Below are 57,671 nucleotides of genomic sequence, written 5' to 3'. Positions count from 1 at the left end.
GCCTTTGGCTTTATAAACCAGTAGGTCTTCAGTTTTGAGCCCTGCTAGAAGCTTTTTGTTGGCTTCAGCTTGCAGATTGTCGCTGACGTTGTGGAGGGTTTTATCGCCCAAGCGAATCACATCACCTTGGATAATATATTTACCATCTGCCGTGGTATAAACCGAGCTCATCCCTTCAAGATTGACCCAAAATAAATTTGGCACTTCAGTGGTTTTGATATCGATGATTTTGGCATTGATATTGGCTGTTTTGAAATGCTTTTGAAGGGTGTCAATTAAACGTTGCTTTGCGTTGCGTTCCGTCAAAGTCGACGCTTCACCTGTGGCTGGCGCGCTTGCCGTTAAAGAGTCTTGTTTTTTTTCTTCAGTGTTATTTGAACATGCTGTAAATAGAACACTTGAAGCAATGGCACAGGCAATGAACAATGGTTTACGGGTAAATAACATAGATAACCCTTTTTCTTTTGACTTTATAAAAACAGAGCGCCAAGCATAGCAAAAAAAGTACAGGACTCGGTAATACTTCGTAGTCTTCGTGCTAAAAACAGCCTTAAGTTATGGATGATCAAGACCTTAAGCCCTTGGGTGATGGCTGGCATGTAGTTGTTGCATACGCACTTGTGCGACATGGGTATAAATTTGTGTCGTGGACAGATCACTATGTCCCAATAACATTTGTACCACACGCAAGTCCGCACCGTGATTGAGTAAATGCGTTGCAAAAGCATGTCGTAAGGTGTGTGGAGACAGTTCAGCCTGAATCCCTGCTTGTAAGGCATAGCGTTTAATGGCATACCAAAAGTTTTGCCGACTCATAATGCCGCCATGTTGGGTGAGAAACAGATAGTCAGTTGCAGATTTATATAATTGCGGACGTGATTCAATTAAGTATTTTTCGACCCACTCCACTGCAATTTGACCCAAAGGCACCAGCCGCTCTTTATTGCCCTTACCCGTAATTCTTAAATAGCCTTGTTTTAGATTGATTAAGTCTAGGCGTAGATTCAGTAGCTCAGATACGCGTAGTCCACAGGCATATAACACTTCAAACATGGCGCGATCACGGAGTCCAAGAGCGGTTTCAATATCAGGGGCTTGAATTAAGGCATCCACGTCTTGCTCAGACAAATCTTTAGGCAGTGCGCGGCCAATTTTGGGTGTTTTATGTAGTGCGACAGGGTTGTCTGAACGCAGTTTTTGTTCCCGTAGAAACTTAAAAAAAGAACGCAGAGCAGACAGACAGCGCGCAATGGAGCGCGGGCTTTTACCTTGCTTGGTGAGAGTCAGCAGAACATCGGCGACATCATCACTGCTCCATTCAGGCATGCTCACGTGACTACACTCGCTGCACTGCAATAAGTCAGAGAGATAAGCATTTCGGGTGTGTGGGCTGACGGTTTGTGCAATGAGATAATCTTTAAAGCCGTGTAAAAAACTGAGCTGAGTTGGAATTTGAACAGGCGCAGGCACACGCGGTTTTTTATTTAACATAAAGCTCTCAAGCACATCATCACGGAAAGACAAAAACAAGGAATAGGGGTTTTATTCAATGTAGTGTAATCATTCTCGCTTGTCGATGTGTTATAACAGATGCGAATCATTATCGAATCTGATTTGGTAATTATTCTCATTTGTTTGTATACTGTTCAAAATATTAAAGGGTTGGATGCGGTGCGTTTATCTGATTTAAAAGTCAAACAAACTGCCATCATTAACAAAGTGAATCATACTTTGGATGGCGAAGCTCAGACTGATTTGGTGGCTAGTCGTCTTGAAACATTAGGCTTTGTCGCAGGTACAAAAGTACAGGTGATTACCAAAGGTGTTTTTGGTGGCGATCCAATTTTAATCCAAGTGGGTTTTACACGTTTCGCCTTAAGAAAAGTTGAAGCTGAAAAAATTGAAATTCAAGTCGAAGGAGCACCTAGATGAGTGATGCCTTGCGTGTTGCCCTTGTAGGTAATCCAAACTGCGGTAAAACTTCGTTATTTAACCATCTCACTGGAACACGCCAAAAAGTAGGTAACTATGCGGGTGTAACGGTTGAGCGTAAAGTTGGTCAATTTACTCTTCCTTCAGGTCAAGCAGTTCGCGTGCTGGATTTGCCAGGGACGTATAGCTTAGATGCGACCAGCCCTGATGAAATGATTACCCGTGACGTGGTGATGGGGAAAATTGCAGACGAAGGTCAGCAAGATGCTTTCTTATGTATCGTTGATGCAACTAACCTCAAACTTCACCTCGGTTTAGTGATTGAACTGATTGCATTGGGCCGTCCAATGTTAATCGTTTTAAACATGATGGATGAAGCACGTCGCCGTGGCATGCAAATCAATACCCAAAAGCTTTCTGAGCGCTTGGGTGTGCCGATCGTTGAAACGGTTGCGGTGCGTAACTCGGGTATTGAAAGCCTGCTTAGCGCTTTAGAGCAGGGCAAATATGCCGTGCCTTATACCGAGCTGACGGGTTTAAAAGGCGACACTGCACATGAGAAAGTAGAAAATTTATTACATGACGCTGTGCAGTACGTCGATGAAGAAGACAAGCGAACTGATTTTCTAGATAAGATTTTCCTACATCCAGTTTTGGGTTTAGTTAGCCTTGCCGTCATGATGTTTATTGTCTTCCAAGCCGTTTTTGCTTGGGCTGCGCCGTTTATGGATGGGATTGAAACTTTCTTCGGTTGGCTCGGTGAAACTGCTGGTGGCGTGATTAGCCAACCTTTGCTTAATAGCTTGGTGGTGGACGGAGTTATTGCGGGTGCGGGTGGTGTGGTGGTGTTCTTACCGCAGATTTTAATTTTGTTCTTCTTTATCTTGGTGTTGGAAGAGTCGGGTTATTTACCGCGTGCCGCGTTTTTGCTGGATAAACTGATGTTTAAAGCAGGTCTTTCTGGGCGTGCCTTTATTCCATTGTTATCAAGCTTTGCCTGCGCAATTCCGGGCATCATGGCATCGCGTACCATTGGTGATCCGCGTGACCGTTTGACCACGATTTTTGTTGCACCGCTGATGACGTGTTCTGCACGTTTACCTGTATATGCCTTGTTAATTGCCGCTTTTATTCCTGAACAAACCGTTTGGGGCCTATTCAATCTGCAAGGTTTGGTGTTGTTTGCATTATATATGGCCGGGATTGTGAGTGCACTGTGTGTATCTTTCGTTCTGAAGTTCTTCCAGAAAGATAAGTCACAACATATGTTGATGATGGAGTTGCCAAGCTATCGTTTCCCTGACTTAAAGAATATTTGGATTGGTTTACTTGACCGCGCCAAGATCTTCTTGCGTCGTGTGGGTGGCATCATTTTCGCGTTGTCTATTTTGCTGTGGTTCTTGTGTACTTTCCCGCAAGCCCCTGAAGGTGCGACTTTACCAGAAATTGATTATTCATTTGCCGGTATGCTCGGTCATTTACTACAACCGATTTTTGCACCGCTGGGCTTCAACTGGCAGATTTGTATTGCCTTGATTCCAGCCATGGCCGCTCGTGAAGTCGTAGTGGCAGCTTTAGGTACGGTATATGCCTTATCCGCTGTCGATGAAGATGCAATGTCACAAGGTTTGGCTTCACTGATCAGTAGTGGCGGTGAGCTCGGCTGGTCGGTGGCGACTGGTCTGTCTTTATTGGTGTGGTTTATTTATGCGCCGCACTGTTTGGCGACTTTGGCGACGGTCAAACGTGAAACAGGTTCATGGAAAACCGTGAGTTTTATGACCATTTACTTGTTTGGTTTGGCTTATTTAATGTCATTCCTGACCTATCAAATTGCAACGCACTATTTGGGCTAATTGGCGTAAATAGGCGAGGAGATTGAGATGATTGAAATTCTAATTGTTGCTGCTCTGGTGATCTGGAGTGCCGTGGTGGTATTTAAGAAAGTATTTCCTAAGACATCGGGTTCAGTTTTCATGTCCTTGTCTGCGCTGTGTGAGGCTCGAGGTTGGACGCGTTTAGCAACGTGGTTAAAACCGTCAATGGCTGGTGGTTGTGGCGGAAACTGTGCTTGTCCAGCAACGGAAGACAGCAATGCGAAAAAGCCTGAAGTCCAAGCGGTGAAGTGGAAATAAAAACGATTTTTGCTCACAAATAAAAAAGCCGTCCAAGAGGGGCGGCTTTTTTACGCACTGACACAAAAAAAGTGCAGGAAAGTCAAAACAGAAAAAGCATTCAAAACAGCAAAGTGCTAACATTTCCGCAGATAAATCTCAGACCAAGCATGGGGCGAAAATGTTAATACAACGTGGTGGACTTAAGGTCGTTGCAGGGCTCGGCATTTCTGGTGTTGCAGCGGTCAATTTTTTACATAACCAAGGCTACCGCGTTGCAGTAACGGACTCTCGGTCGACCCCGCCCGGTCATGACCAAATTCCAGCAGAGGTACAAACCAGTTTTGGTCAGTTTGACGCAGAACTGTTGTTGTCTGCTGAAGAAATCGTTATTAGCCCTGGGCTTGATCCTAAACTACCTGAAATTCAAGCTGCGATTGCCAAAGGCATTCCCGTGGTGAGTGAAATTCAAATCCTACGCCGTGCAACCGACAAGCCGATCATGGCCATTACTGGGTCGAATGCAAAAAGTACCGTGACGACCTTGATTGGTCTGATGGCTGAACATGCAGGCGTGAAAGTTGCGGTAGGCGGTAACCTTGGTCGCCCAGCGTTGGATTTGACCAAAGATGAGCCAGATTTATACATTTTAGAACTATCCAGCTTTCAGTTAGAAACCACTTCAAATTTACAAGCTGAAGTTGCGGTGGTACTGAATATGAGTGAAGACCATCTTGACCGTCATGGCGATATGATGGGCTATCACACCGCGAAGCATCGCATTTTCCAAGGCGTGAAAAAAGTCGTTCATAACCGTGATGACTCACTTACGCGTCCTTTGGTACCTGATGCTACGCCAATGCAAAGCTTTGGTTTAAATGCACCTGATATGAATCAGTACGGTGTATTAAGAGATGACGACGGTACGATCTGGTTGGCCCGTGGCCGCACACGTTTATTGAACAGTGCAGAGATGTATATTCAAGGCACACACAATGTGGCCAATGCTTTGGCCTGTTTGGCTTTAGGTGAGGCAATCAATCTTCCACTTGAGTCGATGTTGGAAACACTGAAAAGCTTTAAAGGCTTAGAGCATCGCTGTGAGTTTGTGAAAGACGTTGAGGGTGTTCGTTACTATAATGACTCTAAGGGCACCAACGTCGGCGCAACACTGGCTGCGATTGATGGTTTAGGTGCTGCGATTGAAGCCAAAGGTGGCAAGGTCGCGATCATTTTAGGTGGTCAAGGCAAAGGGCAAGACTTTAGCGCTTTACGTGAGGCTTTGAGCAAATACGTGAAAGTGGCTGTGTTGATTGGTGAAGATGCGGCGTTGATTGAACAAGCTGTGGCAGGAACAACCACCTTACTGCATGCTGAGACTTTAGAGCAGGCGGTTGCACTTTGCCAAGCCCATACCCAAGCCCATGATGTCGTGTTATTGTCACCTGCATGTGCAAGTTTTGATATGTTCAGTGGTTACCCACAGCGCGGACATCAGTTTGTCGCTTGTGTGCAAGAACTCCACTAAAAATAATAAGGAAATTGAGATGGCTGAGTTTGCTCAGACAACGATCAATAAAATGAATCAGTTTTATAGCCGTTGGGCGCCGCGTGTACCCAGCGAAGTGACACCACGTAATGTGTTGATCTTCTGCGTCGTTGCGTTGTTGTGTTTGGGTTCGATCATGGTCGCATCTGCGTCGATGCCTTATGCTGAACGCCTTCATGAGAATTCATTTCACTATGTCCTTCGTCACGGGATTTCAATTGCGGTGGCTGGCGTTTTGGCCTATGCGGTATACCGAGTTCCGCTCAATGTTTGGTTCAATAACACCTTTCCGTTGTGGATTTTGACCATTTTACTGCTGGCCGCTGTGTTGGTCGTCGGTACGGAGGTCAATGGTTCAACCCGCTGGATTCGTGTTGCGGGCTTTACATTGCAGGCTTCAGAGGTCGCCAAAGTGATGATGGCGATTTTCACCGCGGACTATGTGGTACGCCGTGCCGAAGAAGTAAGAAATAACATCAAAGGTTTGATCCGTCTCGGTATTATTATGCTGTTAACGGTGGGTTTGATTATCGCGGAGCCCGACTTGGGTGCAACCGTGGTGATTAGTTTGATGATGCTTGGTATCTTCTTCCTTGCTGGCGCGCCGTTGATTCAGTTTGGTATGGCTTTTGGTGCAATTTTTGCGGCATTTGTCTTTCTGATTGTATTTGAGCCTTACCGTTTTGAACGTCTAATGTCTTTCTCAAACCCTTGGGAAGATCCGCTAGGTACTGGTTACCAGCTTTCCAATGCCTTGATGGCTTTTGGCCGTGGTGAATGGTTTGGTGTAGGACTTGGCCACAGTGTACAGAAAATGGCCTACTTGCCTGAAGCGCATACCGACTTCATGTTGGCCATTTTAGGCGAAGAGTTTGGCTTTTTCGGGATCACTACGGTCTTGATTCTGTCCTTTACCATGTTGCTGTGCTGTATCAAAGTGGGTCATCGTGCGCTGAAAAATCAGTACCTGCGTGCGGGTTATTTGGCTTATGGGGTATCGATTATTTTCTTACTGCAAATTTTGGTAAACGCAGGTATGAACATGGGTATGCTGCCAACCAAAGGTTTGACGCTACCTTTTATTAGTTATGGCGGTTCATCACTGATTATGTGTGCAGTGATGATCAGTTTGATTTTAAAAATAGATGCAACAACACAAAGTGCCAATCCAACCAAAGAAGAATCCAGCTTCTAAGCGGGTTCTTCTTTCATCACGCTTTCCGCAGACGAAACTCATTTTTCGTTTTATGCGGATAGCGTTTGACTCCTTTCTAAATTGTGTTTCTCATCAGCATATCTATCCATCATTCTTTCATGATGAATGTGACTGTAATAATCTAATTTTTTGAATTTTCTTCAATTGAAACGTTGCGCGCTATGCGTAGTGTTGAGTTTCTGTCGCAATCGTTTTGCTATAAATAGATACCGTGCAGGGTAGTACGGTGCGGAATCAGTGAAACATCCCATTGTGCAATGGCTTGTTGCAACATTCGTTTAGGATGGTCTAGTTCGACAACTGGCTGATTTAGAGCGCGTATTGCTTGAGCGAGTAGAGCTGGTGCTTGGTTAAGATCCAGCGCTTGTGCCATATTTTGTTTAGACAATTTTTGCCCTTGATCATTCATGGCTAAAGGCAGGTGCATATAGCTAAGACGTGGGTAATCTAGCAGCTGACCTAAATAAATTTGTCGCTCGGTATTATCCAATAGATCTGCACCACGGACCACATGGGTGATGCCTTGTAGATAGTCATCTACCACTACAGCTAATTGATAGTTGATAATGCCATCGCGGCGTTTCAGTACAAAGTCACCGAGCTCATGTGCCAGTTGTGAGCAGTGTCTGCCTTGCAGAGCATCATCAAAACAAATCTCGACATCTTCCACTTTGACGCGAATGGCTTGTTGATCAAAAGGCAGAGCAAGGTCACGGCAGGTGCCTGCATAAATGTGGTTAGAACCAAGCATTTTTCGGGTGCACTGACAGGCATAGACCAGTTTGAGTTGATGCAGTTGTTGAATCACGTCTTCATATAGGTCGAGACGATCTTTTTGGAAAATAATCTCCGCATCGGGCTGAAAGCCGAAAGCCTCGATACAACGCAAGATATGGCTTTCACTGCCGGGGTAAATACGCGGGATGTCGGTATCTTCGATACGAACCAACCATGAGCCTTGATGTGCTTTTGCTTCGCAATAACTGGCAACGGCGGTGATAAGTGACCCAAAATGCAAAGGGCCGGTTGGCGATGGCGCAAACCGACCCACATAAGCCATCCTGTTGTCCCCCTCCTTTTGTAAAGGAGGGGTTGGGGGAGGATTATTGAATAACATGATTAACCGTTATTTTGCTTCTCTTTGATTTCTGCCAGTGTTTTGCAGTCAATACATAAAGTCGCAGTTGGACGAGCCTCTAAACGGCGCAGACCAATTTCGATGCCACAGGTTTCACAGAAACCATAGTCATCGTTTTTAATCGCTTCAATTGATTGCTCGATTTTGCGGATGAGTTTACGTTCACGGTCACGTGTACGTAGTTCAATTGCAAACTCTTCTTCTTGTGTCGCACGGTCATTCACATCAGGCAAAGCGGTGTTTTCGTCTTGCATGGTGTTGAGTGTGCGGTCAACTTCTGACATCAACTCTGCTTTCCATGCCAACAAAATTTGGCGGAAGTGCTCAAGCTGACCTTCAGACATGTATTCTTCATTTTTTTTCGGCTGATAAGGTTCAATACCAAATAAGCTTGCAGTAGAACCACCGTCAGTCGCTTTAGGCTTAGTTTTGCGCACACGTTTTGTAGATTTTTCATCTACAACATCAGTTTGTTCGTCTAAGACAGTATTTTGGTTGTCATTCGCCATTTAGGGCAATCCTCATCATATACGTATCTTTAATACGCAAAAAATATGGTGATATGCAAGTGTTTTTATCCACCCTCGAGGAGATTAACCCTCGGGGGTCGTCATCATATAGACTTTTTAAGTATTTTGATAGTCTTTGATGTTTGGATTAAATTGATCACTTTTTCGTAAGAGCAACTAAGGTAATTGAAAACGATAAAAATGAAAAGTTAATAACCTGAAATTTCAACATTTATTTTTTGCTGTGCGTGTAAGACACGTTCTACGTGGGTTTCATGGCTGCCATCTGCGTTTAATTGTAAAATACGATAACCCGGTGCTTGCTCATCTAAGGCGAAATGATCGCTTAAAGGCTTAAATTGGACACTGGTAGACGGCGTCGAGTAAAACTGAATACTATGCCATTCACGCCATGATTCTTGATGGACATGTCCCGACAGCACAATTTTGACATTGTGGTATTTCGCAAGAACCGCAGTGAGGTCTTGGGTGTTCTTGAGTTTATGTTGATCAATCCATTTTGACTGCATTTCAAAAGGATGATGATGACAGGCAATCACAATGTGTTGCTGGGCAAATTCTTGTAGGATTTGTTCCAGTTGGTTCAATTGTGCTTCATCGACCCAGCCATCGATTTTACCTTTGACGGCACTATTGAGTAAAACCATGCTCCAAGGACCAAAGTGAATCACATGAACTTTGTTTTGCTGCTGATGAAAAGGGAAGTGCTCGGCATTGTCATGATTGCCCGGAACCTGATAAAACGGCGTCTTTAAACTCTGCATAAAGTCTAAATAGCGTTGATAGGTTCGAGGCACAGGTACTTGTGCCAAGTCGCCCGTATGGACGAAGGCATCAATTTGTGGATGACGTTCCACAATGTGTTGTATTACATGATGAAAGCTTTGCTCTGGATTCATACGTACAAACTCCAGATGATCTTGATCCATCAAGTGCGTATCTGAAATTTGGATAATGGTCCAATTTTTCTCATTATTTAAAGTCATGCCTGACCCCTTAGACATTCCTTGTCGTTTTAATCTGTTGTTGTAGCCATTGCAAGGCCATTATGACAGGCGCATTTCTGAGCCGACCATTGGAAAGTAATGTATCGATCTGCGCATAATCAATCAGGTGTAATAAAATATTTTCACCTTCATCGGGCATACCAAATACACCACCTTGTTTGGGTAAATCGGCCGCAGCACTATACAGATGAAACAGTTCCGCACAGGCACCTGCAGAAGGATAAAAGCTAAACAGATGTTGTAAGTGTTCAATCTGACAGCCTGATTCTTCTAATGCTTCACGGCGAATACAGCTTTCAGGTGATTCATCACCATCGAGTACTCCCGCAATAATCTCTAGCTGCCAAGCTGAATCTTGATCATCCATAGCACCAATACGAAATTGTTCAATCAAGGCAAATTTTTGTTGTGCATCATCATAAATCAAGACACCCGCAGCTTCAGGACGCTGAATGAGCTCACGTGAAATCACAGCGGTGTACTCCGTTTGATTAAACAGGCGATGACGTAAATTTACTTTTTCTACTTGAACAAAACCCTGAAAAACAAAGGCCCTGTCTACAATTTGGACATCTTCACTGTGATATGTAGCTTGCTTAATTATGTTCATAAAGCGCAATCAGGATGAAATTTATCATTTCATCCTAACTGAGAATCGCATGATTACAAAAGGTTTTTTATCAACTTACACTTTTTGGTACAAGTTTTGTCCGGTTGCATGGAATTGTTTTTTCATGCTATCGAGACCGTTTTCAACCTCTTCTTGCTGAATTTTATTCAGCGTAGCATTTTGCTGATTTTGTGCATAATCACGCACGTTTTGTGTGATTTTCATCGAGCAAAACTTAGGACCGCACATCGAACAGAAGTGCGCAGATTTGTGCGCCTCCTTTGGCATGGTTTCATCATGCATGCTACGCGCCGTGTCTGGGTCAAGACTGAGATTAAACTGATCTTCCCAGCGGAATTCAAAACGTGCTTTAGACAGGGCATTGTCACGAACTTGCGCACCCGGATGACCTTTGGCCAAATCTGCCGCATGTGCTGCAATTTTATAGGTGATGATGCCATCTTTGACGTCTTTCTTGTTCGGCAGGCCCAAGTGTTCTTTTGGCGTGACATAACAGAGCATGGCAGTCCCATACCAACCAATCATCGCCGCACCAATCGCAGAAGTAATATGGTCATAACCTGGGGCAATATCGGTGGTCAATGGCCCTAAAGTGTAGAAGGGCGCTTCTTGGCAGACTTCAAGCTGCAGATCCATATTTTCTTTGATCATATGCATAGGCACATGCCCTGGACCTTCAATCATCACTTGCACATCATGTTTCCATGCACGATGAGTCAACTCACCTAAAGTGCGTAATTCAGAGAACTGTGCTTCGTCATTGGCATCTTGGATACACCCCGGACGTAGGCCATCGCCGAGGCTAAATGACACATCATAGGCTTTCATGATTTCGCAGATTTCATCAAAATGTGTATAGAGGAAGTTCTCTTGGTGATGGGCCAAACACCACTGCGCCATGATCGAACCACCACGAGACACGATACCAGTGAGGCGATTCGCCGTCATCGGTACATAACGCAATAAGACGCCTGCATGGATGGTGAAATAGTCTACGCCTTGCTCAGCTTGTTCGATCAGCGTGTCTTTGAAGATTTCCCATGTCAAGTCTTCCGCCACCCCATCAACTTTTTCTAAAGCTTGATAGATCGGTACAGTACCAATCGGAACAGGTGAGTTACGGATAATCCACTCACGGGTTTCATGGATGTTCTTCCCTGTGGAGAGATCCATGATGGTGTCTGCACCCCAACGGGTTGCCCATGTCATTTTTGCGACTTCTTCATCGATTGAAGAGCCGAGAGCCGAGTTACCAATATTGGCATTGATTTTCACCAAGAAGTTTCGGCCAATGATCATTGGTTCAATTTCAGGATGGTTAATATTGGCAGGGATAATCGCACGCCCTTCAGCCACTTCTTTACGTACAAACTCAGGCGTGATTTCCATCAAGTTATGCGCACCAAAGTTTTGCCCCGCGTGTTGACGTGCATCGACCCCTTCACGTTGACGCTGATTTTCACGAATAGCGATGTATTCCATCTCAGGGGTAATAATGCCTTGTTTGGCATAATGCATCTGCGTGACATTGAGGCCTGCTTTGGCACGACGTGGTTTTTGAATATGGGCAAAACGAATATCAGCGGTACGAATATCCCGTAAACGCTCTTGACCAAAGCTTGAACTGAGGCTGTCTAACATTTCTGTATCGTTGCGCTCTTCAATCCAATTTTCGCGGACATTCGGTAGACCTTTGTTCAGATCAATACTGACATTGGTGTCGGTATACACACCAGAGGTGTCATACACCATCACTGGTGGATTGTACTCACCGCCTAAGCCTGTTGGGGTTTCGGTCAGTTCAATCTCACGCATGGGGACTTGAATGTCTGGGCGTGAACCTTGGATATAGACTTTTTTAGAGGCAGGCAAGATACGGGTCAGATCTTTGGCATCTTGTTCATGTTGTGCTGAAATTTCAGCGGAAAGATTCGTTAACTGGTTCATTGCAATGATCCTTATGAATGACATCAACGAATCAAGCACGACCAAAAACGATGGCAATTGAAGCTATTTCTGTGTGTTGTTGATTTGCGGGTACAAATGCAACGGATGTATTTCTACTGGAAATAGTTCAAGGAAAGGCGTTCAGTTTTTAGATGGCTTGATTCCTACGCAGGTCTTAACCTGATCAGGTTCAACGGTACTCAGCTTCAAAACTTTATTATTGAAAAGTCTTAGCTGATCTCAGCGAGCAATTACTCGCGCTCCGTCAAGCGATGCATCATCTTAACATGCACTGTTGTTAAAAACAGCTACCTTTTTATTCAAAGTGTGAAAGGGAAATGTGTTCAACGTTCTAAGCAAATGGCATCGCTTAAGCAGTCTTTGCCTTGATCGGGTTGGATCATACGCAGTTGGATAAAGTGCGCCAATTGTCTTTGTAAGAGTTGATCTGCACCGAGGCGCTGTGCGTGAGCGGAAGCAGGCAAGATGATTTGAGCCGCTCTTTGTTCAGGGCTGAGCGCCACAAACTTTAAAAATAAGCGCGCTTGATCCGTCACTATTGAATTTTTTAATGCGGCTAGGCGCTCAATTTCTTCCAAATAGTTGCTTTGCACGGTATAGCCGTCGTAAACGCGTTGAGTATCCAGTCCGATAAACAAGAGGGTGCTGTATAGATTCAATAGATGACGTGCATCTTGGTGATAGCTACTTTTTGGATATTGCTGTAAGTAGCTTTCCCAATACAGTGCACGATCTGCAATTTCTTTGGCATCAATTTTGACCTGACTTCCAATCACGGCAGGGTATTGATTTTGTGTTGCCAGATGTTCAATAAACTCTTGCTCTGCGACAGGGAGATAAGGCGCAAAAATTTTGGCTAAATATTCAGGGCTACGGCGGTAATGCACTTGTCCTTCGCCTGCATCAAACAACTCGACATAAGACTGTCCTTGGTGTTTGATGAGGTATTGGTCGCGAATGGTCAGTTGCTCAAAAAGACTTTGTTGAATGGTCGGATGTTGCGCCATTTCTAGGGCATAACTTTCAAAAGCGCGCTGCTGTTGCGGCGTACGTTCAACCGACAAAAAGTCATGATACATTTTATTGGATAAACCCAATAAATGCTTTTGTTGTTGAAAGCCGAGTAAAGGTAAACATAGCTTAAGATCTTGATTGATTTGCTCTAGAGCAAAAGTCGTACGTTGTGCATCTATTTCCGACATGTTTTTGTCAATTTTTTGGCACAAGTCGGTTAAGTCCAAGGTTTGAGTCGAAGACGCTTCTATTTGTGCAGGCTCTTGAAAGCTGACTGGTTCAGGTTTCTGACAGGCAGCCAACAGCGCACACATAAAAATCAGTGCGTAAGGTTTAAGCGAAAATAAAGAAGAATGATTCACAGCGACTCGATCAAAAAACTCAGTTCAGCGACAACACAGTAGAGAAACTCCTTTTCTCCATGGCTCATTTTATAGGGGGAATGGAATTTTTAATGTGTAGTATTGTGAATGAGTTTGTTGAACGGGCTGTGACACTGTTTAATATTTACTTCATAATGAACAAATTAGTGGGCGCTATTGTAACCAGTGCAATAAAAAATATACGAAAAAAATGACAACCCGTTTTAGTATAGCGTTGCTCAGAACGAGGCCAGTGAGGCGGAAAGGTTGACTGAAAACAATGAAGATTAAATGTATCCTAGCCAGCTGTGTGTTGTTTTTCGCGCCGTGGAGTCATGCCTTGGATTTGGTCGACGCTTTACAACGCGCCAAAGTCAATGATCCCAACTGGCAAGCCAATTTACTCCAATATGAAGCAGATCAACTCAATTTAGGCATTGCACAAGGCAATTTACTACCTACCATTGGTCTGTCTGGGAATGTGACTCGAAAAAATCAACCCATTGGGCAGGTGAGTTCGGTTCTTTCCATGCCCGATACGACCACCACCAAACAAGTGGCGATTACGGCGCGCCAACCCCTTTTTCGTTGGGATGCGTGGGAAGGGTTGAAACAAGTCAAGACCTCCCTCAGTTTAAGTGAAGTCAATTTACAGCTACAGCGACAGCAACACATTTTAGCGGTGACGGAAGCCTATTTTAATGTACTGCGCCAACAAAGTTTAACCGCAGCCAATTTACAAGAAGAACGGACTCTACTTGAGCAACTGAATATGATGAATGCCAAACTCAGAGAGGGTTTGGTGGCAAAAAGTGATGTGAGTGAAGCCAATGCACAATACCAAAGCGCACAGGCCAACCGCATTGCGACGCATGTACAACTGGTCTTGGCGCATGAACAACTGGCGCAAATTATCGGGCCTTATCAAGAAAACTTGGCAGTGTTGCGTGAAGACTTTCAGTTTCAAAAACCTTATCCCGCAGAGCTTTCGGCATGGACCAATTTAGCTCTCGCACAGAACTTAGGCATTCAGCAGGCACGTTTACAACAGCGCTATGCTGAAGATCAAAAACGGGTTGAACAAGCTGCGTTGTATCCGCAAATTGAAGCTGTGGGAAGCTATGGTTATAGTGAGCAGACGCCTGAGAATATTATGTCGGCCAAAGGCAACTTTGATCAGATTGGTATTGAGATGAATTGGAATGTCTATACGGGGGGGCGAACCAAGAAGTCGATTCAAAAAGCCGCTGTTAACGTCAAAAAATCTGAAGCTGAATTGGATGCAGCTATCCGTAAAGCCAATACCGAGGTGAAAAAGTCTTATTTACAAGTGGAAACAGACCAAGCCAAGTTGCAAGCACGTAAAGCTGCCATGGAATCATCCAGCCTCGTCTCTCGTGCCTCCCAAGCGCAGTATCAAGAGGGCTTAAAAACCATGGTCGATGTTTTACTGGCACAGCGCAATGCCTTTTCAGCCAAGCAAGACTATGTCAATGCTAGGTATGACTATCTGATCAATGTCTTGCATTTAAAGGCATCTGTGGGTAAGTTGACTGAACAAGATATTCAAGAAATGAATGCATGGTTGGTGGACAAAGCACGCTTATAAAAGGGTCTTGTCATCAAATCTTCACAATTGCTATGCTTTAATATCGCTCAATCTTTAGTCCCTCATGATGTTGCTGTGGAGTACGTCCTTTGCCAAATAGTCCTGTTTTAAACCATCACATTTCTTCGCAATTCAACGAAGATTTGCAGGATGTGAACACCAAATTTATGACCATGGGTGGTTTGGTAGAGCAACAAGTGGCAAATGCAATTCATGCGCTACTCGACACTGATGCCAACTTAGCGGTCGATGTCCAGTTTAAAGACAATGCGGTGAATCAGCTCGAACGTGAAATTGATGAGGCCTTGACCTTGATTTTGGCGCGTCGTCATCCTGCTGCGATTGATTTGCGTATGGTAATTGCGATGTCGAAAGCCAATACCGACCTAGAGCGTATTGGTGATGAAGCGGCGAAAATTGCTCGTATTGCGCAAAGCTTATGTGAAGATGGCGAATCCCCTCGCGGTTATATGGAAACGCGTCATATTGGTAACCAAGTCCGTGTCATGATTCATGATGCCCTAGACGCTTTTGCACGCTTAGATGCAGAACAAGCGCTACGTGTGATGATGGCCGATGCTGATATTGACCGTGAATATCAATCTGCAACGCGTACTTTGATGACTTATATGATTGAAGACCCGCGTCATATTGCCCGTGTGATTAATGTGATGTGGGTATTGCGTTCATTAGAACGGATTGGCGATCATGCGCGTAATATCTCTGAACAAGTGATTTACATGGTGAAAGGTTTGGATGTACGTCATACCAGTTTTGAAGAAGTTGAAAAACATATCCAAAAATAAAAAAAGCGAAACTTATTTTTCAAGCACAACTTCGGTTGTGCTTTTTAATGGTTGCTTAATTTTCGGATAAAAAAAATCTCAGACTTTGGGGGAAATCTGAGACTAAAATCGGGGATATTTATCGTTATCGATAAGAGGTTTCCCTCTATCCTTGAATGCCATTATAGGAAAGATGTTTTTCTGCGTCATGTAGGTTCTTGTAGTGTAATGTTGAGTTTTGCAATGGTTGTGTAGCGCTATGTTTACACTTAATTATTTAGATACAAATAGCTGTTCTATAGTCTGATTGAGTCATTAATATGTCATCTATTTGGGGTTTGGTCATCCCTGTGCTTGGATAGAACATTGTATGAATAAAAAGAAAAGCCCCGATGTCGGAGCTTTTCAAATGTGCAACGCTTTATCACGCCTCAGGCTTTAAGCCTTCTGCTTTTTCTAAGCTTTCATCATTGTTAAAGAACTTCTCACGTTGTTCTTCAAGAAACTTTTTCGCATCAGGTTCAAACACATTTAAGCGTTTTTCATTGATTAAAGTGGTTTGGTGCTTTAACCATTCTCCCCAAGCTTGCTTGGAGATGTTTTCAAAAAGTTCTTGGCCTTTTGCACCAGGAAACGGTGCAAAGTCTAAACCTTCCATTTCTGTTTGATATTTACGGCAAAAAACTTGTCGAGTCATATCTAGACGTCCTTATTGAGCATAAAGTTTTTCTAAACGCGCATGGGCACGTTCAATGGCAGCTTCGACTTGCGCAGGTGCAGTTCCACCAATGTGGTTACGTGCATTGACTGACGCTTCAAGGGTTAGTGCTTTTTCAAATACATCCGCTTGAATTAAGTCAGAGAACTGTTGAAGTTGTTCTAAAGTTAATTCAGAAAGATCTTTTGACTCTTGAACACCTAAAGCAACAGCTTTACCCACAATTTCATGTGCATCACGGAAAGCCACGCCATTTTTCACAAGGTAATCAGCCAAGTCAGTTGCGGTTGAGAAACCACGCAGCGCTGCTTCACGCATGATGTCGATGTTTGGCACCAAAGCAGGAATCATGTCTGCAAAAGCCATGAGCGAGCCACGCACGGTATCAATCGCATCAAACAACGGTTCTTTGTCTTCTTGGTTGTCTTTGTTATACGCCAACGGTTGACCTTTCATCAGTGTTAACAAACTCATCAAGTCGCCATAGACACGGCCTGTTTTACCACGCACTAACTCAGGCACATCTGGATTTTTCTTTTGTGGCATGATTGAAGAGCCAGTACAGAAACGGTCTGGAATGTTTACAAACTTAAACTGTGCAGACGTCCAAAGAATCAGTTCTTCTGACATACGTGATAAGTGCATCATGATCAGAGAAGCCGCAGCATTGAATTCAATACCGAAGTCGCGATCAGATACTGCATCGAGTGAGTTTTCAGAAACAGCTTCAAAACCCAGTAACTCTGCTGTAAATGCGCGGTCGATTGGGTAAGTGGTACCCGCAAGTGCTGCTGAACCTAAAGGCATACGGTTAGTACGTTTACGACAGTCAATGAGACGCTCAGAGTCACGTACTAACATTTCAAACCATGCCAACAGATGGTGACCAAAAGTCACGGGCTGTGCCGTTTGTAAGTGGGTGAAGCCCGGCATAATGGTATGTGTGTTTTGCGCAGCAATACTCAAAATACCTTTTTGTAATTTTTTTAGTAATTCTAAAATGGCATCGATCTCATCGCGGACATAGAGGCGAATATCGGTTGCCACTTGGTCATTACGGCTACGACCGGTGTGGAGCTTTTTACCTGTGATGCCAATCCGTTGAGTCAAACGCGACTCAATGTTCATGTGCACATCTTCTAGGTCAATACGCCATTCGAACTGACCCGCTTCGATTTCAGCTTGAATGGTGTTTAAGCCATTGATGATGTCATCACGTTCTTGTTCTGTCAGAACGCCAACTTTTGCAAGCATGGTCGCGTGAGCAATAGAACCTGCAATATCTTGTTTATAAAAGCGTTGGTCAAATTGTACAGATGCTGTAAATTCAGCAACAAAGGCATCAGTAGCTTCAGAGAAACGACCGCCCCACATACCCGAAGTTTGGGCTTGTGACGGATTTGAGGAATTAGAAGATGTGGTCATGTCGGCTCAATAAGATAAAAAGCGGTAGAACTCGCATGAGTATAACAAATTCAAGACAACTTGCCGAAGTTCAAGATGCGCAAAGTTTAACTTCCAGTATGGCTAAGCCAAATATCTCTTATTTATTTAGCAAAATCGTGCAATGGCCGCATTTGTTGGAATTATTTGTTGGTGGAAATTTGTTGGCCATGCTGTTGGCTTTGGCCGAGGCACAGTCTTGGTCAAACTTGGTGTTTGAGCATGTGCTGGGCTATATGCTGTACATCAATTGGGTTTTACTGTCTTTTGCTGCGCTAATGCAACATGGGCAAAAAAAGTTGCAAGATTTGAGTCTAGGTATGACTTTATTGTCAGGCTTTTTTCTATTGCAGATCATTGTGTTGGTGACCACGCTCAGCCTTAATATACTGATCTTCTTTGGAGCTAATTTTAGTTTCAATGGTTTGACTTCAGCCATCTTATGGAATGATGTGGTTTTGCATTTGGGTTATGGCTTGCTGTTGGGCAGCTTTTGTTTTCGTTATTTGTACCTAAGAGAGCAATGGTTTAGGCAGCAAAATAGTGAGCTGAATGCGCGGGTGCAGGCGATGCAAGCCCGTATCCACCCGCATTTTTTGTTTAATAGTTTAAACAATGTGATTTGCCTAATTGCGATTGACCCAGATAAAGCCGAACAGATGTTGCTCAATCTATCGCGTCTGTTTAGAGCCAGTTTCCAAGAGTTAAAACTGGTCAAGCTCAGTGATGAAATTGAGTTGTGTCAGCGTTATTTGGCGATTGAGCAAATTCGTTTGGGGGATCGTTTACAGGTTGAATGGAAAATCGAGCATGCCGAATTGTGTAAGCAGGTACAAATTCCACTCTTAACTTTACAACCTTTACTTGAAAATAGTATTTTTCATGGTGTTGAAAAATTTTTAACTAAGAGTACGATAAGTGTACTGATTGAAATATTGCAAAATCAAGTTAATATCGTCATAACTAACCCATTTACAAAGGAAACAATTCATAAACGACAAGGACATGGTATTGCCATTGAAAATGTGAAGCAGCGTCTAGAGGCATATTTTGGGCGAACTGTGAGCTTTCAAACCTATGCAGGGGAGGGAATGTATACCACTGTTGTGCAGTATCAATATAAATAAGCCGCAGTGAACCTATAAAAATAAACAAGGTGACTGTTGGGGAGGAGATAAATGGACATCCTAATTTGTGATGATGAGCCTTTAGCAATCGAACGTTTGTCTAGATTGGTGAGTCAGCTCGGACATCAAGTGGTGGCAACAGCCTCACATGGTCAACAAGCAATTGAATTAACTCAACAATATGAACCAGATGTGGTACTTTTAGATATTCAAATGCCAGAAATGGATGGTTTGACCTGTGCGCATTATTTGCGCCAACTTGAACCGATGCCTGCTTTGGTGTTTTGTACAGCTTATGATGAACATGCGCTCGATGCATTTAAGTCACATGCTGAAGGTTATTTATTAAAACCAGTGATGCAACAGGAATTGCAACAGGTGCTTGGTCACCTCACTAAATTAACCCAAGCTCAAATGAGCGAGATAAAACAAAAAGAAAATATGGATGAATTTAACATAAAGCGACATCAAATCGCAGCGAAAACCTATCGTGGTGTGGAATTGGTTCCCATTGAAAATATTTACTATTTTTTGGCGGATCAAAAATATGTCACGGTACGCCACAAAAACGGCAGTGTCTTAATTGATGAAACCTTAAAAGACTTAGAGTATGAGTTTGGGGATGCCTTTATTCGTATCCACCGTAATGCCTTGGTTTCAGTTCACTTTTTAGAAGGGCTTGAAGTGGTCAACTCTGGGCAGTATCAAGTGCGTTGCCGTGAGTTAGATGAGCGTCTAGCGGTGAGTCGACGGCATTTACCGGGCTTGCGAGAGCGCTTACATAGGCTTTAGCATGCCAATTTAATGATTCTGCTGCTGATGAGACGGGACGCTTTAGGCTGAATACATTTCCAATGGGGGAAATTCAGTTTAAGATAGTTTCATTCTTATTGGCACATACTAAAATTTATGAAAACCCTGAAGATCGCTACTCGACAAAGCCCGCTTGCTCTTTGGCAAGCTGAACATATTCGTGCTCGTTTAGAAGCACTGCATGCGGGGCTCACAGTAGAGTTGGTGACTTTTGTTACCCAAGGGGACAAAATTTTAGATACGCCATTGGCAAAAATTGGTGGAAAAGGTTTATTTGTCAAAGAGCTTGAAGCCGCTTTGTTGGATGGTCGTGCCGATTTGGCAGTGCATTCGATGAAAGATGTTCCAATGGCTTTGCCAGAGGGGTTATCGCTGGCCGTCATTTGTGAGCGTGAAGATCCTTTAGATGCCTTTGTGTCGAATAGTTATGCGAGTTTTGATGCATTGCCACAAGGAGCAAAGGTCGGCACCTCTAGTTTACGCCGTAAATGCCAAATTTTAAAACAACGACCCGACCTAGAGATTATCGATTTACGTGGCAACGTGGGAACGCGTTTATCTAAATTGGATGTAGGTCAGTACGATGCCATTATTTTGGCAAGTGCTGGATTAAAACGTTTGGGTTTGGCAGAGCGTATCCGTCATACCATTCGCCCAGAGTTGAGTTTACCTGCCGTGGGTCAGGGCGCTTTAGGGCTAGAGTGTCGTGCAAATGATCAAGCGGTATTGGATTTAATCCATCCTTTATTACATATAGAAACCGATACCTGTGTTCGCGCTGAACGTGCTTTCAATGCTTATCTTGAAGGTGGATGTCAGGTACCTATTGCAGGCTATGCCACTTTAGCAGACAACCGCATCCAGCTCGAAGGGCGTGTGGGGAGTGTCGATGGGCAAACGCTCCTCAAAGCACAAGTGACGGGTGATGCCGCTGAAGCCGAGCATTTGGGTGTTGTTCTTGCACAAGAGTTATTGGCTCAAGGTGCAGGTGATTTACTCAAAGCCTTTTATCACTAATATTTCTTAACGATGCTGTTTATTAATACGCGCCCTGTTGATCGCGCGGCAAGCCTCACGATGGCACTAGAGCAACAAGCTATTGAGGTCTATCCATTGCCGTTACTGGAGTTGTTGCCTAGAGCATGGGATCATGACCTGGCACGCTTGTATCAGCAGTTAGCGCACACCCAAGTGATTGTGGTGGTTAGCCCCAGTGCTGTGCAGTTTGGTATGGCACATTTGCTGCAAAGCGGTTTAATGGTGTCTGATTTACAGCATATTCAATGGATTGCAGTCGGACAAAAAACAGCGCAGGCGTTGGCTGAATATGGTTTGGACAGTGTAGTGCCTGAGGTGGAAACCTCTGAAGGGATGTTACAACTGCCTGTTTTGCAGAACATGGTCAGTGATGCGAGCATTGCATTTTGGCGAGGAGAAGGTGGGCGTCAGTTTATGATGGACACCTTAATGCAACACGGGCGTCTTATACTGAACTTTGTTTTGTATGAGCGTCGCTGTCCAAATGAAACGATGCAGCAACAGGCTAAATTGATTCAATGTTTATCAGAACATAATCACTACGTCGCACTGATCAGCAGTGAGGCCAGTTGGCTGAATTGGTTAGCTCTGCTGGACACAAATATTCAGCTCCTGCAAAAGGGACACTTTTTGGTGTTGGGTGAGCGTTTGGCTCAGATCTTGAAGCAGTATCAACAGCAAATGCATGTGTCGTTTAAAATGAGTGTACTGAAAGATTTAAAGACAGCCACGATTGTACAGTTGTTACAAAGTGAGCAAGGGAACGCATGAAGAAGATTCTTATCATTGTATTGATGGCTGCATTGGCGTGGATTGCGAAGCTAAGTTATGACGTGTGGGGACTGAGTACACAGCAAGCCACTTTGCTCAATGAAATGCACCAAATCGAACAGCGCAGCGCCAATTTGAACGATCAAGTCGTGGCTATGCAGCGTCAAAAAGAAACGTTGAAACAAAACCCAACAGCAGCGAATGCGACGATTAGCCAACCTGCCGAATTGGTGGTTGAAGGCATTGATCCAATTTTGTTTATTAAGCAACAGCTGGACTTGGTTGAGTTTGCCTTAAAGCAACAGCAGTATGTGGTGGCCACTGATAAGTTGGCTTTTTTAGATATGCAGCTGGAAAAATATAACTTGGCTGTGGCGTTGAAGCAAAGTTTGCATCAGGTCATAGCGCGAGATATGCAAACCATTCAGAAATTTGTGGCTGAGCGCAATGAGCAGCAAGCGCTGATTAACCGTCAGTTGCAACAAATTGATCAGGTCTTAAGTCGGGAAATACAACAACCTCAGTTAAACACCACACGCGATCCGTCCGAACCCTTTTGGAAGCAATGGTTGAGGCTCGAACCTGCGCAAGCACCTGCAACAGCATTAATGCAACGACAAATCGTGCTTAAAGAAGCTCAGTTACGTTTATTGTTGGCACGCCAAGCCTTAGCTGCAGGGCAATATACCGAATATCAAAAAGACTTAACCGAAGTGATGCTGTTGATCCAGCAACTTCCAGACCCTAAAGCCAAAGAGCTGCTGAAACAGCTGAATAAGCTGAAAACATTGGTGGTTGTCCCAACGCCTATTTTAAGTACGCGTGCGTTGTTGGGGTAATGGAATGAAACAAATACTGATTGCTTATGGTTTGGTGAGTTTAATTGCAATTGCTGTGTTGAGTGTCTTGAGTTATGGGCATGGTGCGGGTTATGTCTACGTGTTTTGGCATGACTGGCAGTTACAAACCAATCTCTGGATTGTATTTATTGCGCTAGCACTGCTTAGTTTTAGCTTGCATTTGGTTTGGTTGGGGCTAAAACGGTATCTCAGTCGAGAAAAACGCAAAGCGGAAACTGTTTTTGATTTTAAAAGTTTGCATCCTTATGAACAACTGGCTGTGATTTGGCTGTTGGATGCAGGTCGAGATCAACAAGCCTTTATTCAAAATGCCTTCGCGCAGTCGGGCTTGCTCAAAAGTATAATCGATGCACGTTTATATTTGATGCAGGAGCAGTTCCCTGAAGCCTTAAGCGCCTTGAGCCAAAGCAATGCCATGGCTTTTGAGTTGGCTGAACTGCAGCGTATTGAACTGTTTTTAGCACAAGAAGATGCAGAACAGGCTTTAACCCATCTAGAGTTTCTCAATCAACATGAACTTTCACCTTGGCTTAAAGATGTGCAAACCGCTTATGAAGCGTGTTTAAAAGAGCTATGGGGGCGTTTTGCGATTCAGTTTCCGTGGCTGTATTTACGCTCAACCCAATATGGTCATTTAGATCAAGATGTGAAAAAAGCATGGCTGAAGCGTTTATTGATAAAATTTGATCAAGCCAATTATGAAAATTTAGAGGATTTAAAACAACGTTATTTGGACTTGTCTGATCAGATTTTCAGCCGCAGTTATGATGTTCAACTGCTGTGGCTTAAGTTATTAGCACGTATGCCAGACATGAGTGAACAGCACGAACACTTGTCGATTTATTTGCTCAATCAGCAGTTTAATTCGGAAGTATTTTATTTGTGGTTCCAGCAGCAACTTTTGAAACAGCAACCCGATTATGTGGACTTGCAGCAACACATTGAAGCATGGGAAGCGAAGTATACGAGTGTGCCGGTTTTGAGTTTTGCCAAGTGGCATATTTATATTGCTTTAGGCATGCAAGAGCAGGCAGATGCGTTATTAAGTTTATATCCCGATAATGTATTAATGAACTATTTAAGAATCAAATCGACTTTAAATGGTGATGAAGATTTAATTAAACAGTTAAATTTAATTTTTGAAAATAATGCAAATTTTGTAGAAATGAAAATATAGGTGCATAATGCAGAGCGTTTTAGATTACCCATTGGTTTATACTCAACACGTGGCTTGGGGAGATATGGATGCCTTTGGTCATGTTAATAATGTAATGTATTATCGTTATGTTGAAAGTGCGCGTTTGGCTTATATTGAACATACGGGTATTTTATCTGCGGATGTACTAACTGTTGTTGCATCAAATCAGTGCAAATATTTAAAACCAGTATTTTATCCAGACCAATTAAAAATTAGTGCGCGTATTGAAGAACTCAGAAATAGTGCATTTCGTATGCATTATTTATTATGGAGTGAACAGCAACAAGCGTTAGTTGCGGAAGCAGAAGCGGTCATTGTTTGTGTCGATAAAACCAATATGCAGAAAACATTAATTCCTGAACTGGTGCATCAAAAACTCAAAGAATTTGAGTTAACCGTCGGTCACCAAATATAAATCTCTTTTTATTTATTTTAAAAGTCGTTAGACTATATAAATATTGTCTAAGTATTGTTGTTTAAGTCATGGATGAGTTGAGTCTTTGGTCTAATCAAAATACTATTAAATAGACTCAGTAAATAAAATGTTGGTTAATGGAGTTAATGTAATGCCAGATATTAGTAATTTATCCGTAGAAGAGTTAAAGCGTCTACAAATCGAAGCGGAAGCTTTAATTGCATCTAAAAAAGATCAAGCAATTGAAGATGCTTATACTCAAATTAATGCGATTGCGGAAAATGTAGGCTTAAGCATTGAACAAATTTTAGAGTTTGGCGCGACCAAGCGTAAAAAAGGCACACGTAAGTCGGTTGAACCGCGTTACCGTAACAAAGGCAATGCTGCTGAGACATGGACTGGCCGTGGTAAGCAACCACGTTGGTTAGTGGCTCAGTTAGAAAAAGGTGCGAAGCTTGAAGATTTTCTAATCTAAGTCATCACCTTGTCACAGATGTGACATAAGCTCAAAAAACCAAGCATCATCTGCTTGGTTTTTTTTATAGTTAAAGTTTGGTGTTGTTGTAAAATTATGCATAATGTCTATCAAAGAAAGACAAGAAATGAAGCAAGGAAGAATAATTGAAAGTTCGTGGTGGGAGAATCACAAAACCTAGATACATCACGTGGTGGATGTTTGCAGTCGTTGCCTTTTTAATTTTTGTTTTGCTGCAAATTCCTGCGGCATGGCTCATTGCAAAATTTTATAAAAACAACCAAGTTTTACATAACGTCAGCGGTAATATTTGGCATGGACAGGCCGATTGGCAAACTGGAAAATTACGTGGAACTGTGCTTTGGACCACCCGACCTTTAGATTTACTGCTTCTTCGTGCAGGGGCCAATCTCGAAATTTATAGTGCCAATACCAAGCTTGAAGGCGTTTTGGCCTATGGGTTTGGAAAAAAAATAATGGTGCGTGATTTAAACGGAAAAATTGCACCCGAAACGTTAAAGTCGTTGGCCAATTGGCAATGGCCAAGTAATGCGATTCAGTTACAAGAAATTGATTTTAATTATAAAAAAGAGCAAGGATTCGACCAAGTGGATGGGGGAATACAATGGGCAGGCGGCGAACTCATGTATATCTTTACGCAGCGCCCACAACAAATGCAGATTCCATCCTTAGCGGGTCGTTTGTCGCAGGAGCAAAATAAGCTGATGGTCGATTTACGCGATCAACGACAACAAAAACTGATGAACCTGACCATCGACCCAAGTCTGATGTTAGATGTGCAATTAACCCAACGTCTCATGTTGAATGTCCCGTCATATCAAGGCAAAGCAGGCCTAGATAGTTATGTGGTGAGTTCACGTCAGCCTTTGCTTAGTGGGGGCTTTTAATGGGTTTTGATCTGCAAAAATTACCAGAGCTGAATCTCAAACAATTTGAACGCGTAGCACCACTGTGCTTAATGCTTTTGATCTTGGCACTATGCTGGAAGTTGGCTGGCTTATTTTGGCTTTGGGTGGCGCCACCACAAGTTATGCAAATGCCACGTGTTGAATTGGGTTCACAGCAACCTCAAGTTCCGAATATTACCAATTTTGCGCTATTTGCAGAGCAAAGTAAGAATCCCGCAGATGATCAGCTCAATTTACAGCTACAAGGTGTGGTGGTTGGGCAACCCAGTCAGTTCTCATCTGCCGTGATTAAGGTAAATAATGTAGCAGAGCGCTATCGGGTGGGGGAAAACATCGAAGGCAGCGCTTATTATTTGTCAGAGGTGTATTGGGATCGCGCGATTCTCAAAAATAACAGTGGGCAAACCCGAGAATTGTTCTTTCAAGGGATTGATAATTTAGATCAGCAAATTGTGCCCCCAGCAACAGCACCCGTTGCAGTGCCTGCTGTGAGTCAAGAGCAGCAAGCATTAGGCCAAGCAGTACAGAACTTACAACAAGATCGTGAGCAATATTTAAAAGATTTGGGTGTAAATACCAATAACACAGGGCAGGGTTATCAAGTCACTGAGCAAACACCAGCTGCACTGCGAAGCCGTTTAGGCTTGCAGGCTGGGGATCAGATTATGTCTTTAAATGGTCAAACGATCGGACAGGGGCAAAACGACGCGCAGTTGTTAGAACGTGCGCGCCGTGAAGGACAAGTAAAAATAGAAGTGAAACGTGGTGATCGTATCATTACGGTACAACAGAATTTTCAGTGATCGAACATCACCAATATTAGTTAGGAATGACTTGGATTTATGGCTTTATTGAATCACCGCCCTGTTTGGGCACTGACAATCGCAGCGCCTTTGCTTGCCATGGTGAGTACAGCCAGCTATGCACAAACATGGAAAATTAATCTGCGCGATGCGGACTTAACTGCATTTATTAATGAAGTTGCGGATATCACTGGGAAAAACTTTGCAGTTGATCCACGGGTACGCGGCAATGTCACGGTGATTTCAAACAAAGCGTTGAATAAGCAAGAAGTCTACGACTTGTTCTTAGGGGTCTTGAATGTCAATGGTGTGGTCGCGATTCCTTCTGGTCGGACCATTAAAATTGTGCCTGACAGTAATGTCAAAAGCTCAGGCATTCCCTATGATGTTCGTCACCGCGCCACAGGCGATCAGGTTGTGACGCGGGTGATTTGGTTGGAAAATACCAATGCCAATGACTTGATTCCTGCACTGCGTCCATTGATGCCGCAGTTTGCGCATTTATCTGCGGTGAATGGCACCAATGCACTGATTGTGTCTGATCGCGCCAGCAATATTTATCAGCTTGAGACCATCATCCGTAACTTGGATGGGACGGGACAAAATGACATCGAAGCGGTGTCGTTGCAATCGAGTCAGGCTGAAGAAATGATTGGATTACTAGAAAGTATGAGCGGAACAGGCTCGATCAAAGATTTAAAGGGTTCCAGAATACGAATCATTGCAGATAACCGGACCAATCGGATTATTCTAAAAGGGGATACCGCGACGCGTAAACGTATTCGCCAAATGATCGAGATGCTGGATGTACCTGCTGCGGAGCGTCTAGGCGGATTGAAAGTGTTCCGCTTAAAATATGCCAGCGCTAAAAGCTTATCCGAAATTTTACAAGGTTTGGTCTCAGGGCAGGCTGTTAATTCTAGCCAGTCTAACGACAGCAATAACAATAGCAATTCCAGCTATAACCAAAATAATAGTTCGAGTGAAGGTTCATCTTCACAGATTTCCACCCCAAGTATTAACTTAAACAGCCAGTCCAATCGCAATCAGAATAACATCACCAGCTTTAACAGTAATGGGGTCAGTATTATTGCCGATAGTTCGCAAAATGCGTTGGTGGTCAAGGCTGACCCTCAATTGATGCGTGAAATTGAGTCTGCTATTCAACAGTTGGATATGCGTCGCCAGCAAGTCCTGATTGAGGCGACTATTCTCGAGGTGGAAGGCAATGATGCCGACCAGTTGGGCGTGCAATGGGCGATGGGGGATTTAAGTAGTGGTGTTGGGATTATCAATTTTGACAATATTGGTTCGAGTCTCAAAAGTATTGCTGCAAACTATTTAACGGGTGGCGGTGCGGGGGCTGCAAGTGCAATTGGCGCGGGTGGTTCGTTAATCCTTGGGGATTATAAAGAAGGCAGTGATGGCTCGCGTCGGCTATATGGCGCGATGATCCAAGCGTTAAAAAGTAATACCAAGTCGAATTTGCTGTCTACCCCATCGATTGTCACTATGGACAATGAAGAAGCCTATATCGTCGTGGGTGAAAATGTGCCCTTTGTAACAGGCTCAGTTTCTACCACTTCTTCAGGTACAGCTAACCCCTACACCACCATTGAACGTAAAGATGTGGGTGTAACGCTTAAGGTGGTGCCACATATTGGTGAAGGTGGCACCATCCGCTTAGAGATTGAACAAGAAGTCTCGGATGTCAAAACCAATAAAGGTGAAGCGCAGGATTTGGTTACCAGTAAGCGTGCGATTAAAACCTCAGTCTTGGCTGAACATGGCAATACCATCGTTTTAGGCGGCTTGATTTCAGATAACACATCTTATTCACGCCAATCGATCCCAGGCCTTGGCGCAATACCAGGATTAGGGCGTTTGTTCCGCTCAGATGGTAAGTCAGATCAAAAACGCAATTTGCTGGTTTTCATTCATCCGACGATTGTGGGAGATGGGGAGTCTGCACGTCGTCTTTCTCAGCAGCGCTACAGTCAGCTTTATAGCTTGCAGTTGGCGATGGATAAAGATGGTAGCTTTGCCAAGTTGCCTGAAAATGTCGATGATGTCTTCCAACAGCGTTTGCCTGTGACACCAACCAAACCGACCTTGCCACAATCGTATCAACAGGTGCCAACCAGCCCAACCTCAACGCAGCCGATGGTTGAAACAACGCCTGTCGCCATTGAACCTGCGATTCGTAAACAGCCGGTTGCTAATGTTCCTAAAAATACCACCTCGCGTCAGCTATACCCAGCGGGTCATCCTCACATTGGCTTGAACCTAATGGAAAATGTTCAAGGTGCTCGTGTGGCACACATGGCACAGGTGGTATCGACAAGCTATTCCATCCCTGAGCGATATACTGAGAATGTCTCGATAGGTTCAGCCTAGCTGTCCTGCCATTCATCTATGGAGGTGAAATGGTAAAGAATATTCTCTGTGTTATCATAAATCAGCACATAGAGAGATAAGTCATGACTTGGAAAATACAAGCAATTACTGGCGAATTAACGGGTCAGGAAATTAGCATTGACCGTGATATGTTGGTCGGTCGTCATCAAACAGCGGATATTTTATTACAACAATCTGAAATTTCGCGTAAACATGCGGCCTTTTTACTGAAAGATCAGTCTTTGTTTTTACAAGACTTGGGTTCTTCAAATGGCACATATGTGAATGATGTGCAAATTGCGGCAGAAACCTTGTTGAAGCAGGGTGATATCGTCCAGTTTGCAAGCTTAAAGTTTTCGGTCTTTGAGCCTGCGAAAGCTTTAGAAGATGTGGTGGCATCGGTAGACGCAGCAACTTTGGGCGCAACTGTGGTTGAAACACCGATTAGCCAGCCATCTGAAGCGGTAGCTGCATCAGAAACGGCTCAAGCGGAAGTGAGTGCTGATACGCTTGTTGTTGAGCCAGAACAGCCGAAAACGGCAGCACAGCATATGAACGATCAGGGTATGCCTGAGCTAAAAGAACGCGATGGTAATGTGAGTTTAACGCGTGATGGTATGCCGCAAAATGTTGGTATTCCAAAACCCGCTCCTATTCCTGCAGGGGTGGATTTGAATGCGCCAAGCAGCGCACCTCAGGTTGAGAATAATGAGGCTACAAAAGCACAGGTTGCCCAAGAGTCTGAAACTCAGAAAAATGCCTCGCTAGGGCTAATCTCGATTATTGTTTTGATTATTTTAGCGATTATTGCTTGGCTGATGTTCAAATAAAACGCAGAGCACACTACAATCAAGGCATGCTCAAGCATGCCTTGATTGTTTTTGGGCAGTAGATGATAAAAAAGGGTGAGGGTGAATGAATATTGCAAATGTGGCACAGCGAGAGGTTTTACTTTTCGATCTAGATGGAACTTTGGTGGATTCAGCAACAGATTTACATCGTGCCATGAATATGAGCCTGAATGCATTGCAACTGCCTACCGTTACTGAAGCACAGGTGCGGGTCTGGGTGGGTAAGGGAACTGCGCTGTTTTGTCAAAGTGCCTTGCAGCATTTAACGGGTAAAGTTGATCCTGCCCAGCAACAACAATTGTTGGATACGTTTTTAAAAATTTATAATGCCGACCCATGTGTAGAAACTCAGCCTTTCGATGGCATTCTTGAGTTTTTAGAATGGGGCTTGGCACAAAAGAAAACCATGATTTGTGTGACCAATAAACCTGAAGCGCCTGCACGCGCCATTGTCGATCATTTAGGTATGAATCATTATTTTACCGATGTCATCGGTGGAGATCGTTTCGAAGAGCGGAAGCCGCATCCGCGTCAATTGTTACACTGTGTTGAACAATATGCGCAAAGCAAAGATCAGGTCTTAATGATTGGGGACTCATCCAATGATGTTGAGGCTGCACGTCGTGCGGGTATTGATTGTGTTGTGGTCAGCTATGGCTATAATCATGGTGAAAATATTTTAGACTGTCAGCCACAGCAAGTGGTGGATAATCTGTGTGAACTGATCGGGTAACTTTGCAAACGAAGGAATGAACATGAGTAAACATATGACTTTTCGATGGCGAAACTCAAACCACTAATTTTAAAAAACTAATCACGCCATATTGAAAAAATAGAGAACACTCATGACAACGCAAACTCAATTCGATCAACTCAAAACAGCAGGGTATAACCTGATTCCAGTCTATCGTCAGCGCTTAGCCGATACTGAGACACCATTGTCGGTCTTTGCTCGCCTGAAAGAGCATAAGCAAGCCTATTTGTTTGAATCTGTGGAAGGTGGGGAGAACTGGGCACGCTATTCTATTATTGGTTTAGGTGAATCTACCGTGTTCTCATGCAACGCGGGTGAGCTGACCATTCAACAAGCCGATGGCACTATAGAAAATCAACCTTGTACAGATCCTTTCCAATTTATTCGAGATTTTCAGTCGCAGTATAAAGTACCTACTCAAGCTGATTTACCTGCTCTGCCAAGCTTTACAGGGGGCTTGGTGGGCTACTTTGGTTATGATGCGGTACGTTATATTGAACCGCGTTTAAATAATGCGCCAGAAGCAGATCCAGTGGGTTTGCCTGATATTTGGATGATGTTGTCTAAAACAGTGATTGTGTTTGATAACTTAAAAGATACGCTATTCCTGATCGTGCATGTCGATGTAGTTGACGCAGATGCGTATAGCCAAGCCCAGCAGCAACTGGATGTTTTGGAAGATTTGCTCGCAACGCCAATTAGTTTAAAAGCCACGCCGCATACTGCACCGCATTTTGAGTCACTCACGGGCAAAGCAAAATTCTTAGAATCGATTGAAACGGTGAAAGAGTATATTCGTGCGGGCGATGTGATGCAGGTGGTACCAGGGCATCGTATGGTCTCTGACTTTGATGGTGAACCTTTACAAGTCTATCGCGCGCTACGTCATTTGAACCCATCGCCTTATTTGTTCTTGGTGCAAGGGCAAACTTTGGAAAATAATCAACCTTTTCATATTGTTGGTTCTTCCCCTGAAATTTTATCTCGCCTTGAAAATGGTATTGCAACCGTGCGTCCGCTGGCAGGTACGCGACCGCGTGGTAAAACCAAAGAAGAAGATTTAGCACTTGAACAAGACTTGCTGTCGGATGAAAAAGAGATTGCTGAACATTTAATGCTGATTGACTTGGGTCGAAATGATGTCGGTCGCGTCTCGAAAATTGGCAAAGTGCAAGTGACTGATCAAATGGTGATCGAACGTTATTCGCATGTCATGCATATTGTTTCCAATGTGCAAGGCGAAGTTCGTGATGATGTAGATGCCTTGGATGTTTTTAAAGCAACTTTCCCCGCAGGCACACTTTCAGGTGCACCAAAAATTCGTGCAATGGAAATTATTGACCAAGTTGAGCCCGTAAAACGTGGAATTTTTGGTGGTGCTGTTGGTTATTTGGGCTGGCATGGCGAAATGGATATGTCGATTGCGATTCGTACCTGCGTTATTCGTGAAAATAAGGTCTATGTTCAGGCAGGAGCGGGGCTTGTTTATGACTCAAATCCTGAATCTGAGTGGAATGAAACCCAAATAAAAGCTCGCGCAGTGATCAAAGCGGTTGAATTATCATCAAACGGATTGATTTTGTGAGTTTTTGACGTTTTTTTTGAAAAAAACACTTGCAAGGATTTTGAGTTTTGCTAAACTGCACACCGTTCCGATACGAAACGTACGAAACACTAAGAAACGCCGGCATAGCTCAGTTGGTAGAGCAACTGACTTGTAATCAGTAGGTCCACAGTTCGAATCCGTGTGCCGGCACCATCTTAGAGGGTTGAGTAAGTTAAGTAAAGAACGACACTGAAGTAAGTGTAAAATGGTGAGGTTCCCGAGCGGTCAAAGGGGGCGGACTGTAACTCCGCTACGAAAGTTTCGAAGGTTCGAATCCTTCCCTCACCACCAATTTTAAGACTTCAAGAAAGTGGTCTTTGTACCAACATCGTGCGGGAGTAGCTCAGTTGGTAGAGCGGTAGCCTTCCAAGCTACATGTCGCGAGTTCGACCCTCGTCTCCCGCTCCATTTGAAGTTTTATATTTGCTCTTATAGCTCAGTGGTAGAGCACTCCCTTGGTAAGGGAGAGGTCTCGAGTTCAAATCTCGATAAGAGCTCCAGATTACAGTTTAGTAGATTTTCTACAAATTTTTAAAGAAGCAGGCTTATTAGTCTGCTTTTCAAGTATTTGGTGTTTGATTTTTTAGGCGATGTGTCGATACTGAGTTGTTTATACCTGTGTTCGACGTAAACGAGGAAGATGAGCATGGCTAAGGCTAAGTTTGAACGTAATAAGCCACACGTTAACGTGGGCACAATCGGTCACGTTGACCATGGTAAAACAACTTTAACAGCTGCAATTGCAACTGTATGTGCGAAGAAATTCGGTGGCGAAGCGAAAGACTACGCTGCAATTGACTCTGCACCAGAAGAAAAAGCACGTGGTATTACAATTAATACTTCACACGTAGAATACGATTCTCCAACTCGTCACTACGCACACGTAGACTGCCCGGGCCACGCCGATTATGTTAAAAACATGATTACTGGTGCTGCTCAGATGGACGGCGCGATCCTTGTATGTGCTGCGACTGATGGTCCAATGCCACAGACTCGTGAACACATCCTTCTTTCTCGTCAGGTTGGTGTACCTTACATTCTTGTATTCCTTAACAAGTGTGACCTTGTTGATGATGAAGAACTTCTTGAATTAGTAGAAATGGAAGTTCGTGAACTTCTTTCTACTTATGACTTCCCAGGTGATGACACTCCAGTTATCCGTGGTTCAGCTCTTCTTGCACTTAACGGTGACGCTGGTCAGTATGGCGAAGAAGCAGTTGTTGCACTTGTTGACGCGCTTGACACTTATATTCCAGAGCCAGTACGTGCAATCGACCAAGCATTCTTAATGCCAATCGAAGACGTATTCTCTATTTCTGGTCGTGGTACAGTAGTAACTGGCCGTGTAGAAACTGGTATTGTGAAAGTAGGCGAATCAGTTGAAATCGTTGGTATCCGTGATACTCAAGTAACTACAGTTACTGGCGTAGAAATGTTCCGTAAACTTCTAGACGAAGGCCGTGCGGGCGAGAACTGTGGTGTTCTTCTACGTGGTACTAAGCGTGAAGACGTACAACGTGGTCAAGTACTTGCTAAACCAGGTGCAATCAAGCCGCACACTAAATTCGATGCAGAAGTATACGTACTTTCTAAAGAAGAAGGTGGTCGTCATACTCCATTCCTTAACGGTTACCGTCCACAGTTCTACTTCCGTACAACTGACGTAACTGGCGCGATCAAATTACAAGATGGCGTTGAAATGGTTATGCCTGGTGACAATGTAGAAATGTCAGTAGAATTAATCCACCCAATCGCAATGGACCCAGGTCTACGTTTTGCGATCCGTGAAGGTGGCCGTACCGTTGGTGCTGGTGTAGTTGCTAAAGTAACTGCATAATTATAAAATAAAATTACAAATTGGGGTTTTGGCTCCAATTTGTTTTGCAGGTCAGTAGTTCAATTGGTAGAGCGTCGGTCTCCAAAACCGAATGTTGGGGGTTCGAGTCCCTCCTGGCCTGCCAACTTTTTTATAAAAGACGCTTGATGTCGGCAAAACTGGTCATATAATAAGTCGCGAAACCTACGACGAGTACAAAAATGTCGAATGAAAAATTACGCGACGCACAAAGCGACGCGGCAATCCCTCAAAGAAATAATTCTGCTGAAGTAGTTAAATCTGGTTCTCCCCTAGACGTCGTCTTATGGATTATCGCATTGATTTTATTAATTGGTGCGACCATGGTGAATCAACACCTACCAGCGTATTGGGCACCAGCCAACGATATCTGGGTGCGCGTTGGGGTAATTTTGGCTTGTATCATCGTGGCATTCGGTTTATTATACGCCACCCATCAAGGCAAAGGCTTTGCTCGTTTGTTGAAAGACTCACGAATTGAGCTGCGTCGAGTGACTTGGCCAACGAAGCAAGAGACCATGACCACATCTTGGCAGGTGCTTGCGGTTGTAGTTGTTGCATCCATTTTATTATGGTGTTTTGACTACATTTTGGGCTGGTTAATGAAGTTTATTATCGGGTAAGAGAGCTATGAAACGTTGGTACATTATTCATGCCTATTCAGGTTATGAAAAACAAGTGATGCGTTCACTTAATGATCGAATCCAGCGTAGCGCTGTAGCCGATAGCTTTGGTGAAGTCCTTGTTCCTACCGAAGAAGTGGTAGAAATGAAGGATGGTAAGAAACGTAAATCTGAACGTAAGTTCTTTCCAGGCTATGTATTGGTCGAAATGGAAATGAATGATGAAACTTGGCACATTGTTAAAGAATGTCCAAAAGTTTTAGGTTTTATTGGTGGTACGGCTGAGAAACCGGCGCCAATTACCCAACGTGAAGCAGATGCGATTCTTGCTCGTGTACGCAATACTGGTGAAGCACCACGTCCGAAGACGATGTTTGAACCAGGCGAAGAATTACTCGTAATTGACGGTCCATTCACAGACTTTAAAGGTGTGGTGGAAGAAGTTCTATACGAAAAGTCACGTTTAACGTTGACCATTAATGTATTTAATCGACCAACTCAGGTTGAGCTGGAATTTCGCCAAGTCGAAAAATCAGTTTAATTCGAAGTGGTTGAAAAACGCCTGGCTTATTTATAAGTCAGGCATTGTTGTTGTAACGGTATCGTTACTTAGAAATTGGGGAGCCTTCATCGGCGTTTGTACCCAGAGGTAATTTGAAATGGCTAAGAAGATTGACGGCTATATCAAGCTGCAAGTTCCAGCTGGTAAAGCGAATCCATCTCCACCGATTGGTCCTGCATTGGGTCAACGTGGTGTTAACATCATGGCATTCTGTAAAGAATTCAATGCTGCGACACAAAAACTTGAAGTTGGTTTACCAATTCCAGTCGTGATCACTGTGTACAACGACAAGTCGTTCACATTCATCATGAAAACTCCTCCTGCATCTATTCTTCTTAAGAAAGCTGCTGGTATCCAAAAGGGTTCTGCTGTACCTAACAAAACTAAAGTTGGTAAGTTGACTCGTGCTCAATTGGAAGAAATCGCGACTACTAAAGAACCAGATTTAACTGGTGCTGATTTAGACGCACGTGTTCGTACCATCGCTGGTTCTGCACGTTCTATGGGCTTGGAAGTGGAGCTATAAGACATGGCAAAGTTAACTAAACGTCAAAAAGCCATTGCTGCTGCTATTGAAGCAAACAAAGTTTACACTTTAGAAGAAGCAGTAGCTGTTCTTGCTGGTCTTCCTGCTGCGAAATTCAAAGAATCTTTGGATGTTGCGGTAAACCTAGGTGTTGACCCTCGTAAATCTGACCAAGTTGTTCGTGGCGCGACTACACTTCCTGCAGGTACTGGTAAAACTGTACGTGTAGCTGTGTTTGCTCAAGGCGCTGCTGCTGAAGCTGCTAAAGCTGAAGGCGCAGACATCGTTGGTTTTGATGACCTTGCTGAAAGCATTCAAGCGGGTAACCTTGACTTTGACGTAGTAATTGCTGCTCCTGATGCAATGCGCGTTGTGGGTAAGTTGGGTACGATTCTTGGTCCACGTGGCTTAATGCCAAACCCTAAAGTGGGTACTGTAACTCCTGACGTAGCTGGTGCAGTTAAAAATGCAAAAGCTGGTCAAGCACGTTACCGTGTAGACAAAGCGGGTATTATCCACGCTGCGATCGGTCAAGTAGATTTCTCTGCTGAAGCTGTTCGTCAAAACGTTGAAACTTTGATTGCAGACTTGAAAAAGTTAAAGCCTGCGACATCTAAAGGTGTATACATCAAAAAGATCACTTTGAGCTCAACTATGGGTCCTGGTCTTGTTGTTGATGTAAGCAACGTTTCTAACTAAGTTTTACTTAGACAGAATTTTAAAGCCCTGAGTAAAAATCAAAGCGCTGCTTTGATTTTTACGCAAGAAACGCTCTGTCGTATTTTGCAAACTTAGGCAAACTTTGAATTGGTAAATGTAGATTTATCAGCGTCAAAGACCTCAGGCGAGAGTAATTTCGATTACTTTCTTAATTTCCCAGCCTGAGTAGACGCGGTGGTGTGATTTGTTCATCCTCCGCGTGTAAGTTCAGTGATGAACTTGCGAATTGGGAGTGTACTTCGCGTAAGTACATAAATCACCGTTAGGAGGTTTTACAATGGCTCTTCTTATCGAAGGCAAAAAACAGATCGTTGCTGAAGTAACTGAAGTTGCTTCTACTGCGTTTGCTGCTGTTGTTGCTGACTACCAAGGTTTAACTGTTGAGCAATTAACTGCTCTTCGTGTTGAAGCTCGTAAGTTAGGTGTTGCTACACGTGTTGTACGTAATACTTTGGCTAAACGTGCTCTTCAAGATACTCCATTCAATATCTTGAACGACAACCTTGTTGGCCCAACAATTTTAGCTTTCTCAACTTCTGCAGATGATATGGGTGCTGCGGCACGCTTATTCGAAGAATTTGCGAAAACTAACAAAGCATTTGAACTTAAAGCTGCTGCATTTGAAGGCAAACTTTATCAAGGCGAAGAAGTTAGCGTTATCGCGAATCTTCCAAACCAAGAGAAAGCGCTTACTATGCTTGCAAGCGTTCTTCAAGCTCCTATTTCGAAATTGGGTCGCTTACTTACAGCGCTTCAAGAGAAAAACGAGTCAGAAGCTGCATAAGCTCAAACTTAAACACACATCATTCAATACCCATTTGGAGTTACTCTCATGGCTTTAACAAACGAAGAAATCTTAAACGCAGTTGCTGAAAAAACTGTTCTTGAACTTGTTGAACTTATTTCTGCTTTCGAAGAAAAATTCAACGTATCTGCTGCTGCTGTAGCTGTAGCTGCAGGTCCTGCTGCTGCTGCTGCTGAAGAGCAATCAGAATTCAACGTTGAGTTGACTTCTTTCGGCGCGAACAAAGTAGCTGTAATTAAAGCAGTTCGTGAAATCACTGGTCTTGGCTTGAAAGAAGCTAAAGACATGGTTGAAGGTGCTCCTTCAGTTCTTAAAGAAGCAGTTTCTAAAGAAGAAGCTGAAGAACTTAAGAAAAAACTTGAAGAAACTGGTGCTACTATTACTATTAAGTAATGTTACCAGGGGGGGAATATTAATTTCACCCCAAAAATTGGCTGATGGCTCTTGGGTCATCAGCCTTTTTGCGTTACAATAATCGGCTCGATTTTTGTTTGCTTGGTGGAAAATCCATCAAATTAAAATAAAGAAAAGAATCAAACGTTTACCAATATTTTTCAAATTTAAAAATATTGGTAAGCGTTTCAATACCACTGAAAATTGCAGCATTTGTAAAAAGTGGTGGCCATATCGGCCTGCGTAATTCCTTCTGAGCCCGTTCTGCAGGCGGGCTCGGTTTACTTTCCGAGGACTCCAGATGGCATACTCATATACCGAAAAGAAACGGATCCGTAAGAATTTTGGTAAATTGCCTAGTGTTATGGATGCTCCGTACTTGCTCGCGATTCAAGTCGACTCGTACAGAACATTTTTACAAGATGGCAAATCACCAAAAAACCGCGAAGATATCGGTCTGCAAGCCGCGTTTCGTTCAGTTTTTCCTATAGAAAGTTATTCTGGCAATGCTGCTTTAGAATTTGTTGAGTATAGTCTTGGTAAGCCTGAGTTTGATGTACGCGAATGTATTCTTCGTGGCTCAACTTATGCAGCACCAATGCGCGTAAAAATTCGTTTGATCTTAAAAGATCGCGAAACTAAATCAATTAAAGACGTGCGCGAGCAAGAAGTGTACATGGGTGAAATGCCACTCATGACCGATAACGGTACATTCGTTATTAATGGTACTGAGCGTGTAATCGTATCTCAATTACACCGTTCACCAGGCGTGTTCTTTGACCACGATAAAGGCAAAACCCACTCTAGTGGTAAAGTGCTTTATTCTGCGCGTATTATTCCTTACCGTGGTTCATGGTTAGACTTCGAATTTGACGCAAAAGACCTTGTATTTGTGCGTATTGACCGTCGTCGTAAATTACTCGCGACTGTGGTTCTTCGTGCTTTGGGTTATAACAATGCGAAAATCTTAGACTTGTTCTATGAAAAAGTGCCTGTATACCTAGACATGGGTAGCTACCAGATTGACCTTGTTCCAGAACGCTTACGTGGCGAAATGGCACAATTTGACATCGTAGATAATGATGGCAAAACCATTGTTGAGCAAGGCAAGCGTATCAACGCGCGTCATGTGCGTCAAATGGAAGCTGCTGGCCTAGAAAAACTTTCTGTGCCAGATGAGTACTTGTACGAGCGCATTACTGCAGAAGACATCCCACTTAAAGATGGTGATGTGATTGCAGCTAATACCTTGTTAAGCCATGAAGTGATGGTGAAATTGGCTGAAGGGGGTGTTAAACAATTTAACATTCTATTCACCAATGACATCGACCGTGGTTCATTCGTTGCAGATACTTTACGTGCAGACACCACGACAGGTCGTGAAGAAGCATTGGTAGAAATCTACAAAGTAATGCGTCCAGGCGAGCCACCAACGAAAGAAGCGGCTGAAAATTTATTCAATAACTTGTTCTTCTCTTCAGAACGTTATGACCTCTCTCCAGTGGGTCGTATGAAGTTCAACCGTCGTTTAGGTCGTCCTTACGAAGTGGGTACGGATCAGAAGTCTCGTGAAGTTGAAGGTATTTTGTCGAACGAAGATATCACTGATGTATTAAAAACATTGGTTGAAATCCGTAACGGTAAAGGTGAAGTCGACGATATCGATCACTTGGGTAACCGTCGCGTGCGTTCAGTAGGCGAAATGACTGAAAACCAATTCCGTGTTGGTCTAGTTCGTGTAGAACGTGCTGTTAAAGAACGTTTAAGCCAAGCTGAAACAGATAACTTGTCTCCGCAAGATTTGATCAATGCGAAACCAGTGGCTGCTGCAATCAAAGAATTCTTTGGTTCAAGCCAGTTATCTCAGTTCATGGACCAAAACAACCCATTGTCTGAGATTACGCACAAACGTCGTGTATCGGCGCTTGGTCCCGGTGGTTTGACACGTGAACGTGCGGGCTTTGAGGTACGTGACGTACACCAAACTCACTACGGTCGTGTATGTCCAATTGAAACGCCGGAAGGTCCAAACATTGGTTTGATCAACTCGCTTTCTGTTTATGCGAAATGTAACAATTTCGGTTTCTTAGAAACACCATACCGTAAAGTGCTTGATGGTCGTGTAACGGATGAAGTTGAGTATTTATCTGCAATTGAAGAAGTAGGTACTGTGATTGCACAGGCCGATTCTGGCGTAGATAAAGACGGTAACTTAACAGAAGAATTTGTTTCTGTACGTCACCAAGGTGATTTCGTACGTATGCCGCCTGAAAAAGTGACGCATATGGACGTTTCTGCACAGCAGGTTGTTTCTGTTGCTGCATCACTCATTCCATTCCTTGAACACGATGACGCCAACCGTGCATTGATGGGTTCAAACATGCAGCGTCAAGCTGTGCCTACATTGATTGCTGACAAACCGCTTGTAGGTACAGGCATGGAAGCAAATGTAGCGCATGACTCTGGTGTGTGTGTGATTGCGGGTCGTGGTGGTCGTATCGAATTCGTCGATGCTTCACGTGTTGTGATTCGTGTCAATGAAGATGAAATGGTTGCAGGCGAGGCAGGTGTAGATATCTATAACCTGATCAAATATACACGTTCGAACCAAAACACTTGTATTAACCAAAAAGTTCTTGTGAAACTTGGTGATAAAGTGGGTCGTGGCGATGTATTGGCTGATGGTCCATCAACAGATGGTGGTGAGCTTGCGCTAGGTCAAAACATGCGCGTTGCGTTCATGACGTGGAATGGTTACAACTATGAAGACTCGATCTTACTTTCAGAGCGCGTACTTCAAGAAGACCGTTTAACCTCGATTCACATTCAAGAATTATCATGTGTTGCACGTGATACGAAATTGGGTGCGGAAGAGATCACAGCGGATATCCCGAATGTGGGTGAAGCTGCACTGTCTAAGCTTGATGAATCAGGTATCGTATATATCGGTGCTGAAGTGACTGCTGGTGATATCCTTGTAGGTAAAGTAACGCCTAAAGGTGAAACGCAGTTAACACCAGAAGAAAAATTGCTTCGTGCAATCTTCGGTGAAAAAGCAGCTGACGTAAAAGACTCATCTTTACGTGTTCCATCAGGTACCAAAGGTACAGTGATTGACGTTCAAGTGTTTACACGTGACGGTCTTGAGAAAGACGAACGTGCGCAAGCAATTGAAAAAGCTCAGCTTGATTCATATCGTAAAGACTTGAAAGAAGAATACAAAATCTTCGAAGAAGCAGCACGTGAACGTATTGTTCGTTTGTTGACAGGTCAAGAGTCTAACGGTGGTGGTACAACCAAGCGTGGCGATAAGCTTTCTGTAGACGTATTGTCTGGTTTAGAGTTGGTTGATTTACTTGAAATCCAACCGACTGATGAAGCTATTGCAGAGCGTTTAACTCAAATTCAAGTGTTCTTGAAAGAGAAGAGCTTTGAAATTGATGAGAAGTTTGCAGAGAAAAAACGCAAACTTTCTACAGGTGATGAATTAACAACAGGTGTATTGAAAGTTGTTAAGGTTTACTTGGCTGTTAAACGTCGCATCCAACCGGGTGATAAGATGGCGGGTCGTCACGGTAACAAGGGTGTTGTTTCTAACATCTTGCCTGTTGAAGACATGCCGCACGATGCCAATGGTGTTCCAGTCGACATCGTATTGAACCCACTGGGTGTACCGTCACGTATGAACGTGGGTCAGATTCTAGAGACTCACTTAGGTATGGCAGCGAAAGGTCTTGGCGAAGAAATCGACAAGATGTTAAAAGCGCAACGTACTGTACTTGAGCTTCGTGGATTCTTAGACAAGATTTATAACAAAGTTGGTGGCGAGCAAGAAGATCTTGATAGCTTAACTGATGATGAAATTTTGGTGCTTTCGGGTAACTTGCGTGCGGGTGTTCCTCTTGCAACGCCAGTATTCGATGGTGCTGAAGAATCTCAAATTAAAGACTTGTTAGAGCTTGCGAACATTTCACGTACTGGTCAAACAGTATTGTATGATGGTCGTACAGGTGAACAGTTTGACCGTCCTGTAACTGTAGGTTACATGTACATGTTGAAACTGAACCACTTGGTAGACGACAAGATGCACGCACGTTCTACTGGTTCTTACTCATTAGTAACTCAACAGCCGCTTGGTGGTAAAGCACAATTCGGTGGTCAGCGTTTCGGTGAGATGGAAGTCTGGGCGCTTGAAGCATATGGCGCAGCTTACACGCTTCAAGAAATGCTTACTGTTAAGTCGGATGACGTTGAAGGTCGTACCCGTATCTATAAGAACATTGTAGATGGTAACCATTATATGGACCCAGGTATGCCTGAATCGTTCAACGTATTGACCAAAGAGATCCGTTCTTTAGGTATCAACATTGAACTGAAAAATGGTGACTAAGTTTCTCCATTGAATCTCCCCAACCTCTCTTGTTCAAAGAGAGGCTTCCTCGAAAGGTAAGCGGGGAGATTTCTCAGTTAAAAAACAATATTTGTGACCCAGTTGTGTAGTGAAAGTCTCCACAACACACGGAGAAAAAAATTGAAAGACTTGCTCGATATCATGCGCAAAAAGACGGATTCAGATGGTCATGCTCCAGTTGAGTTTGATCGCATCCGTATTGGTCTTGCGTCACCAGAAATGATTAAGTCATGGTCTCATGGTGAAGTTAAAAAGCCTGAAACCATTAACTATCGTACGTTCAAACCAGAACGTGATGGTTTATTCTGTGCCAAAATTTTTGGCCCAGTCAAAGATTACGAATGCTTGTGTGGTAAATACAAGCGTATGAAATACAAAGGCGTCATTTGTGAAAAATGTGGCGTTGAAGTAACAACTGCGAAAGTTCGTCGTGAGCGTATGGGTCACATCGAGCTGGCTTCTCCAGTTGCACATATTTGGTTCTTAAAATCACTTCCGAGCCGTATCGGTCTATTATTAGACATGACTTTACGTGATATCGAACGTGTATTGTATTTCGAATCTTACGTAGTAACTGACCCAGGTATGACTCCATTTGAGAAATACCAACTTTTAAACGATGAAGAATACTTCAACGCTTTAGAAGAACACGGTGATGAATTCACTGCGAAAATGGGTGCAGAAGCTGTTCAAGACTTGTTAAAAGACATCGATCTTGAAAACGAAATTTCACGTTTACGTGAAGAAATTCCAAACACAACGTCTGAGACTAAGCTTAAAAAAGCGTCTAAGCGTTTGAAGTTGATGGAAGCGTTTAAAGAGTCAAACAACAAGCCAGAATGGATGGTGATGAATGTACTTCCAGTACTTCCACCAGATCTTCGTCCGTTAGTACCACTTGAAGGTGGTCGTTTCGCGACTTCTGATTTGAACGACCTTTACCGTCGTGTGATCAACCGTAACAACCGTTTGAAGCGTCTTCTTGACCTTGCAGCGCCAGATATTATCGTACGTAATGAAAAACGTATGTTACAAGAGTCTGTAGATGCATTGTTAGACAACGGTCGTCGTGGTCGTGCAATCACGGGTTCGAACAAGCGTCCTCTTAAATCTTTGGCTGACATGATCAAAGGTAAACAAGGTCGTTTCCGTCAAAACTTACTTGGTAAGCGTGTTGACTATTCAGGTCGTTCGGTCATTACTGTAGGTCCTACTTTACGTTTGCACCAATGTGGTCTTCCGAAGAAAATGGCACTTGAATTATTCAAGCCATTCATTTTCGCGAAACTACAAGCATCTGGCCAAGCAACAACCATTAAAGCTGCGAAGAAAATGGTTGAGCGCGAAACGCCAGAAGTTTGGGACGTTCTTGCTCACGTGATTCGTCAACACCCAGTGATGTTGAACCGTGCGCCTACACTTCACCGTTTGGGTCTGCAAGCATTTGAACCGATCCTGATTGAAGGTAAAGCAATCCGTCTTCACCCACTCGTTTGTGCTGCGTTTAACGCCGACTTCGATGGTGACCAAATGGCGGTACACGTACCATTAACACTTGAAGCGCAGTTAGAAGCGCGTGCGTTAATGATGTCGACCAACAACATCTTGTCTCCAGCGAACGGTGAGCCAATCATCGTACCGTCTCAGGACGTTGTCTTAGGCTTGTATTACATCACTCGTGATGCGATCAATGCCAAAGGTGAAGGCATGGTGTTTGCAGATACTCACGAAGTTAACCGTGCACTTGCAACAGGTCAGGTAAATTTACACGCTCGCGTAAAAGCACGTGTACACCAGACTGTGATTGATGAAAATGGTAACCGTGAGCAGCAAACTATTGTTGTGGATACCACACCAGGTCGCTGCTTACTTTGGGAAGTTGTGCCAGAGGGTATGGATTTCCAACAAATCAACGTTGAGATGACCAAGAAAAACATCTCTAAATTGATTAACTCTTGCTACCGTAAATTAGGTCTTAAAGATACCGTGATCTTTGCGGACCAATTGATGTACTTAGGTTTCCGTCAAGCGACACGTTCAGGCGTATCGGTAGGTATGGAAGACATGGTGATTCCACCTGCGAAGTACTCAATTATTGAAAAAGCAGAAATTGAAGTTCGTGAAATTGAGCAACAGTTCGAACAAGGTTTCGTAACTGCTGGCGAACGTTATAACAAAGTTGTCGATATTTGGGCACGTACGAATGACCAAGTAGCGAAAGCGATGATGGACAACTTGTCTTTTACCACTGTTAAAAACAAACAGGGTGAAGATGAGAAGCAAAAATCATTCAACTCGATCTATATGATGTCTGACTCAGGTGCCCGTGGTTCGGCAGCTCAGATTCGTCAGTTAGCGGGTATGCGTGGTTTGATGGCGAAACCAGATGGTTCGATCATTGAAACTCCAATTAAAGCGAACTTCCGTGAAGGTTTGACAGTACTTCAGTACTTCATTTCAACACACGGTGCACGTAAAGGTTTGGCCGATACAGCACTGAAAACAGCGAACTCTGGTTACTTGACACGTCGTCTTGTAGACGTAGCGCAAGACTTGGTTATTACTGAGCCTGACTGTGGTACTTTGGGCGGTCTTGTAATGACTCCGTTCATTCAAGGCGGTGACGTGATCGAGAACTTAGGTACTCGAGTACTGGGCCGTGTTGTTGCTGAAGATGTGAAGAAAGCAGGTTCTGATGACATTATCCTGCCACGTAACACTTTGATTGATGAGAAACTTGCAAACTTCCTAGAAGAGCAAGGTGTCGATGAAGTTAAAGTACGTTCAGTGGTTGCGTGTGAATCTACATTCGGCGTATGTGCGAAATGTTATGGTCGTGACCTTGCACGTGGTCATCAGGTGAACCCTGGTGAGTCTGTGGGTGTTATGGCTGCACAATCGATTGGTGAGCCGGGTACACAGTTAACAATGCGTACCTTCCACGTAGGTGGTGCTGCAAGCCGAACGTCTGCTGCAAACAGCGTACAAGTACGTAACAAAGGTACTGTACGTTTCCACAATGTGAAAACAGTACAACATGCCAAAGGACACTTGGTATCGACTTCTCGTTCAGGCGAAATCGGTATTGCGGATGATTTAGGTCGTGAGCGTGAGCGTTATAAACTGCCATACGGTGCGTCTATCTTGTTGAAAGATGGCGAAGCTGTAGAAGCTGGCGGTATTGTGGCGACTTGGGATCCGCACACACACCCACTTGTAACAGAAGTTGCAGGTAAAGTACGTTTCAGCCAAATCGCTGATGGCGTAACTGTTACCTCTAAAACTGATGATGCAACGGGTATGACGACGATTGAAATCTTACCTGTGACTGCACGTCCTGCGTCTGGTAAAGATTTACGTCCTGCGGTTGTTCTTGATACGACTGATGGTGGTGAGCAGTTCTACTTCCTACCACAAAACACGATTCTTTCTGTCCGTGATGGCGAAACAATTGGTGTGGGTGACGTTATTGGTCGTGTACCACAAGAAACTTCACGTACGCGTGACATTACCGGTGGTCTACCGCGTGTAGCTGACTTGTTCGAAGCACGTAAACCGAAAGAGCATGCGATTCTTGCTGAAATTTCAGGTGTTGTAAGCTTTGGTAAAGAGACTAAAGGTAAGAACCGTTTAGTGATTACTCCAGATGATGGTTCTGAGATTTACGAAGAACTGATTCCAAAATGGCGTACCATGAACGTGTTCGAAGGCGAACATGTGAACCGTGGTGAGACTGTTTCTGATGGTCCACAGAACCCACATGACATCTTACGCTTGAAAGGCGAAGTTGCGCTGACCAACTACATCGTGAACGAAGTTCAAGACGTATACCGTCTGCAAGGTGTAAAAATCAACGACAAGCACATTGAAGTCATCGTACGTCAAATGTTGCGTAAAGTTGATATCACTGATGGCGGTGATACAAGCTTCATCAAAGGCGAACAAGTGGATTACATCCGTGTGATGCAAGAGAACCAAGCTGTTCTTGCGCAAAACAAGTTCCCTGCGAAGTTTGAACGTCAATTGATGGGTATTACGAAAGCATCGCTTTCTACTGACTCGTTCATCTCTGCTGCATCGTTCCAGGAAACCACACGTGTGTTAACTGAAGCGGCTGTAACAGGTAAAGAAGATGATTTACGTGGCTTGAAAGAGAACGTGGTTGTAGGTCGTTTGATTCCTGCAGGTACTGGTCTTGCGTATCACTTAGAACGTCGTCGTCAAGAAGCTGAAGCTGCAGAGCATGAGCTTGTAAATGACTTCTCTGATGTGGATCAAGCATTAAGCCAAGCATTTAGCGATGAGTTTAACGGTCTGTAATTAGCCCTTTAAATGCATTAAAAAGCCACCTTCGGGTGGCTTTTTTATATACTGATGATAATTAAGTCTATACATATTAGAAATGGCGTTTCAAATTAGACAGATCGTAATTGTTTTACTGACAGTTATGTTCCTTCCAGCTTTGCTTATGATGTTTTTGGCTCCACAGCCTGAAATGCACTGGCAACATGCGGTATGGCACTTCATCACACAAGAACTAAATATTAATACGGGCATTTCTGGGCCATTTCCCTTTTATACCGTAGCGCTTACTGCCTATTTTTCTGTATTTAGTACAATCTGGGCTGCTGTTTTATTCTGGATGATTTGGCAAGAAGAGCGTGAAAATATTCCCCGCATTGCGCAATTTAAGTTTTGGGATGGCTTAATTATAGGAATATTGTTCATTGGGCTGATTTATTTTAGCTTTTCGATGATGCAATGGCATTTTTCTAAACACGATATGACTGTGGGATTAGGTCGGAATGGTTACCTGTTTCAGAATTTATATCAATATAAACTGGGCATTATTTTCGGTGAGTTGTTTTTTAGTTTTTTATTGATATTTAGTCAGTTAGCAATCTTCATATCAGGTTATGGGGCATATGATTTTATGAGAGAAAAATTAAGATATGGCCAGTAAAACCACTGCGCGGTTTAAAACCTAAGCTTTTGGAGTTAATGTGAAAGAAAGTTTATATAAATCCAATGTAGAAAAATGAAATGCGTTTAAATCGGTTATGGATCATTGATTAGGGCACTTTATAACAGGTAAAGATGCAATCAAAGTCAAAATTTCACAAAAACCATTTCGTTGATTTAGCCACCTTCGAGTGGCTTTTTTTTGTCCTTTTGTTACAAAAGAGGATTTAATCTTTTATAAATTTCACATTTTTCCTATATTAAAAATATAAGTACACAAATCTCCTTACTTCATTAACGATTAAAAAATAGAGGTGGTTCCACATGAAATTGACATCAAAACTATTGGGCTTAAGCATCTTCGCATTTGTGAGCCAAACGATGGCAGCACCGATGCCGAATACCATCACCGTGGAGGATAAGGCTGTTGTACCGATTGTCAAAACACAGATTATTCGCAGTGTCGCGGGTCAAGACCCAGTGCGGACGACCGAAGCGACTATTTTTGAAGTGAAAAATGGCGGTAAAGATATTGTGGCACGTGAAGTGGTTCTCGAGGAAAATGCCAGCCAATTTTCAGATAAAAAAATGTCGGCACCGATTGTGCAAAAGGGTAGCGTGATTGTTCCGACATCCAAAGTTGAAGTGAAATCGACCTTGAGTCAAGGTGGTGTTGTCCTTGCAGAAGGTAAGCAAGTTGATGCACAAGGGATTGAGTTTAAGAAAGGGCAGCAACCTGTACGTAAGGAGCTGAAACTGGATCAAGTGAAAGATCCAAACAGTAAAGAAAGTGTGACGCGTGCGGTGCTCCAAGAAAATGGCACCACCACCAAAGATGTGGTTGTGGTGAAAGAGCCTGAATAAGCTTGAGTTGAATACGGTATAAAGCCCTCTAAGGAGGGCTTCTTGCTTACAAATTTTCAGCAATAGCAGCTGTAATCGTAACATTTTACGAGTTTTAAGTTCATACTGATCTTTTATGCTGTAAGAAATAGCCAATAAGGACAAATCTCATGAAAAAGTATATGAGCATTATTGCAGTGGCATCTCTTTCGACGATGCTGTTGGCAGGTTGTGAAAATATGAGCGCTTCTGAGCAACGTATTGGGACAGCGGCTTTAGGCGGCGCAGTAGGTGGTGCTGCGGGGAATAGCCTCGGTGGCGGTGTAGGTGCAGCCGTTGGTGGTGGTGCTGGTGCAGCTGTGGGCAGTAAAGCTCAAGGTGGCTCAAACCGTAGTGCAACCTACAGTGGTGTTGGCGGTGCGATTGGTTCAGCAGTGGGTAAAAGCGTGTTTGGTGGTAATACCGGAGCAGCCATTGGTGGTGCCATCGGCGGTGGTGCAGGCGCTGCAATTGAAGAACGTAAATAATGTTTTAAGTTCAAATTTCCAAAAAAAAGCACTTCATGGAAGTGCTTTTTTTATAGCTGTGCGGGTTTAGGTTTTTTACGACGGATATATAAAGTCTTTTCCACTGCTGCAATTCGAATGCCAGCTTCATCATAAATATTTAAGGTATAAATACGATGTACGGGGGCATAGTTGTCGGCCAGTTGTTTCACAGTCGCGATTTCTTGGGCATCGAGGTGAAAGTCTGCATAGACTGTACTTCGCCCTGGGCTGAGAAATTGGATAGAGGCGGCTTTGTCCCAGACAATATACTTATTGCCTAAGTGGTGCATCAGTAGGGTCATATAAAACGGGTCGACCATTGCATATAAGCTCCCGCCAAAATGTACGCCGACAATGTTTCGGTTTTGTCGAGTGAGGGGCATTTTGACGCGAATGTGGTAGTGTTTAAGGTCAAATTTTTCAATTTGAATCCCTGCACCTTTAAAGGGGGCAAAATGATTGAGAAAGTATTTCGCGACAATCGGCTGTGTCACAAGTTTTTTTAAAATGCTCATTTCGGTCAATGGTATCTGATGAACTTCTATCCATACTAGAGAAGATCAAATTAATTGGCATTGATCGTTTTGCCACTAAAGTATAAAAAACAGTCAATAACAATAAGGAGCCGAACATGGAGCTACAAAGTCATTGGGTACAGACAACTGATCAGCAAAGACTTTATGTCAAAACATGGGGGAAATCGGAGAATCCTGTCGTAGTCTTGGTGCATGGCTATCCTGATAATCAGGACGTATGGGAGCCTGTGATTCAATACCTCATCCATGATTATTATATTGTGACTTATGACGTACGTGGCGCAGGTATGTCGAGTGTGCCGCGTCGTACACGTGCCTATGCCTTGCCTCAGCTATCGCTAGATTTGGAAAGTGTGGTGAATAGTATGATCCCACAGCGTAGCTTTCATCTGGTTGCGCATGACTGGGGGTCGATTCAGTCATGGGAGTCCGCGACTGAGCCAAAATTTAGAGAGCGTATGCTGTCATTTACCACTATTTCAGGCCCATGCTTAGACCATGCCGCATTTTGGATGCGTGAACAGTTCACACAATACAAGCCTCAATTTTTTAAGCAATTAACGAAGTCTTGGTACATTGCGGCCTTTCAGTTGCCTTTTCTGGCACCAAGCGTATGGCAGTTTTTTAGTCCTGAGCATTGGGGCAAAGTTTTATCGCGTTTAGAAGGACGTTCAGACTTACCGCTGAATCATCACATTGCTGCCGATGGTAAGCACGGGGTTGCGCTCTACCGCGCGAACTTTATCCCACGTCTGACGAAACCTCGGGAACGCTTTGCAATTTGTCCCGTACAAGCGATTGTGTTGGAGCAAGATCAGTTTGTGAGTCCAGCGTTAATCGATGAAATGCCGAAGTGGGTCGAGGATTTTCAACGGGTGAATGTAAATGCCAACCACTGGGCAATCTTGAGCCAGCCTGAGGTAATTGCTAAAGAAATCAAAAGGTTTGTTCAAAACTGGGGTTGTGTTGAAGCCAGCTGAAATGATCTGTGAAAGAGAAAGGCGCTAGCGACCTGTAAGGGCAGAATTTTTTGGTTATTTTCTGATAAAATGCGCCTTTCTTCCAAGTCACTCTTTTCACTATGTTCGCAATTCTTGCCGCTATTGGGGTCATGTTTGGACTTTCATTAGCTCGTGTGCCTGTAGTATTTGCATTAATTATTGGTGCTGTCACAGGCGGTTTATTGGCTGGTTTAGGGCTACACGGTACCCTCGAAGCATTTAATAATGGGCTTGGGGGCGGCGCAAAAATTGCGTTGGCTTACGGGGTCTTAGGTGCATTTGCTTTGGCTTTGGCACGCTCAGGTTTACCTGACTTGTTGGCCTATAAGCTTATTAAAACATTGAAAGGTTCGAGCAATGAAAAGGCACAAAATCGGGTTAAATATCTGATTTTTATAACCGTCGCGTTAGCAGCCATTTGTTCACAAAACGTCATTCCTGTGCATATTGCGTTTATTCCAGTCCTGATTCCTCCTTTATTAAGTGTGTTTAACCATCTTCAGTTAGACCGTCGACTAATTGCTTGTGTTCTAACCTTTGGCTTGGTTGCCACATATATGTTGGTACCATTTGGATTTGGTGCGATTTTCCTGAATGACATCTTAGGTCAAAATATTAATACTTTCGGGCAACCCTACGGCTTTAAAATCAATTATGCCGATATCCCTTCAGCAATGGCCATTCCTGTTTCTGGTATGTTTGTTGGTTTATTGGTTGCTGTATTCTTTAGTTACCGTAAGAAACGTGTATATGAAGAAGTGCATGTGGAATCAGTGCAGCAAAGTATTTCTTCTGAACTTGATATCACGGGTGAGAAGTCTAAGCCCGAAATTTCAAAGTTTACGTTATCTATGGCGCTTATTGCTGTAGTGGCAACGCTTTGGGTACAAATTGCATCAGATTCCATGATTTTAGCTGGTTTGGTTGGTGTTGCGATTTTGAGCTGTGCGGGCATTTTTAAATGGAAAGAAGCAGATGATGTGATTATTAGCGGTATGCGAATGATGGCATTAGTTGGTTTCATTATGATTGCAGCACAAGGTTTTGCATCTGTTATTTCTGCGACCAATCAAGTGCCAGCATTGGTAGAAGCATCAGTGCAATGGATTGGTTCTAGCCAAGGACTCGCTGCATTTTGGATGCTATTGATTGGCTTACTGATTACTTTAGGCATTGGTTCTTCGTTCTCTACCATTCCAATTTTAGCAATTATTTATGTGCCTTTGTGTATCCAGTTTGGTTTCAGTCCAGCGGCAACCATTGCGATTATTGGTACGGCTGCGGCACTTGGTGATGCGGGTTCTCCAGCTTCTGACTCCACTTTGGGACCGACTTCGGGTTTAAATATGGATGGTCAGCATGATCACATGAAAGACAGTGTGATCCCGACCTTTATTCACTTTAATATTCCGCTCATGATTTTCGGTTGGATTGCGGCCATGGTGTTGTAATTTACCCTCCAATTATTATAAAAAGGCGATTTTAAATCGCCTTTTTTATTATTTATTCAGATTAAAATAATCGGGTTTATAATGTTAATCGGATTAAAAAGGTTGGAATTAAAATATATTTATTTTGATTTTTCGTTATTAATTTAAAACCAACTAAAATAGTATATTTAATATTTAAATCAATTAAAAACAATTGCTTAAAAATAGTATTTAAAATACATTATTATTATAATTGCATATTAATTACACTCTTGTTTATGATGAGTTAATGTTAATTTTTATATTAATTATTTTACAAACAGAGGTTATTTGAAATGTTGAAGCAAATTGCTCTAATTACATTAATGGGTCTTTCTGCATCTGCTGCAATGGCAGGTCAATGGCAAGTCAAAGTCGGTGGATCTGCAGTTGCACCAACGCAGGACACGAAAATTGCGAATGGTACATTAACGGTTGAAGCAGATAGCGAACTCGCGTTTACGCCATCGGTTGAATATTTCTTTAATGACAATATTTCTGCAGAGTTACTGCTAGCAACGCCAATTAGCCACGATATACTCACTAATGGTGCAGAAGCAGTAAAAATTAAACATTTACCACCAACATTAACTGCAAAATATAACTTTAAAAACTCAACAGGTTTCACGCCTTATATTGGTGTCGGTGCAACAGCTTTTATTGTATGGGATGAAGAAACTTCAGGTGTACTCTCAGGAACTAAAGTTAAAGTCAAAGATGACTACGGCTACGCTGCACAACTTGGTTTTAATTACCAACCTGCTGATGCGAAAAACTGGGGTGTGTTTGTCGATGTTCGTTATGCGGACTTAAACCCAAAAGTTGAAACTGTGGTTGAAAACTTTAAATTAGATATCGATCCAGTGATTTATACCCTCGGTTATAGCTACAAATTTTAATAATCAAAAGTAGCTTTTTAAGAACCTCATCAATGATGGGGTTTTTTTATGCAAAGACTAAAGTTGAATAGTGGTCAAAGCTGAAATAAATCACGATGATTCAGTATTAAAAGAAAATCGTCTATAGAATGGATAGAAACAAAATAAGAGAGTGATAAAAATGAAATCTATGCTCGGAATTGGTTTAGTTTGTGCTTTGGCTTGGAGCATGCATGCTCAAGCAGCAAGTTTTAATTGTGATAAAGCAAAAACGACGCCAGAACATGCGATTTGTGAGTATCGCCAAATTAATGACGCCGATGTGAAAATGGCCACCACTTATACCATTTTAAAACGCCTTGTTCCCATGGGGACGCGTGGCATGATTCAGGATGAGCAAGTGAAATGGTTGAGTCTCCGTGACCGTTGTGGTGCTTCACAAAGTTGCCTCATGGATGTGTATAAAATGCGCCAGCAGCAGTTAGAGCTGAATTTAGATCGAATTTACCGTCAGGGCCCATTTTAAAAAAAAGCAAAAAAACTTGCGATTGCTATTGAAAAACGTATCGCTCACTCCAATTCATTAAGCATTCTCTATAAGACTTAATACATTAAGGAGCGATTGATGAGCGAGCAAAACGCACATAAACATAGTTTCCAAGCTGAAGTGGCTCAGCTATTACATTTAGTGACGCATTCACTGTATTCGAATCCTGACATTTTCCTACGTGAATTGATCTCAAATGCATCCGATGCCTGCGATAAACTGCGTTTTGAAGGCATTAATCATCCTGAATATTATGAAAATGACCCAGACTTACATGTGCGCGTCAGCTTTGATGAAGTCAATCAAACACTGACCATTTCAGACAATGGGATTGGTTTAACTGAACAAGAAGCAATTGACCACTTAGGTACGATTGCTAAGTCTGGAACCAAGGACTTTATGTCTAAGCTCACAGGTGACCAAAAATCAGATGCACAACTGATTGGTCAGTTTGGTGTCGGTTTCTACTCGGGCTTTATTGTGGCTGACAAAATTACCGTAGAATCACGCCGTGCAGGTATGGGTGCTGATCAGGCGGTACGTTGGGTCAGTGCGGGCACGGGTGAGTTCGAAGTCGAGCAGATCCACAAAGACAGTCGCGGTACCGATATTATTTTACATTTGCGTGAAGATGCGTTGGACTATTTACAGTCGCATAAAGTGAAGCAAATTATCAATAAATACTCGGATCACATTAGCCTGCCGATTGAGATGCAAAAAGAGGTTTGGCAGCAAGAAGAAGCGGTCGAAGGTGAAGAGCCAAAACCGGGTCAGTATGTGAAAACGGGTGAGTGGGAAGCGATTAACTCAGCCAGCGCGCTGTGGACACGTAATAAAAATGAAGTGACTGAAGAGCAGTATATCGAGTTTTATAAGAATCTCAGCCATGACTTTGCAGCCCCACTGGCATGGGCGCATAACCGGGTTGAAGGCAGTACCGAATATACGCAGTTGTTGTATGTACCGAGTAAAGCTGCTGCCAATATCTTTACCCGTGAAGCCAAAGCGGGGATTAAGCTCTATGTAAAACGTGTTTTCATTATGGATGACGCGGATAACTTGATTCCAAACTATTTACGCTTTGTCCAAGGGGTGGTCGATAGTGCCGATTTACCACTGAACGTTAGTCGTGAGTTGTTACAAGAAAGCCGTGATGTGAAAACCATTCGTGAAGGGAATGCACGCCGTGTATTGACCATGCTGGATGCTTTAGCCAAATCGGAAGATGAAAAAGATCAAGAGAAGTTCAAAACCTTCTACCGTGAATTTGGTTCAGTGTTGAAAGAAGGTTTAGGTGAAGACTTTGGTAACCGTGAGCGTATTTTAAAACTTTTACGCTTCTCAACTTCAAACAATGATGCGGTGAGCACTTCTTTGCAGGACTATAAAGCGCGTATGCCTGAGGGGCAAAAAGCGATTTACTATGTGACTGCAGACAGTCTCAATGCTGCGAAGAACTCGCCACAACTTGAGCTGTTTAAGAAAAAAGGCATTGAAGTCTTACTCATGGTAGACCGGGTTGATGAATGGGCAATGGAATTTGTGCATGAGTTTGATGGCACACCAATGCAGAACGTGGCGAAAGGTGCAGTCGACTTAGGTGATTTACAAGATGCCGAAGAGAAGAAAGCACTTGAAGCAGCCGCAGAGCAGTTTAAACCTGTGGTTGAAAAATTGTCTGATTCATTGAAAGCCAAGACCAAAGAAGTACGTGTGACCACACGTTTGGTCGATTCACCTGCATGCTTGGTGACAGGTGAGGGAGAACTTTCTCCACAACTGATTCGTATGCTGCAACAAGCGGGTCAGGCCGTACCTGAAAGCAAGCCAATTTTGGAAATTAACCCAGAGCATCCATTGGTGAGAAAATTAGAAAATTCGGCACAGTTTGATGACTTGGCCAATGTAATTTTTGACCAAGCGGTGATTGCTGAGGGCGGCTTACCTGATGATCCTGCCGAATATATCAAACGGATTAACAGCTTATTGCTTCAATAAATTAATATGTGCTTAAAAAAAGCCTATCGCTAAGATAGGCTTTTTTTATGTCAACCCATTGGGTCAAGCGCCTTAATGTCTGTTAAATGCATCGATTAAATTGGCGGAAAAGAAGCTGATGTGGATATCCGTGGATAAGTGAGAACTTATCCACAGTTCAGGCTAAATATCCCCCATGCCATTAAAATAAAGCTTCAAAACGGACCAAGGCACTGACGTAGTGGCTGCGGTCTTCACGGTGATCGTTAAAATAATTTAAATCACCTTGGATATAAAACCACTCCCTTAAGAACGGTTGACGCCACGAGACAAAAGGCCCCCAACGGTTCAAACGCAGGTCGTCGTTGTTGTAGAAACCGCCAGTGTAAATGCCGTAGTTAAAACGATTGCCATGAAAGAATTGGTGTTGTCTAAAGCTATAGTTATCCCAGAGCAGATCATCATCTTGTTCGTCTGCATAGGTCAGACTGAACTGATTGGATAAAAAGGGTTGATTGGGTCGCGCATGCGTCAGCTCTAGGTTGGTACGTAAGTAATTTTCACTGTCGATACCATAACGATAAATCTGTTCAGCATACGCACGAAAATCATTGTCGAGTTTCCATTCTTTCGATAACTCGATCCGCGCATAGATATCATCCCCTGAACGTACACCCAAGTCGAAATCGGTTTCAAAAGGCAGACGATCTGATAATTGCGACCATCTTAAAGCCAGTGAGCTATTGGCATCACGGGTTTGGCGGCGGTCAAATGTTTTATCGTTATTCGCACTGGGTGGATTTTCATTGGTAATTGCAACATTGTTTTGTAGTTCATTATCTAATGAGTCATCCCCAAATACGACACTGAGTTTATGTTCTAAAGTTGGAAGTTTAACCCGCCCCCTAATCCGCGGTTTTACATCGTATTCATCATGTTTATTCCAGCGGTTATCAACCAAGACCCGTAAGGTGGCTGTAGCTGGTTTTTTAGGATCGGTTTCACCAAACCAATTGTCCATTTTGGCGGCTGTTCGGTCTGCCCAGTTTCGAACTTCTTTTTGCTGGCGGTCGACCCACGTGCGTTCTTCAGTGAGGTCAGTCGTGGGCACAATCAGCTCGTCCGATTCTTCAGGTAGAACGGTTGGAAGTGAGTCAATCCACTGTGGAATTTGATATAAAAGTCCACTACCTTTGGGGGGCGATGCGATTTTGTCAATTTCAGCCACGTCGTGAGGTGGCACAAAATGTTGTGTGCTGTTGGTATTGCTTTCCGCCCAAGCCACGTTGACGTATGTACCTAAACTTAGGCAGAAAAATAAAGAGATGGATCCCACATGTTGAGTTCTTAGCATGCTTTCGTACTTTATTGTTCTTCGATGTTTTAGTGTTGTAAATTTCACATAAGAACACAAGTAGAAAATACAAAACTCTACAACTCGCTGCCCAGTTGTTTTTGAATAGAATCAAATAATTGAAACACAGTGATAGGTTCAGGCAAAGTAGAAATCGTATTTTGAATCAGTTGCCAACTGACGCCGTGCTGTCGGTCTAAGACCAAGCACGGATACGCGATCTCGGTACGTGAGAGTTCAACCCGCTTTTGACCATGAATCACTCGAATTTTTTGTCGTTCTTTTAACACTAAAATGGGCGTATTTGCGTCCGCAGAGCTTTCTTCAAACTGGATGAATTTACGGCTATTGAGTAGATCGGCCAAAATAAAGGGATGATAGTCTTCAATATGCCATACCAGTTTGGCCTGTTGGGTATACAGCTGAAAAATCGAAAATACATCATGCATGTGACCCTGTAGCTGGTCCCATTCAATTTCGCGAATGGCTGCGAGTTGATGCTGACCACTCTGGGCAAATTGTTGGCTCAGGCGAATGGCTTCCGTAGGACTGTCAGCACCAAATAGAGCCAAATACTTAATAAACCCTCCGTGTTGATGGGTCTGTTCTGCCAAATAGATGGGAGAGTCCAACCAGTGATCGAGTTGGTCGCTGTGGATCAGAAAATCGATATTTTGACCGATCTCGGTGTGCCCTGAAATGTCGAGGCCATAGAGCTTAGGATCTAAATTTGGTTGATGCAGCGTGCACAATTTCGCTTGATATTGCCCCAAATGAATCTGTGTGGGCAGTATGGGTTGCGCAGCAGTAGCTGATGCTTCTGAATTTTCTGTATGGCTATCCTGCAAAACAGGGCATGGTGCTGTCACCTCGCTTTCAAGTGGATCTTGCTGTTGAAATTCAGATGAAATGTCTGTATCTGGTGGTTCAGCCAAGATCGATCGCCTTTGGATAAAATCCTGAATGGCAAGCGTTGAAATAGACGCACTTGGCTTGAGGTCAAATCGAATGGGTGCAGCGGCCTCAATGATAAATTCTTCCTGAGGCGGACATAGCCCATCACTTAAAAGAGGCTGATTGCTGAGAATCAAATGATTTTCTGCTAATACTTCAGGTTGAAGATCTAAATCTTTTTGTACGATATCGACCTGATTTTCAGGTTCCTTATCTTGTTTGATACTTAGTTTAATAGGATTGATTGAGACGACATCTTCTACAGCGTCTTGTTTAAAAGAGCTGAGTTTGGATTCTTCAATTTGAGTTGCATTTAGGTTGCTGTCGAATGTAGGTTGTATTTCCGTATTGAAATGAAGCGCTGCTTCAGCCTTAGATAAAAGCAGACTAGACTCAGGACGGACTTCGAGGAAGTCTGACTCAGACTCTTGGGTTCGTTCAGCCGATGTATCATCTGTAGCAATGCTTAAAAGCTCAATACCCGTGAAAACAAAAGCATCGGTAACTACATTGTCCTGTGCATGCCCTATGTCAGTTTTTTCCTCGAATGTTGTTGTAATAGGGACGATAAACTGGTCTTCTGCAACTTCTGCAACTTCTGCAACTTCTGCAACTTCTGCAACTTCTGCAACTTCTGCAACTTCTGCAACTTCT

51 protein-coding genes, 5 tRNA genes and 1 riboswitch (1 of these 57 cut by a window edge) are annotated in these 57,671 nt (G+C 43.3%); of the genes, 43 read left to right on the top strand and 13 right to left on the bottom strand.

The window, feature by feature from the left end; translation table 11 throughout:
* A protein-coding gene (locus F986_RS05440) for a DsbC family protein (RefSeq protein ID WP_004692830.1) crosses the window boundary here: on the bottom strand, positions 1–447 show its 5' portion. 363 nt of this gene lie to the left of the window's left edge; only the first 447 of its 810 coding nucleotides appear in the window; its start codon is at positions 445–447; its stop codon lies off the left edge, out of view.
* A gap of 126 nt (positions 448–573) precedes the next feature.
* Positions 574–1,491 (bottom strand): site-specific tyrosine recombinase XerD, encoded by a 918-nt coding sequence (xerD, locus tag F986_RS05435; RefSeq protein WP_004692828.1) that lies wholly within the window; start codon positions 1,489–1,491, stop codon positions 574–576.
* 180 nt (positions 1,492–1,671) lie between these two features.
* On the opposite strand from xerD, the gene F986_RS05430 reads away from it, so the two are divergent.
* The 5 genes from F986_RS05430 (at position 1,672) to ftsW (ending at position 6,790) form a co-directional block, all read left to right on the top strand.
* Positions 1,672–1,932, top strand: a complete 261-nt coding sequence (locus tag F986_RS05430; protein ID WP_010325703.1) for a FeoA family protein — start codon at positions 1,672–1,674, stop codon at positions 1,930–1,932.
* Positions 1,929–3,788, top strand: a complete 1,860-nt coding sequence (feoB, locus tag F986_RS05425) for a ferrous iron transporter B (RefSeq protein WP_004692824.1) — start codon at positions 1,929–1,931, stop codon at positions 3,786–3,788. Before F986_RS05430 ends, feoB begins: the two co-directional genes overlap by 4 nt.
* Before the next feature lie 27 nt (positions 3,789–3,815).
* The gene (locus F986_RS05420) at positions 3,816–4,067 is read left to right on the top strand and encodes a DUF6587 family protein (protein WP_004692822.1); all 252 of its coding nucleotides are present in this window, start codon (positions 3,816–3,818) and stop codon (positions 4,065–4,067) included.
* A 160-nt stretch (positions 4,068–4,227) separates the two neighbouring features.
* Entirely contained in the window at positions 4,228–5,574 is a 1,347-nt protein-coding gene (gene murD / locus F986_RS05415; protein WP_004692820.1) for a UDP-N-acetylmuramoyl-L-alanine--D-glutamate ligase, read from the top strand.
* Positions 5,575–5,593: 19 nt separating this feature from the next.
* Complete coding sequence (ftsW, locus tag F986_RS05410; RefSeq protein ID WP_004692818.1) at positions 5,594–6,790, top strand: putative lipid II flippase FtsW; 1,197 nt, start codon at positions 5,594–5,596, stop codon at positions 6,788–6,790.
* 217 nt (positions 6,791–7,007) lie between these two features.
* Here ftsW and gluQRS read toward each other — a convergent pair whose 3' ends face one another.
* From gluQRS to F986_RS05380, 6 genes are all read right to left on the bottom strand, one after another.
* Positions 7,008–7,928 (bottom strand): tRNA glutamyl-Q(34) synthetase GluQRS, encoded by a 921-nt coding sequence (gluQRS, locus tag F986_RS05405; protein WP_004692817.1) that lies wholly within the window; start codon positions 7,926–7,928, stop codon positions 7,008–7,010.
* A 2-nt stretch (positions 7,929–7,930) separates the two neighbouring features.
* Complete coding sequence (gene dksA / locus F986_RS05400; protein WP_004692816.1) at positions 7,931–8,458, bottom strand: RNA polymerase-binding protein DksA; 528 nt, start codon at positions 8,456–8,458, stop codon at positions 7,931–7,933.
* 209 nt (positions 8,459–8,667) lie between these two features.
* Positions 8,668–9,465, bottom strand: a complete 798-nt coding sequence (gene cpdA / locus F986_RS05395) for a 3',5'-cyclic-AMP phosphodiesterase (protein WP_004692814.1) — start codon at positions 9,463–9,465, stop codon at positions 8,668–8,670.
* Between the two features lie 10 nt (positions 9,466–9,475).
* Complete coding sequence (locus tag F986_RS05390; RefSeq protein ID WP_004692807.1) at positions 9,476–10,096, bottom strand: NUDIX domain-containing protein; 621 nt, start codon at positions 10,094–10,096, stop codon at positions 9,476–9,478.
* 75 nt (positions 10,097–10,171) lie between these two features.
* Positions 10,172–12,064, bottom strand: a complete 1,893-nt coding sequence (gene thiC / locus F986_RS05385; protein WP_004692806.1) for a phosphomethylpyrimidine synthase ThiC — start codon at positions 12,062–12,064, stop codon at positions 10,172–10,174.
* 144 nt (positions 12,065–12,208) lie between these two features.
* Positions 12,209–12,339: riboswitch (TPP riboswitch) on the bottom strand.
* A gap of 69 nt (positions 12,340–12,408) precedes the next feature.
* A complete protein-coding gene (locus F986_RS05380) occupies positions 12,409–13,461 on the bottom strand; it encodes a hypothetical protein (RefSeq protein ID WP_017397059.1) in 1,053 nt (350 codons plus the stop codon).
* Between the two features lie 280 nt (positions 13,462–13,741).
* On the opposite strand from F986_RS05380, the gene abuO reads away from it, so the two are divergent.
* Both abuO and phoU read left to right on the top strand, forming a co-directional pair.
* The gene (gene abuO / locus F986_RS05375; protein WP_004692801.1) at positions 13,742–15,070 is read left to right on the top strand and encodes a multidrug efflux outer membrane protein AbuO; all 1,329 of its coding nucleotides are present in this window, start codon (positions 13,742–13,744) and stop codon (positions 15,068–15,070) included.
* An 89-nt stretch (positions 15,071–15,159) separates the two neighbouring features.
* Positions 15,160–15,876, top strand: a complete 717-nt coding sequence (phoU, locus tag F986_RS05370) for a phosphate signaling complex protein PhoU (protein WP_004692799.1) — start codon at positions 15,160–15,162, stop codon at positions 15,874–15,876.
* Between the two features lie 403 nt (positions 15,877–16,279).
* Here phoU and F986_RS05365 read toward each other — a convergent pair whose 3' ends face one another.
* Together F986_RS05365 and argH are read right to left on the bottom strand one after the other, a co-directional pair.
* Positions 16,280–16,552: an oxidative damage protection protein gene (locus tag F986_RS05365; RefSeq protein WP_004692798.1), complete on the bottom strand. Its 273-nt coding sequence runs from the start codon at positions 16,550–16,552 to the stop codon at positions 16,280–16,282.
* Between the two features lie 12 nt (positions 16,553–16,564).
* On the bottom strand, positions 16,565–17,998 hold the full coding sequence (argH, locus tag F986_RS05360; RefSeq protein WP_004692796.1) for an argininosuccinate lyase: 1,434 nt from the start codon (positions 17,996–17,998) through the stop codon (positions 16,565–16,567).
* On the opposite strand from argH, the gene F986_RS05355 reads away from it, so the two are divergent.
* From F986_RS05355 to F986_RS05205, 31 genes are all read left to right on the top strand, one after another.
* Entirely contained in the window at positions 17,989–19,143 is a 1,155-nt protein-coding gene (locus F986_RS05355) for a sensor histidine kinase (RefSeq protein WP_026056519.1), read from the top strand. The two genes, argH and F986_RS05355, sit on opposite strands and share 10 nt — an antisense overlap.
* Positions 19,144–19,194: 51 nt before the next feature.
* Positions 19,195–19,935 carry a LytR/AlgR family response regulator transcription factor gene (locus F986_RS05350; protein ID WP_004692793.1) on the top strand — a complete coding sequence of 247 codons (741 nt, stop codon included), beginning with the start codon at positions 19,195–19,197 and terminating at the stop codon, positions 19,933–19,935.
* A gap of 117 nt (positions 19,936–20,052) precedes the next feature.
* Positions 20,053–20,973 (top strand): hydroxymethylbilane synthase, encoded by a 921-nt coding sequence (hemC, locus tag F986_RS05345; RefSeq protein WP_004692791.1) that lies wholly within the window; start codon positions 20,053–20,055, stop codon positions 20,971–20,973.
* A gap of 12 nt (positions 20,974–20,985) precedes the next feature.
* Entirely contained in the window at positions 20,986–21,765 is a 780-nt protein-coding gene (locus F986_RS05340) for a uroporphyrinogen-III synthase (protein WP_004692790.1), read from the top strand.
* A complete protein-coding gene (locus F986_RS05335) occupies positions 21,762–22,604 on the top strand; it encodes a hypothetical protein (protein WP_004692789.1) in 843 nt (280 codons plus the stop codon). The genes F986_RS05340 and F986_RS05335 overlap by 4 nt, the downstream gene beginning before the upstream one ends.
* A 4-nt stretch (positions 22,605–22,608) precedes the next feature.
* The gene (locus tag F986_RS05330; RefSeq protein WP_004692788.1) at positions 22,609–23,802 is read left to right on the top strand and encodes a hypothetical protein; all 1,194 of its coding nucleotides are present in this window, start codon (positions 22,609–22,611) and stop codon (positions 23,800–23,802) included.
* Positions 23,803–23,809: 7 nt separating this feature from the next.
* A complete protein-coding gene (locus F986_RS05325) occupies positions 23,810–24,238 on the top strand; it encodes an acyl-CoA thioesterase (RefSeq protein WP_004692787.1) in 429 nt (142 codons plus the stop codon).
* 151 nt (positions 24,239–24,389) lie between these two features.
* A complete protein-coding gene (locus tag F986_RS05320; protein ID WP_004692786.1) occupies positions 24,390–24,713 on the top strand; it encodes an H-NS histone family protein in 324 nt (107 codons plus the stop codon).
* A gap of 197 nt (positions 24,714–24,910) precedes the next feature.
* Positions 24,911–25,621: a type II secretion system protein N gene (gene gspN, locus F986_RS05315; protein ID WP_017397056.1), complete on the top strand. Its 711-nt coding sequence runs from the start codon at positions 24,911–24,913 to the stop codon at positions 25,619–25,621.
* The gene (locus F986_RS05310; RefSeq protein ID WP_004692782.1) at positions 25,621–26,445 is read left to right on the top strand and encodes a type II secretion system protein N; all 825 of its coding nucleotides are present in this window, start codon (positions 25,621–25,623) and stop codon (positions 26,443–26,445) included. Before gspN ends, F986_RS05310 begins: the two co-directional genes overlap by 1 nt.
* 39 nt (positions 26,446–26,484) lie before the next feature.
* Entirely contained in the window at positions 26,485–28,842 is a 2,358-nt protein-coding gene (gene gspD, locus F986_RS05305; protein WP_004692781.1) for a type II secretion system secretin GspD, read from the top strand.
* A gap of 83 nt (positions 28,843–28,925) precedes the next feature.
* Positions 28,926–29,672: an FHA domain-containing protein gene (locus F986_RS05300; protein WP_004692779.1), complete on the top strand. Its 747-nt coding sequence runs from the start codon at positions 28,926–28,928 to the stop codon at positions 29,670–29,672.
* An 85-nt stretch (positions 29,673–29,757) separates the two neighbouring features.
* Positions 29,758–30,426 (top strand): HAD-IA family hydrolase, encoded by a 669-nt coding sequence (locus F986_RS05295; protein WP_004692778.1) that lies wholly within the window; start codon positions 29,758–29,760, stop codon positions 30,424–30,426.
* A gap of 112 nt (positions 30,427–30,538) precedes the next feature.
* The gene (gene trpE, locus F986_RS05290) at positions 30,539–32,032 is read left to right on the top strand and encodes an anthranilate synthase component I (protein WP_004692777.1); all 1,494 of its coding nucleotides are present in this window, start codon (positions 30,539–30,541) and stop codon (positions 32,030–32,032) included.
* A gap of 98 nt (positions 32,033–32,130) precedes the next feature.
* Positions 32,131–32,206 (top strand) — tRNA-Thr (locus F986_RS05285).
* Between the two features lie 54 nt (positions 32,207–32,260).
* Positions 32,261–32,344: transfer RNA gene (locus F986_RS05280), tRNA-Tyr, on the top strand.
* A gap of 41 nt (positions 32,345–32,385) precedes the next feature.
* Positions 32,386–32,461: transfer RNA gene (locus F986_RS05275), tRNA-Gly, on the top strand.
* Between the two features lie 17 nt (positions 32,462–32,478).
* Positions 32,479–32,553: transfer RNA gene (locus tag F986_RS05270), tRNA-Thr, on the top strand.
* A 146-nt stretch (positions 32,554–32,699) separates the two neighbouring features.
* Positions 32,700–33,890 carry an elongation factor Tu gene (tuf, locus tag F986_RS05265; RefSeq protein WP_004692776.1) on the top strand — a complete coding sequence of 397 codons (1,191 nt, stop codon included), beginning with the start codon at positions 32,700–32,702 and terminating at the stop codon, positions 33,888–33,890.
* 48 nt (positions 33,891–33,938) lie between these two features.
* A tRNA-Trp gene (locus F986_RS05260) sits at positions 33,939–34,014 on the top strand.
* A 76-nt stretch (positions 34,015–34,090) separates the two neighbouring features.
* Positions 34,091–34,531, top strand: coding sequence for a preprotein translocase subunit SecE (secE, locus tag F986_RS05255; RefSeq protein ID WP_004692774.1), 441 nt, complete (start codon positions 34,091–34,093; stop codon positions 34,529–34,531).
* A 7-nt stretch (positions 34,532–34,538) separates the two neighbouring features.
* Positions 34,539–35,072 (top strand): transcription termination/antitermination protein NusG, encoded by a 534-nt coding sequence (nusG, locus tag F986_RS05250; protein ID WP_004692772.1) that lies wholly within the window; start codon positions 34,539–34,541, stop codon positions 35,070–35,072.
* A gap of 118 nt (positions 35,073–35,190) precedes the next feature.
* On the top strand, positions 35,191–35,619 hold the full coding sequence (gene rplK, locus F986_RS05245; protein ID WP_004668262.1) for a 50S ribosomal protein L11: 429 nt from the start codon (positions 35,191–35,193) through the stop codon (positions 35,617–35,619).
* A 3-nt stretch (positions 35,620–35,622) separates the two neighbouring features.
* A complete protein-coding gene (gene rplA, locus F986_RS05240; protein WP_004692770.1) occupies positions 35,623–36,318 on the top strand; it encodes a 50S ribosomal protein L1 in 696 nt (231 codons plus the stop codon).
* Positions 36,319–36,616: 298 nt separating this feature from the next.
* Positions 36,617–37,123, top strand: coding sequence for a 50S ribosomal protein L10 (gene rplJ, locus F986_RS05235; protein WP_004692769.1), 507 nt, complete (start codon positions 36,617–36,619; stop codon positions 37,121–37,123).
* Between the two features lie 48 nt (positions 37,124–37,171).
* Positions 37,172–37,537 (top strand): 50S ribosomal protein L7/L12, encoded by a 366-nt coding sequence (gene rplL / locus F986_RS05230; protein WP_004692767.1) that lies wholly within the window; start codon positions 37,172–37,174, stop codon positions 37,535–37,537.
* 301 nt (positions 37,538–37,838) lie between these two features.
* Positions 37,839–41,927 carry a DNA-directed RNA polymerase subunit beta gene (rpoB, locus tag F986_RS05225; protein WP_004692766.1) on the top strand — a complete coding sequence of 1,363 codons (4,089 nt, stop codon included), beginning with the start codon at positions 37,839–37,841 and terminating at the stop codon, positions 41,925–41,927.
* A gap of 141 nt (positions 41,928–42,068) precedes the next feature.
* Entirely contained in the window at positions 42,069–46,268 is a 4,200-nt protein-coding gene (gene rpoC / locus F986_RS05220; protein ID WP_004692765.1) for a DNA-directed RNA polymerase subunit beta', read from the top strand.
* Between the two features lie 82 nt (positions 46,269–46,350).
* Positions 46,351–46,911: a hypothetical protein gene (locus F986_RS05215; protein ID WP_004692763.1), complete on the top strand. Its 561-nt coding sequence runs from the start codon at positions 46,351–46,353 to the stop codon at positions 46,909–46,911.
* Positions 46,912–47,234: 323 nt separating this feature from the next.
* Positions 47,235–47,774 (top strand): hypothetical protein, encoded by a 540-nt coding sequence (locus F986_RS05210; protein ID WP_004692762.1) that lies wholly within the window; start codon positions 47,235–47,237, stop codon positions 47,772–47,774.
* A gap of 149 nt (positions 47,775–47,923) precedes the next feature.
* A complete protein-coding gene (locus F986_RS05205; RefSeq protein WP_004692761.1) occupies positions 47,924–48,280 on the top strand; it encodes a hypothetical protein in 357 nt (118 codons plus the stop codon).
* A gap of 50 nt (positions 48,281–48,330) precedes the next feature.
* Here F986_RS05205 and F986_RS05200 read toward each other — a convergent pair whose 3' ends face one another.
* Positions 48,331–48,816 carry a DUF4442 domain-containing protein gene (locus F986_RS05200; RefSeq protein WP_004692760.1) on the bottom strand — a complete coding sequence of 162 codons (486 nt, stop codon included), beginning with the start codon at positions 48,814–48,816 and terminating at the stop codon, positions 48,331–48,333.
* 116 nt (positions 48,817–48,932) lie between these two features.
* Between F986_RS05200 and F986_RS05195 the strand changes: the two genes are divergently transcribed.
* The 5 genes from F986_RS05195 (at position 48,933) to htpG (ending at position 54,730) form a co-directional block, all read left to right on the top strand.
* Positions 48,933–49,817 (top strand): alpha/beta fold hydrolase, encoded by an 885-nt coding sequence (locus F986_RS05195; protein WP_004692759.1) that lies wholly within the window; start codon positions 48,933–48,935, stop codon positions 49,815–49,817.
* A 101-nt stretch (positions 49,818–49,918) separates the two neighbouring features.
* Positions 49,919–51,289, top strand: a complete 1,371-nt coding sequence (locus F986_RS05190; RefSeq protein ID WP_004692757.1) for a Na+/H+ antiporter family protein — start codon at positions 49,919–49,921, stop codon at positions 51,287–51,289.
* 314 nt (positions 51,290–51,603) lie between these two features.
* Positions 51,604–52,206, top strand: a complete 603-nt coding sequence (locus F986_RS05185) for an OmpW/AlkL family protein (protein ID WP_004692756.1) — start codon at positions 51,604–51,606, stop codon at positions 52,204–52,206.
* A gap of 160 nt (positions 52,207–52,366) precedes the next feature.
* On the top strand, positions 52,367–52,711 hold the full coding sequence (locus F986_RS05180; RefSeq protein WP_004692754.1) for a lysozyme inhibitor LprI family protein: 345 nt from the start codon (positions 52,367–52,369) through the stop codon (positions 52,709–52,711).
* Positions 52,712–52,810: 99 nt separating this feature from the next.
* Entirely contained in the window at positions 52,811–54,730 is a 1,920-nt protein-coding gene (gene htpG, locus F986_RS05175; RefSeq protein ID WP_004692753.1) for a molecular chaperone HtpG, read from the top strand.
* A 181-nt stretch (positions 54,731–54,911) separates the two neighbouring features.
* Here the strand turns inward: htpG and F986_RS05170 are convergent, their stop codons facing one another.
* Both F986_RS05170 and F986_RS05165 read right to left on the bottom strand, forming a co-directional pair.
* Positions 54,912–56,063 (bottom strand): hypothetical protein, encoded by a 1,152-nt coding sequence (locus F986_RS05170; RefSeq protein WP_004692752.1) that lies wholly within the window; start codon positions 56,061–56,063, stop codon positions 54,912–54,914.
* Positions 56,064–56,140: 77 nt separating this feature from the next.
* The coding region (locus F986_RS05165; protein ID WP_004692751.1) for a hypothetical protein at positions 56,141–57,671 on the bottom strand (1,531 nt) is incomplete at its 5' end.

Source organism: Acinetobacter johnsonii CIP 64.6 (assembly GCF_000368045.1).
In the GTDB taxonomy this organism is placed as follows: Bacteria; Pseudomonadota; Gammaproteobacteria; order Pseudomonadales; family Moraxellaceae; genus Acinetobacter; species Acinetobacter johnsonii.
The sequence above is the reverse complement of the archived record's forward strand: the minus strand, read 5'-3'. Positions and strand labels throughout refer to the sequence as shown.

Bases quoted from the DNA above. Each gene is read 5' to 3' on its own strand.
- F986_RS05350 (WP_004692793.1), top strand. From the start codon at position 19,195: ATGGACATCCTAATTTGTGATGATGAGCCTTTAGCAATCGAACGTTTG.
- feoB (WP_004692824.1), top strand. From the start codon at position 1,929: ATGAGTGATGCCTTGCGTGTTGCCCTTGTAGGTAATCCAAACTGCGGT.
- rplL (WP_004692767.1), top strand. From the start codon at position 37,172: ATGGCTTTAACAAACGAAGAAATCTTAAACGCAGTTGCTGAAAAAACT.
- F986_RS05190 (WP_004692757.1), top strand. From the start codon at position 49,919: ATGTTCGCAATTCTTGCCGCTATTGGGGTCATGTTTGGACTTTCATTA.
- dksA (WP_004692816.1), bottom strand. From the start codon at position 8,458: ATGGCGAATGACAACCAAAATACTGTCTTAGACGAACAAACTGATGTT.
- abuO (WP_004692801.1), top strand. From the start codon at position 13,742: ATGAAGATTAAATGTATCCTAGCCAGCTGTGTGTTGTTTTTCGCGCCG.
- F986_RS05390 (WP_004692807.1), bottom strand. From the start codon at position 10,096: ATGAACATAATTAAGCAAGCTACATATCACAGTGAAGATGTCCAAATT.
- nusG (WP_004692772.1), top strand. From the start codon at position 34,539: ATGAAACGTTGGTACATTATTCATGCCTATTCAGGTTATGAAAAACAA.
- murD (WP_004692820.1), top strand. From the start codon at position 4,228: ATGTTAATACAACGTGGTGGACTTAAGGTCGTTGCAGGGCTCGGCATT.
- xerD (WP_004692828.1), bottom strand. From the start codon at position 1,491: ATGTTAAATAAAAAACCGCGTGTGCCTGCGCCTGTTCAAATTCCAACT.
- F986_RS05185 (WP_004692756.1), top strand. From the start codon at position 51,604: ATGTTGAAGCAAATTGCTCTAATTACATTAATGGGTCTTTCTGCATCT.
- secE (WP_004692774.1), top strand. From the start codon at position 34,091: ATGTCGAATGAAAAATTACGCGACGCACAAAGCGACGCGGCAATCCCT.
- F986_RS05195 (WP_004692759.1), top strand. From the start codon at position 48,933: ATGGAGCTACAAAGTCATTGGGTACAGACAACTGATCAGCAAAGACTT.
- rplK (WP_004668262.1), top strand. From the start codon at position 35,191: ATGGCTAAGAAGATTGACGGCTATATCAAGCTGCAAGTTCCAGCTGGT.
- F986_RS05355 (WP_026056519.1), top strand. From the start codon at position 17,989: ATGTGGTCATGTCGGCTCAATAAGATAAAAAGCGGTAGAACTCGCATG.
- F986_RS05365 (WP_004692798.1), bottom strand. From the start codon at position 16,552: ATGACTCGACAAGTTTTTTGCCGTAAATATCAAACAGAAATGGAAGGT.
- hemC (WP_004692791.1), top strand. From the start codon at position 20,053: ATGAAAACCCTGAAGATCGCTACTCGACAAAGCCCGCTTGCTCTTTGG.
- F986_RS05340 (WP_004692790.1), top strand. From the start codon at position 20,986: ATGCTGTTTATTAATACGCGCCCTGTTGATCGCGCGGCAAGCCTCACG.
- F986_RS05200 (WP_004692760.1), bottom strand. From the start codon at position 48,816: ATGAGCATTTTAAAAAAACTTGTGACACAGCCGATTGTCGCGAAATAC.
- rpoB (WP_004692766.1), top strand. From the start codon at position 37,839: ATGGCATACTCATATACCGAAAAGAAACGGATCCGTAAGAATTTTGGT.
- F986_RS05420 (WP_004692822.1), top strand. From the start codon at position 3,816: ATGATTGAAATTCTAATTGTTGCTGCTCTGGTGATCTGGAGTGCCGTG.
- cpdA (WP_004692814.1), bottom strand. From the start codon at position 9,465: ATGACTTTAAATAATGAGAAAAATTGGACCATTATCCAAATTTCAGAT.
- F986_RS05325 (WP_004692787.1), top strand. From the start codon at position 23,810: ATGCAGAGCGTTTTAGATTACCCATTGGTTTATACTCAACACGTGGCT.
- F986_RS05205 (WP_004692761.1), top strand. From the start codon at position 47,924: ATGAAAAAGTATATGAGCATTATTGCAGTGGCATCTCTTTCGACGATG.
- gspD (WP_004692781.1), top strand. From the start codon at position 26,485: ATGGCTTTATTGAATCACCGCCCTGTTTGGGCACTGACAATCGCAGCG.
- gspN (WP_017397056.1), top strand. From the start codon at position 24,911: ATGTTTGCAGTCGTTGCCTTTTTAATTTTTGTTTTGCTGCAAATTCCT.
- F986_RS05335 (WP_004692789.1), top strand. From the start codon at position 21,762: ATGAAGAAGATTCTTATCATTGTATTGATGGCTGCATTGGCGTGGATT.
- F986_RS05295 (WP_004692778.1), top strand. From the start codon at position 29,758: ATGAATATTGCAAATGTGGCACAGCGAGAGGTTTTACTTTTCGATCTA.
- rplA (WP_004692770.1), top strand. From the start codon at position 35,623: ATGGCAAAGTTAACTAAACGTCAAAAAGCCATTGCTGCTGCTATTGAA.
- F986_RS05180 (WP_004692754.1), top strand. From the start codon at position 52,367: ATGAAATCTATGCTCGGAATTGGTTTAGTTTGTGCTTTGGCTTGGAGC.
- F986_RS05330 (WP_004692788.1), top strand. From the start codon at position 22,609: ATGAAACAAATACTGATTGCTTATGGTTTGGTGAGTTTAATTGCAATT.
- gluQRS (WP_004692817.1), bottom strand. From the start codon at position 7,928: ATGTTATTCAATAATCCTCCCCCAACCCCTCCTTTACAAAAGGAGGGG.
- argH (WP_004692796.1), bottom strand. From the start codon at position 17,998: ATGACCACATCTTCTAATTCCTCAAATCCGTCACAAGCCCAAACTTCG.
- rplJ (WP_004692769.1), top strand. From the start codon at position 36,617: ATGGCTCTTCTTATCGAAGGCAAAAAACAGATCGTTGCTGAAGTAACT.
- F986_RS05210 (WP_004692762.1), top strand. From the start codon at position 47,235: ATGAAATTGACATCAAAACTATTGGGCTTAAGCATCTTCGCATTTGTG.
- htpG (WP_004692753.1), top strand. From the start codon at position 52,811: ATGAGCGAGCAAAACGCACATAAACATAGTTTCCAAGCTGAAGTGGCT.
- F986_RS05170 (WP_004692752.1), bottom strand. From the start codon at position 56,063: ATGCTAAGAACTCAACATGTGGGATCCATCTCTTTATTTTTCTGCCTA.
- F986_RS05300 (WP_004692779.1), top strand. From the start codon at position 28,926: ATGACTTGGAAAATACAAGCAATTACTGGCGAATTAACGGGTCAGGAA.
- thiC (WP_004692806.1), bottom strand. From the start codon at position 12,064: ATGAACCAGTTAACGAATCTTTCCGCTGAAATTTCAGCACAACATGAA.
- trpE (WP_004692777.1), top strand. From the start codon at position 30,539: ATGACAACGCAAACTCAATTCGATCAACTCAAAACAGCAGGGTATAAC.
- ftsW (WP_004692818.1), top strand. From the start codon at position 5,594: ATGGCTGAGTTTGCTCAGACAACGATCAATAAAATGAATCAGTTTTAT.
- F986_RS05320 (WP_004692786.1), top strand. From the start codon at position 24,390: ATGCCAGATATTAGTAATTTATCCGTAGAAGAGTTAAAGCGTCTACAA.
- F986_RS05310 (WP_004692782.1), top strand. From the start codon at position 25,621: ATGGGTTTTGATCTGCAAAAATTACCAGAGCTGAATCTCAAACAATTT.
- tuf (WP_004692776.1), top strand. From the start codon at position 32,700: ATGGCTAAGGCTAAGTTTGAACGTAATAAGCCACACGTTAACGTGGGC.
- F986_RS05215 (WP_004692763.1), top strand. From the start codon at position 46,351: ATGGCGTTTCAAATTAGACAGATCGTAATTGTTTTACTGACAGTTATG.